The 55524-nt window shown below is 70.2% G+C and carries 59 protein-coding genes (2 of these 59 running past the window's edge); 29 read left to right on the forward strand and 30 right to left on the reverse strand.

What is annotated here, in order from left to right; translation table 11 throughout:
• Both GE300_RS02530 and GE300_RS02535 read right to left on the reverse strand, forming a co-directional pair.
• Positions 1-903, reverse strand: the 5' portion of a protein-coding gene (locus tag GE300_RS02530) for a TRAP transporter large permease (RefSeq protein ID WP_154444538.1). Its footprint begins 375 nt before the window's first position; the window shows 903 of its 1278 coding nt (coding positions 1-903); the start codon lies at positions 901-903; its stop codon lies beyond the left edge, outside the window.
• A gap of 15 nt (positions 904-918) precedes the next feature.
• On the reverse strand, positions 919-1425 hold the full coding sequence (locus GE300_RS02535; RefSeq protein ID WP_325063068.1) for a TRAP transporter small permease: 507 nt from the start codon (positions 1423-1425) through the stop codon (positions 919-921).
• 105 nt (positions 1426-1530) lie between these two features.
• Here GE300_RS02535 and GE300_RS02540 point away from each other — a divergent pair, with 105 nt between their 5' ends.
• Positions 1531-2463 (forward strand): LysR family transcriptional regulator, encoded by a 933-nt coding sequence (locus tag GE300_RS02540; protein ID WP_154444539.1) that lies wholly within the window; start codon positions 1531-1533, stop codon positions 2461-2463.
• Between the two features lie 38 nt (positions 2464-2501).
• Here the strand turns inward: GE300_RS02540 and GE300_RS02545 are convergent, their stop codons facing one another.
• The 6 genes from GE300_RS02545 to GE300_RS23660 are packed head-to-tail and all read right to left on the reverse strand — an operon-like array spanning position 2502 to position 5483.
• Positions 2502-3023 carry a 2,4'-dihydroxyacetophenone dioxygenase family protein gene (locus tag GE300_RS02545; RefSeq protein ID WP_154444540.1) on the reverse strand — a complete coding sequence of 174 codons (522 nt, stop codon included), beginning with the start codon at positions 3021-3023 and terminating at the stop codon, positions 2502-2504.
• A 10-nt stretch (positions 3024-3033) separates the two neighbouring features.
• A complete protein-coding gene (locus tag GE300_RS02550; RefSeq protein WP_233416711.1) occupies positions 3034-3714 on the reverse strand; it encodes an RraA family protein in 681 nt (226 codons plus the stop codon).
• Between the two features lie 10 nt (positions 3715-3724).
• Complete coding sequence (locus GE300_RS02555) at positions 3725-4420, reverse strand: SDR family NAD(P)-dependent oxidoreductase (RefSeq protein WP_154444542.1); 696 nt, start codon at positions 4418-4420, stop codon at positions 3725-3727.
• A complete protein-coding gene (locus GE300_RS02560; RefSeq protein ID WP_154444543.1) occupies positions 4417-4575 on the reverse strand; it encodes a hypothetical protein in 159 nt (52 codons plus the stop codon). Before GE300_RS02560 ends, GE300_RS02555 begins: the two co-directional genes overlap by 4 nt.
• Positions 4572-4700 carry a hypothetical protein gene (locus tag GE300_RS23505; RefSeq protein WP_267905404.1) on the reverse strand — a complete coding sequence of 43 codons (129 nt, stop codon included), beginning with the start codon at positions 4698-4700 and terminating at the stop codon, positions 4572-4574. Before GE300_RS23505 ends, GE300_RS02560 begins: the two co-directional genes overlap by 4 nt.
• A 27-nt stretch (positions 4701-4727) precedes the next feature.
• Positions 4728-5483: a FadR/GntR family transcriptional regulator gene (locus GE300_RS23660; protein WP_154444544.1), complete on the reverse strand. Its 756-nt coding sequence runs from the start codon at positions 5481-5483 to the stop codon at positions 4728-4730.
• Positions 5484-5716: 233 nt separating this feature from the next.
• On the opposite strand from GE300_RS23660, the gene GE300_RS02570 reads away from it, so the two are divergent.
• Positions 5717-6802, forward strand: a complete 1086-nt coding sequence (locus GE300_RS02570) for a TRAP transporter substrate-binding protein (protein WP_154444545.1) — start codon at positions 5717-5719, stop codon at positions 6800-6802.
• A gap of 72 nt (positions 6803-6874) precedes the next feature.
• Here GE300_RS02570 and GE300_RS23665 read toward each other — a convergent pair whose 3' ends face one another.
• From GE300_RS23665 to GE300_RS23975, 5 genes are all read right to left on the reverse strand, one after another.
• Positions 6875-7414, reverse strand: coding sequence for a DUF6647 family protein (locus GE300_RS23665; RefSeq protein ID WP_325063069.1), 540 nt, complete (start codon positions 7412-7414; stop codon positions 6875-6877).
• A gap of 118 nt (positions 7415-7532) precedes the next feature.
• The gene (locus tag GE300_RS02580; protein ID WP_154444547.1) at positions 7533-8924 is read right to left on the reverse strand and encodes a TRAP transporter large permease; all 1392 of its coding nucleotides are present in this window, start codon (positions 8922-8924) and stop codon (positions 7533-7535) included.
• Positions 8924-9490: a TRAP transporter small permease subunit gene (locus GE300_RS02585; protein ID WP_154444548.1), complete on the reverse strand. Its 567-nt coding sequence runs from the start codon at positions 9488-9490 to the stop codon at positions 8924-8926. Before GE300_RS02585 ends, GE300_RS02580 begins: the two co-directional genes overlap by 1 nt.
• Before the next feature lie 160 nt (positions 9491-9650).
• Complete coding sequence (locus tag GE300_RS02590) at positions 9651-10487, reverse strand: sulfite exporter TauE/SafE family protein (protein ID WP_325063070.1); 837 nt, start codon at positions 10485-10487, stop codon at positions 9651-9653.
• A complete protein-coding gene (locus tag GE300_RS23975; RefSeq protein ID WP_154444549.1) occupies positions 10448-11011 on the reverse strand; it encodes an allophanate hydrolase-related protein in 564 nt (187 codons plus the stop codon). Before GE300_RS23975 ends, GE300_RS02590 begins: the two co-directional genes overlap by 40 nt.
• Positions 11012-11142: 131 nt before the next feature.
• On the opposite strand from GE300_RS23975, the gene GE300_RS02600 reads away from it, so the two are divergent.
• Positions 11143-12042 (forward strand): LysR family transcriptional regulator, encoded by a 900-nt coding sequence (locus tag GE300_RS02600; protein WP_154444550.1) that lies wholly within the window; start codon positions 11143-11145, stop codon positions 12040-12042.
• A gap of 9 nt (positions 12043-12051) precedes the next feature.
• Here GE300_RS02600 and GE300_RS02605 read toward each other — a convergent pair whose 3' ends face one another.
• The 12 genes from GE300_RS02605 to GE300_RS02660 form a co-directional block, all read right to left on the reverse strand.
• Positions 12052-13173: an ABC transporter ATP-binding protein gene (locus GE300_RS02605; RefSeq protein ID WP_154444551.1), complete on the reverse strand. Its 1122-nt coding sequence runs from the start codon at positions 13171-13173 to the stop codon at positions 12052-12054.
• A gap of 46 nt (positions 13174-13219) precedes the next feature.
• Positions 13220-14359 (reverse strand): carbohydrate ABC transporter permease, encoded by a 1140-nt coding sequence (locus tag GE300_RS02610; RefSeq protein WP_154444552.1) that lies wholly within the window; start codon positions 14357-14359, stop codon positions 13220-13222.
• Positions 14360-14372: 13 nt separating this feature from the next.
• The gene (locus tag GE300_RS02615) at positions 14373-15371 is read right to left on the reverse strand and encodes a carbohydrate ABC transporter permease (RefSeq protein ID WP_154444553.1); all 999 of its coding nucleotides are present in this window, start codon (positions 15369-15371) and stop codon (positions 14373-14375) included.
• Between the two features lie 86 nt (positions 15372-15457).
• Complete coding sequence (locus GE300_RS02620) at positions 15458-16810, reverse strand: ABC transporter substrate-binding protein (protein ID WP_154444554.1); 1353 nt, start codon at positions 16808-16810, stop codon at positions 15458-15460.
• Positions 16811-17005: 195 nt separating this feature from the next.
• Positions 17006-17743, reverse strand: a complete 738-nt coding sequence (locus tag GE300_RS02625; RefSeq protein WP_233416712.1) for a phosphoribosyltransferase — start codon at positions 17741-17743, stop codon at positions 17006-17008.
• Positions 17744-17831: 88 nt separating this feature from the next.
• Complete coding sequence (locus GE300_RS02630) at positions 17832-18815, reverse strand: alcohol dehydrogenase catalytic domain-containing protein (RefSeq protein ID WP_154444555.1); 984 nt, start codon at positions 18813-18815, stop codon at positions 17832-17834.
• Positions 18812-19567: an SDR family NAD(P)-dependent oxidoreductase gene (locus GE300_RS02635; RefSeq protein ID WP_154444556.1), complete on the reverse strand. Its 756-nt coding sequence runs from the start codon at positions 19565-19567 to the stop codon at positions 18812-18814. Before GE300_RS02635 ends, GE300_RS02630 begins: the two co-directional genes overlap by 4 nt.
• A 4-nt stretch (positions 19568-19571) precedes the next feature.
• A complete protein-coding gene (hisD, locus tag GE300_RS02640) occupies positions 19572-20879 on the reverse strand; it encodes a histidinol dehydrogenase (RefSeq protein WP_154444557.1) in 1308 nt (435 codons plus the stop codon).
• A gap of 8 nt (positions 20880-20887) precedes the next feature.
• Entirely contained in the window at positions 20888-22219 is a 1332-nt protein-coding gene (locus GE300_RS02645; protein WP_154444558.1) for a TRAP transporter large permease, read from the reverse strand.
• Positions 22220-22229: 10 nt separating this feature from the next.
• Positions 22230-22736, reverse strand: coding sequence for a TRAP transporter small permease (locus GE300_RS02650; RefSeq protein WP_325063071.1), 507 nt, complete (start codon positions 22734-22736; stop codon positions 22230-22232).
• 103 nt (positions 22737-22839) lie between these two features.
• Positions 22840-23994 carry a TRAP transporter substrate-binding protein gene (locus tag GE300_RS02655; RefSeq protein ID WP_154444559.1) on the reverse strand — a complete coding sequence of 385 codons (1155 nt, stop codon included), beginning with the start codon at positions 23992-23994 and terminating at the stop codon, positions 22840-22842.
• Complete coding sequence (locus GE300_RS02660) at positions 23991-24221, reverse strand: hypothetical protein (protein WP_325063072.1); 231 nt, start codon at positions 24219-24221, stop codon at positions 23991-23993. Before GE300_RS02660 ends, GE300_RS02655 begins: the two co-directional genes overlap by 4 nt.
• A 149-nt stretch (positions 24222-24370) precedes the next feature.
• On the opposite strand from GE300_RS02660, the gene GE300_RS02665 reads away from it, so the two are divergent.
• Positions 24371-25390 (forward strand): LacI family DNA-binding transcriptional regulator, encoded by a 1020-nt coding sequence (locus GE300_RS02665; RefSeq protein ID WP_154444560.1) that lies wholly within the window; start codon positions 24371-24373, stop codon positions 25388-25390.
• Positions 25391-25399: 9 nt separating this feature from the next.
• Here the strand turns inward: GE300_RS02665 and hemP are convergent, their stop codons facing one another.
• Positions 25400-25579: a hemin uptake protein HemP gene (hemP, locus tag GE300_RS02670; protein WP_154444561.1), complete on the reverse strand. Its 180-nt coding sequence runs from the start codon at positions 25577-25579 to the stop codon at positions 25400-25402.
• Positions 25580-25965: 386 nt separating this feature from the next.
• On the opposite strand from hemP, the gene dprA reads away from it, so the two are divergent.
• The 8 genes from dprA (at position 25966) to GE300_RS02710 (ending at position 38586) form a co-directional block, all read left to right on the forward strand.
• Positions 25966-27141 carry a DNA-processing protein DprA gene (gene dprA / locus GE300_RS02675; protein WP_154444562.1) on the forward strand — a complete coding sequence of 392 codons (1176 nt, stop codon included), beginning with the start codon at positions 25966-25968 and terminating at the stop codon, positions 27139-27141.
• A 154-nt stretch (positions 27142-27295) separates the two neighbouring features.
• Complete coding sequence (locus GE300_RS02680) at positions 27296-28696, forward strand: hypothetical protein (protein ID WP_233416713.1); 1401 nt, start codon at positions 27296-27298, stop codon at positions 28694-28696.
• 127 nt (positions 28697-28823) lie between these two features.
• Positions 28824-31535, forward strand: coding sequence for a type I DNA topoisomerase (gene topA, locus GE300_RS02685; RefSeq protein ID WP_154444564.1), 2712 nt, complete (start codon positions 28824-28826; stop codon positions 31533-31535).
• 507 nt (positions 31536-32042) lie between these two features.
• The gene (locus tag GE300_RS02690; RefSeq protein WP_233416714.1) at positions 32043-32441 is read left to right on the forward strand and encodes a TadE/TadG family type IV pilus assembly protein; all 399 of its coding nucleotides are present in this window, start codon (positions 32043-32045) and stop codon (positions 32439-32441) included.
• Positions 32441-33928 carry a TadG family pilus assembly protein gene (locus tag GE300_RS02695; RefSeq protein WP_154444566.1) on the forward strand — a complete coding sequence of 496 codons (1488 nt, stop codon included), beginning with the start codon at positions 32441-32443 and terminating at the stop codon, positions 33926-33928. Before GE300_RS02690 ends, GE300_RS02695 begins: the two co-directional genes overlap by 1 nt.
• 268 nt (positions 33929-34196) lie before the next feature.
• Positions 34197-36467: a ribonuclease R gene (rnr, locus tag GE300_RS02700; protein ID WP_154444567.1), complete on the forward strand. Its 2271-nt coding sequence runs from the start codon at positions 34197-34199 to the stop codon at positions 36465-36467.
• Between the two features lie 167 nt (positions 36468-36634).
• Complete coding sequence (locus tag GE300_RS02705; RefSeq protein WP_154444568.1) at positions 36635-37891, forward strand: lytic murein transglycosylase; 1257 nt, start codon at positions 36635-36637, stop codon at positions 37889-37891.
• A 107-nt stretch (positions 37892-37998) separates the two neighbouring features.
• The gene (locus tag GE300_RS02710; protein WP_154444569.1) at positions 37999-38586 is read left to right on the forward strand and encodes a hypothetical protein; all 588 of its coding nucleotides are present in this window, start codon (positions 37999-38001) and stop codon (positions 38584-38586) included.
• 650 nt (positions 38587-39236) lie between these two features.
• On the opposite strand, the gene zapE is transcribed toward GE300_RS02710, so the two are convergent.
• Positions 39237-40355 (reverse strand): cell division protein ZapE, encoded by a 1119-nt coding sequence (gene zapE / locus GE300_RS02715; RefSeq protein WP_154444570.1) that lies wholly within the window; start codon positions 40353-40355, stop codon positions 39237-39239.
• 119 nt (positions 40356-40474) lie between these two features.
• Between zapE and GE300_RS02720 the strand changes: the two genes are divergently transcribed.
• Positions 40475-41731: an MFS transporter gene (locus GE300_RS02720; RefSeq protein WP_154444571.1), complete on the forward strand. Its 1257-nt coding sequence runs from the start codon at positions 40475-40477 to the stop codon at positions 41729-41731.
• 7 nt (positions 41732-41738) lie between these two features.
• On the opposite strand, the gene GE300_RS02725 is transcribed toward GE300_RS02720, so the two are convergent.
• Both GE300_RS02725 and trhO read right to left on the reverse strand, forming a co-directional pair.
• Complete coding sequence (locus GE300_RS02725; RefSeq protein ID WP_154444572.1) at positions 41739-41987, reverse strand: hypothetical protein; 249 nt, start codon at positions 41985-41987, stop codon at positions 41739-41741.
• A gap of 81 nt (positions 41988-42068) precedes the next feature.
• Positions 42069-42971, reverse strand: coding sequence for an oxygen-dependent tRNA uridine(34) hydroxylase TrhO (gene trhO, locus GE300_RS02730; RefSeq protein ID WP_154444573.1), 903 nt, complete (start codon positions 42969-42971; stop codon positions 42069-42071).
• A 76-nt stretch (positions 42972-43047) separates the two neighbouring features.
• On the opposite strand from trhO, the gene GE300_RS02735 reads away from it, so the two are divergent.
• The 13 genes from GE300_RS02735 (at position 43048) to GE300_RS02795 (ending at position 52197) form a co-directional block, all read left to right on the forward strand.
• Positions 43048-43524 carry a hypothetical protein gene (locus GE300_RS02735; protein WP_154444586.1) on the forward strand — a complete coding sequence of 159 codons (477 nt, stop codon included), beginning with the start codon at positions 43048-43050 and terminating at the stop codon, positions 43522-43524.
• A gap of 60 nt (positions 43525-43584) precedes the next feature.
• Positions 43585-44052: a MarR family winged helix-turn-helix transcriptional regulator gene (locus tag GE300_RS02740; protein ID WP_154444588.1), complete on the forward strand. Its 468-nt coding sequence runs from the start codon at positions 43585-43587 to the stop codon at positions 44050-44052.
• A 283-nt stretch (positions 44053-44335) separates the two neighbouring features.
• Positions 44336-45850, forward strand: coding sequence for a signal recognition particle protein (gene ffh, locus GE300_RS02745; RefSeq protein ID WP_154444590.1), 1515 nt, complete (start codon positions 44336-44338; stop codon positions 45848-45850).
• Positions 45847-46377, forward strand: a complete 531-nt coding sequence (locus GE300_RS02750; RefSeq protein WP_154444592.1) for a GNAT family N-acetyltransferase — start codon at positions 45847-45849, stop codon at positions 46375-46377. The genes ffh and GE300_RS02750 overlap by 4 nt, the downstream gene beginning before the upstream one ends.
• Complete coding sequence (locus GE300_RS02755) at positions 46374-46682, forward strand: chorismate mutase (RefSeq protein ID WP_154444594.1); 309 nt, start codon at positions 46374-46376, stop codon at positions 46680-46682. The genes GE300_RS02750 and GE300_RS02755 overlap by 4 nt, the downstream gene beginning before the upstream one ends.
• Before the next feature lie 37 nt (positions 46683-46719).
• Entirely contained in the window at positions 46720-47142 is a 423-nt protein-coding gene (gene rpsP / locus GE300_RS02760) for a 30S ribosomal protein S16 (protein WP_154444596.1), read from the forward strand.
• Between the two features lie 27 nt (positions 47143-47169).
• Positions 47170-47721, forward strand: coding sequence for a ribosome maturation factor RimM (gene rimM / locus GE300_RS02765; protein ID WP_233416715.1), 552 nt, complete (start codon positions 47170-47172; stop codon positions 47719-47721).
• A 39-nt stretch (positions 47722-47760) separates the two neighbouring features.
• Entirely contained in the window at positions 47761-48618 is an 858-nt protein-coding gene (gene trmD, locus GE300_RS02770) for a tRNA (guanosine(37)-N1)-methyltransferase TrmD (protein ID WP_154444598.1), read from the forward strand.
• A 4-nt stretch (positions 48619-48622) separates the two neighbouring features.
• Positions 48623-49009: a 50S ribosomal protein L19 gene (gene rplS, locus GE300_RS02775; protein ID WP_154444600.1), complete on the forward strand. Its 387-nt coding sequence runs from the start codon at positions 48623-48625 to the stop codon at positions 49007-49009.
• Positions 49010-49302: 293 nt separating this feature from the next.
• Positions 49303-49686: a VOC family protein gene (locus tag GE300_RS02780; protein WP_154444602.1), complete on the forward strand. Its 384-nt coding sequence runs from the start codon at positions 49303-49305 to the stop codon at positions 49684-49686.
• A 271-nt stretch (positions 49687-49957) separates the two neighbouring features.
• Positions 49958-50941, forward strand: coding sequence for a hypothetical protein (locus GE300_RS02785; protein ID WP_154444604.1), 984 nt, complete (start codon positions 49958-49960; stop codon positions 50939-50941).
• Positions 50942-51064: 123 nt separating this feature from the next.
• Complete coding sequence (rpmE, locus tag GE300_RS02790) at positions 51065-51286, forward strand: 50S ribosomal protein L31 (protein ID WP_154444606.1); 222 nt, start codon at positions 51065-51067, stop codon at positions 51284-51286.
• A gap of 101 nt (positions 51287-51387) precedes the next feature.
• Positions 51388-52197 (forward strand): division plane positioning ATPase MipZ, encoded by an 810-nt coding sequence (locus GE300_RS02795; RefSeq protein ID WP_154444608.1) that lies wholly within the window; start codon positions 51388-51390, stop codon positions 52195-52197.
• Positions 52198-52248: 51 nt separating this feature from the next.
• Here GE300_RS02795 and GE300_RS02800 read toward each other — a convergent pair whose 3' ends face one another.
• Positions 52249-53736: a D-alanyl-D-alanine carboxypeptidase gene (locus GE300_RS02800; RefSeq protein ID WP_154444610.1), complete on the reverse strand. Its 1488-nt coding sequence runs from the start codon at positions 53734-53736 to the stop codon at positions 52249-52251.
• A 256-nt stretch (positions 53737-53992) separates the two neighbouring features.
• Here GE300_RS02800 and GE300_RS02805 point away from each other — a divergent pair, with 256 nt between their 5' ends.
• From GE300_RS02805 to GE300_RS02815, 3 genes are all read left to right on the forward strand, one after another.
• The gene (locus GE300_RS02805) at positions 53993-54430 is read left to right on the forward strand and encodes a phasin family protein (protein WP_154444612.1); all 438 of its coding nucleotides are present in this window, start codon (positions 53993-53995) and stop codon (positions 54428-54430) included.
• A gap of 157 nt (positions 54431-54587) precedes the next feature.
• Positions 54588-54926, forward strand: a complete 339-nt coding sequence (clpS, locus tag GE300_RS02810) for an ATP-dependent Clp protease adapter ClpS (RefSeq protein WP_407647671.1) — start codon at positions 54588-54590, stop codon at positions 54924-54926.
• Positions 54877-55524: the 5' portion of a class I SAM-dependent methyltransferase gene (locus GE300_RS02815; protein ID WP_154444614.1), read on the forward strand. Its footprint extends 405 nt past the window's final position; 648 of the gene's 1053 nt are visible here — the first part of the coding sequence; its start codon is at positions 54877-54879; its stop codon lies off the right edge, out of view. The genes clpS and GE300_RS02815 overlap by 50 nt, the downstream gene beginning before the upstream one ends.

Consider the following 55524-nt stretch of genomic DNA (forward strand, 5'->3'; position numbering starts at 1 on the left):
GTTGGCGATGGTCAGCGGCACCTGCTCGCGCACCATGATCCACGAGAACGCCGAGGCGACGGCGATGATCGACAGGATCCTTGCGGTGCCCAGCGCGGTGTTGCGGAAGGCGTACCAGACCTCGACCAGGCGCACGTTGCGGTAGACCAGCGTCAGCACCAGCCCGTACAGCACCGCGACCGCCGCCGCCTCGGTCGGCGAGAAGATCCCGAACAGGATGCCGGCGACGATGATCACCGGGAACAGGATCGCCGGTCCGCCGCCCTTGATCGCGGTGACCACCTCGGGCAGCGTCGCACGCTGGTAGCGCGGCATGTCGTTGGCGCGGGCATAGAAATAGGTGAACAGCATCTGCGTGGCGATGATCACGAAGCCGGGCAGGATGCCGGCCAACAGCAGCCGCCCGATCGAGACATTGGCCAGCGTGCCGTAGATCACCAGCGCCACCGAAGGCGGGATCATCGGCCCGACCATCGACGAGGCGACGGTGACCGCGGCCGAGAACGGCGCCGGATAGCCTTCCTTCTTCATCGCCGGGATCAGCACCGAGCCCAGCGCCGTGGTGTCCGCGGTCGGCGAGCCGGACATCCCCGAGAAGATCAGGCTGGCAAAGATGTTCACCTGCGCCAGCCCGCCGTGGATGTGCCCGACCAGCGCCTTGGCCATGGCGATGATCCGGTCGGTCAGCTTGCAGGCGTTCATCAGCTCGCCCGCCAGGAAGAAGAACGGGATCGCCAGGATCAGGAACGAGTTGATCGAGGCGGTCATCCGCTGCGTCATCAGCGCCAGATTGATGTCGACGGCGTAGTAGTAGACCATCGACGCGCTGCCGATGGCGAACACCAGCGGCAGGCCGAGGAACAGCAGGACCAGAAGCAGCCCGATAATCGCAAGCGTCAGCATTCGGTGTTTCGCGCCTTACATCGGGTCTTCGTGGCCGTAGCCGGGATCGGTGCGGCGGTGCCGCGGGCGGACATAGAAGATCCGCCCCAGGATCGCGGCGATCATCAGGCCGGCGCCCACGGTGGCGGCCAGCCGGATGATGCCGGCCGGCAGCGGCAGGGCCGACAACTCCTGCATGTTCTCGATCCGGACCAGCTTGACGCTGGTCCAGCCGAGGATCGACAGGAAGCCGATCGAGATCGCCGCGTTCAGCCAGCGCACCGCGGCGCGGAGGCCGGCGGGCAGCTTGATGTAGAGCACGTCGACGTTCAGGTGCCGCCCGTCCCAGCACACCGCGGCGGCGCCGACGAAGGCGATCCATACGATCAGCAGCTTGACCAGCTCCTCGCTCCAGACCAGCGGCGCATTGAAGAAATAACGCAGCCCGATCTGCAGCAGGGTGATCGCCACCACCACCGCCAGGGTGACGCCGACGGCGACGCGCAGCGGCAGGGCCAGGTCCAGGGGTCTATCGTCTTTCACGTCACACCGCTCCGATCTGGCAGCATCCGAGCATGACGCCGACTGGATTGTCCAATATATTTATCAACGCCATTATGTTGTCTCAGGTATCAATCAGGACCCCCAATGCTTCCCGTCGAGAACATCGAGATCCGCCATCTGCGCTATTTCCTGCGCGTCGCCGAGGAGCTGCATTTCGGCCGCGCCGCCGAGATGCTGGGGGTGTCGCAGGCGCCGCTGAGCCAGCAGATCCGCCAGCTGGAGGAGCGCATCGGCGTGCGCCTGTTCGACCGTACCACCCGCACCGTCCGGCTGACCCCGGCGGGCACCGCGCTCTACGACCATGCGCAGGAGGTGCTGAGCACGCTCGAGGGCGGCATCCGCTCGGCCCAGGCGGCGGGCGGGCTGACCTCGGGCACGCTCAAGCTGGGCGCGGTCTATGTCGCGGTGTTCACCTTCATGAGCGCGGCGATGCGCGACTTCGCGAGCCGCAACCCGCAGGTGCGGCTGGACATGCAGATCCACACCACCGAAGAGCAGCTGGCGCTGCTGAAGGACCGGCGCATCGACGTCGCCTTCGTGCGCCCGCCGCGCACCGCCGCCGGCATCGCCTACCGCGAGGTGCACCGCGAGGGCTTCGTCGCGGCGCTGCCGGCGGAATCGCCGCTGGCGCGCAAGCCGGACCTGGGCTTCGCCGATTTCCGCGACCAGCGCTTCGTCACCTATTCCTCGATCGTCGGCGCCAGCTACCAGGACGTGGTGATCCAGCATTGCCGCAAGGCCGGCTACCGCCCCAACGTGGTGCAGGAGGTCAGCCACACCCACACCATCGTCACCATGGTCGCCGCCGGCATCGGCATCGGCATCGTGCCGGCCTGGGTCGAGCTGACGCCGATGCGCGGCGTGGTCTACCGCCCGCTGACCGAGCTGCCGCGCGCCGTGGCCCTGGTCGTCGCCTGGCGCGAGGACAGCATGAACCCGTTCGTCCGCGACTTCGTCGACTGCACGCTGGCCGCCGCCAGGGCCGAGGCGGCGCGGCGCGCCGGGGGCGGCGACTGAGACGCGCCGCGCGTACCGCCGGCGCGCCGCGGCAGACGCTAGCGGATGAACTGGTCGACGTAATCCGCGCCGAGGCCGACATCGGTATAGTGCTTGCGGCACATCTCGATCTTGGTGAACACGTCCTCGAAGCCCAGGTGCTTGCCCCAGGGATCGACGTAGTACATCACGCCGTTGACCTGAAACAGGGTCATCATCTCGTCGACGTCCTCGGGCACGACCAGGGTATGCGTCTCGCCCGGCGGCTCGTAGACATAGCCGCCCTCGGTGGCGACCCAGTCGTGCTCCAGATACCGCCAGCGGCCCTTCAGCACGAAGCCGTGGACCGGGTTCGGGTGGCGGTGGCGGCTGAGCACGCCCGAGCGCTGCACCTTGAGGATGTTCACCCAGTAGCCCTGGCTGGCGTTCAGGCACAGCGGGCGGAAGAACACGTTCTCGGCCTGGGGCACCCAGACCCGGTCGTCCTGCGGCACGGCGTCGGGGACGACGATGTCGCGGCCGGCCTCGGCGGGCATCGGCAACTGGTAGGGCATGCGGGCCTGATCTTCGGTCTGGCTCATGGTTCGGTCCTCACATCACGCCAAAGGTTTCCAGCGCCTGCGCGGCGGACATGCCGCCCCTGATCGCGCGCTCGACTTCGGTCTCGGTCTCGGCCTTGTCGACGGCGCGGCGGATGGCCTCGGCCTCGGCCTCGCGCGGGATCACCAGCACGCCCTCGCGGTCGCCGAACAGCAGCGCGCCCGGCTGGATCCGCACGCCGTCGATCTCGATCGCGCAGCGGTAGTCGATGACCTTGCCGCGCGGCCCCTGGTCCTGGGCATAGACGCCGCGGCAGAAGGTGGGAAAGCCCAGCGCCTCGATCCCGGCGGCGTCGCGGACATAGCCGTCGAGGATCGCACTGGCGGCCTTCAGGTAGGTGGCGCGGGTCGCCATCAGCTCGCCCCATAGCGCGTAGCGCAGCGCGGCGCCGGTGGCGACATAGATCTCGCCAGGCCTGAGGTCGTCGAGCGCCTCAAGCATCAGCCCGAAGGGCTTGCGCGACAGCGGCCCGGCGGCGGCCTCGGGCGCGTCGTCGAAAATGTCCGCCTCGAGCACCGGCATGGCGCGGCCGGCGATCTTCATCCCCGGCTGCAGCGGCGCGATGCCGGCGGGCAGGAACTGCCGGCGCAGGCCCATCTGGTCCAGCACGTCGCCGACCACGGCGGTGAACAGCCGGGTCTCGAGCAGCTCGAAAAGTTCGGTATCGGTCATGTCTTTCCCCTCATACGGCAGAATATCCGCCATCCACCGGCAGGATCGCCCCGGTGACGAAGCCGGCGGCGTCGGATGCCAGGAACAGCGCCGGGCCGGCCAGGTCCCCGGGCTGGCCCCAGCGCCCCATCGGCGTGCGCTGCAGGATGGCGCGCGAGCGTTCCCTGTCCTCGCCCAGAGCCCGCGTCAGCGCGGTCGAGATCCAGCCGGGGGCAAGGGCGTTGACCCGGATCCGGTCGGGCGCCCAGGCCACGGCCAGCGATTTGGTCAGTTGGCCTATGCCGCCCTTGGAGGCGGCATAGGCCGGCGAGGTCGGGCTGCCGAAGAACGTCAGCATCGAGGCGATGTTGATGACGCAGCCGCCGGCCGCCTTCAGCGCCGGATGCGCGGCGGCGCAGCAGCGCTGGGTGCCGTTCAGGTTGATGTCCACCACGTCGGCAAAGCCGGCGGGGGTGAACTCGGCGCCGCCGCGAAGGATGACGCCGGCGGCATTCACCAGCACGTCGATCCGCGCGAACGGGGCGAAGAACGCCTCGACGCCGGCGCCGTCGCGTACGTCGAGTTGCGCGAAGGCGATGCCGTCGGCGCGGTCGCCGGGCAGTTCGTGCCCGGTGGCGGTGACGGTGTCCCCGGTGGCGGCGAAACCCTCGGCGATGGCGCGGCCGATACCGGTCGTGCCGCCGACGACGATGACGGTGCGGCTCATGCAAATCCCCTTTCAACTTGCGGACGGCGCGTCTTGCGCGGCGAGACGGCGATCGGCGCCACCCGGACCAGCAGCGTTACCGCGCCCGGGGCGCCGCCGATCGGGCGGGTGCGGAATACCATCAACTGCCCGTCCGACGTGATGATGGACGTCATGACGTTCCGCCGTTGTTCGGCAGCATCGGAAGCGGCAGCCCCGGCACCACGACCGGAAAGCCCACCGGCGCCGCATGACCGACAATGCCGCCGGCGCCGGTAGGGGTGACGCGCTTGGTCTTCATCAGGTGCTCTCCGTTGCCCGAAGTCGGTCAGTCGTCGTCGCCCACGCCGGGCTGCGCCGCGGCCGCGGGGGCGAACATCAGATCGGTGTCGCACTCGGCCTGCCGCAGCAGCTGCTCCATCGCGCGGCGCGCGCCATCGGGGTCACGCCCGGCGACGCGGTCCAGAACCGCGTGGTGATTGGGGATGTTGCGGCGGAAGTTGCCGGGAACGGAGATCAGCGCGTCGAAATTCGTGCGCAGCGCCTGCATGATCGCCCGGGCGATGCAGGCGATGAACCTGTTGCCCGCGGCGTCGGCCACCGCCAGGTGGAAGGCCAGGTCTGCCTCGACCGATGCGGCGCGGTCCTCGCCCTCGGCGGCCTGCTCCATCCGGGCGACGAGGTCAGCGATCGCGGCCAGCTGCGTCTCGGTGCGGTTGCGCGCGGCGTCGGCGGCGGCGAAGGGTTCGAGCATCGCGCGGACGCGAAGGATCTCGCGCATGAAGGCCGGGTCGGTGCCGGCCGGGCCGGTGGACCATTCGATCAGCTCGATGTCCAGCGCGTTCCAGCGCTCGCTCGGCAGCACCTTCGTGCCGCGGCGCGGCGCCACCTCGACCATGCCCTTGGCGACCAGAAGGCGCATCGCCTCGCGCAGGGTGTTGCGCGAAACCGAGAACATCGCCGCCAGTTCCGCCTCGAGCGGCAGCCGGTCGCCCTCGCCGAAGGAGCCGCGGATGATCGCGGTCCCGATCGCGCGCGCTGCGGCGCGCGAGCCGGACACCCATGGCTGTGGCGTGGCGATCACGTTTCCCCCATCTGGCCGTATCCGCGCACGGTGGTGTCGGCACGCCCATTTTGGTAGGATGAATACGCCCCGCGCGCGACATTGTCAATCCCCGCGTTTCGGCGGGACTGCGGCCACCGCGGGTCGCAGCGCCGCTCTGCTATGGACAAGGGGGGACCACTGTGAAAACCATGACCCGCTTCCCGGCGGCAGCGATCCTGCCGCGGGATACTGATATTCTGGGAGGACACTCAATGGATCGCCGCAAGTTCATCAGCAGCGCCGCGCTGGGCGCGGGCGCAACGGCTCTGGCTGCGCCGGCCATCGCGCAGGACAAGATCACCTGGCGCATGGTCACCACCTGGCCGAAGAATTTCCCGGGCCTGGGGGTCGGCGCGCAACGCCTGGCCGACCGCATCACCGCCGCCTCGGGCGGCCGCCTTTCGGTGCAGGTCTACTCGGCCGGCGAGCTGGTGCCGCCGCTGCAGTCGCTGGACGCGGTCATCGACGGCACCGCCGAGATGAGCCACGGCGCCGCCTACTACTGGCAGAACAAGTCGACCGCGCTGTCCTTCTTCACCGGCGTGCCCTTCGGCATGACCGCGCGCGAACTGACCGCCTGGGTCCGCTACATGGGCGGCCAGGAGCTGTGGGACGAGATCTACGACCAGTTCGGCGTCAAGGGCTTCCTGTCGGGCAACACCGGCACCCAGGCCGGCGGCTGGTTCCGCGAGGAGCTGACCGGCCTCGACGACATCAAGGGCCTGCGTTTCCGCACCCCCGGCCTTGGCGGCCGCGTGTGGGAGAAGCTGGGCGCCACCGTCACCAACATGGCCGGCGGCGAGATCTTCCAGGCGCTGCAGTCGGGCACGCTGGACGCCGCCGAGTTCGTCGGCCCGTACAACGACCTGGCGCTGGGCTTCTACCAGGTGGCGAAGAACTACTACTTCCCCTCTTTCGTCGAGCCTGGCCTGGCGACCGAACTGGTCGTCGACAAGTCCAAGTTCGCCGAACTGCCCGAGGACCTGCAGGCGATCGTGGAATTCGTCTGCGCGGCCGAATACGACCAGGTCGCCTCGGACTTCTATGCCAACGATCCGCGCGCGCTGCAGACGCTGGTCAACGACCACGGCGTGAACGTGCGGCAGTTCCCGGAAGAGATCGTCCAGGCCGGCGCGCAGGCGTCGAAGGAGCTGATCCAGGAGCTGCAGGACAGCGACGACGATCTGACCCAGCGCACCACCGCCAGCTTCCTCGAGGCGCTGAAGCTTCTGCGCAACCGCACCGAGACCATCGACGGCACCTTCGTTGCCGCCCGTGCGCAGTACTTCGACCTCTGATCGCGGCCCACATATCGAACGAAAAGGCCCGGGCGCTCGTCCGGGCTTTTGCCTGCAGGGCGCGTCCGTCGCCTAGAGAGCGCAGAGACCGCGGATCGCCAGAGTGAATGCGTCGATCCCGAAGCTCGTTTCCAGATCCTGCCCCGAACGGCGCAGCCATCTGTCCTGGATCGCATATGCTTCGGTCTCCGAAGCGGCGAGGCAGGGATAGCGGTCACCGCGGAGCGCCTGGGCATGGTGCACCAGCTCGTGGACGATTATCGACTCGGAGGCCGGCTCTCCCGGGGTCCACGCTCCCGCCAGAAGGATCACCTGCTGCGACCGGTCGTAAAGCGCGACGATGCTGACGCTGTCGGTGCCGCGCATCGGCTGGCCGGTATAGAGCGTGACCAGGGCATCCGGCGACATGACCCGGACCCGCGGTGGCGGGGCCCGTCCCTCGATCCGCAATTCGCGTCCCACCCAGTCCCACAGGTCAGATATGCGCGTGCAGGGCGAAATGCATGTCGCGCCCGCCATCGGCGCGATGCTCAGAACGAGGCCGAACGCGATCGGCGCGAGCGGGATTCGAGCTATGGAATCGCGAAATCCGCACATTTCGGGGTCTCCCATTCGATGAACGAGCAAGACCCGGCCGGGCACCACGCTACGACGTGGAGTGCACCCGGAATCAGATTATCACATCACGCTTCGGCAATATGTATGCAAGCGCACAGCTGGCGGGGGGCCGTCAACCCGCCGCCACCTTCGGCAGCCAGGTGACGATCTGCGGGAATATGAACAGGATCGCGATACCGATGATCTGCAGCACGACAAAGGGCAGGACGCCCTTGTAGATGTCCCCCGTCCTGACCGAGTTCGGCGCCACCCCGCGCAGGTAGAACAGCGCGAAGCCGAACGGCGGCGTCAGGAACGAGGTCTGCAGGTTCACCCCCACCAGCACGCCCAGCCAGACCGGATCGACGTCCAGCGCCAGCAGCACCGGTGCGGTGATCGGGATCACGATGAAGATGATCTCGAAGGTATCGAGGATGAAGCCCAGCAGGAACATCACCGCCATCACCATCGCCACCGCGACCAGCCGCCCGCCGGGCAGCGCGGCCAGGAACTCGTGCACCAGGTTGTCGCCGCCCATCAGCCGGAACACGATCGAGAACACCGAGGCGCCGAACAGGATGATGAACACCATGCTGGTGATCGTCGCCGTCGCCACCGCCGTCTCGCGCAGCACGCCGAAGGACAGGCGCCAGCGCAGCGCCGCCAGGATCATCGCACCCACCGCGCCGACCGAGGCCGCCTCGGTCGGGGTGGCGATACCGCCCAGGATCGACCCCAGCACCGCAATGATCAGCAGCAGCGGCGGCAGCAGCGCCACCAGGATCTCGCGCGGCAGGTGCCGCTTCTCGTCCGCCGGGACCGGCGTCGCGGGACAGCTTTCGGGGTCGGTGATCGCCTTGAAGATCGTGTACGCGGTGTACAGGCCGACCAGCAGGATCCCCGGCAGCAGCGCGCCCGCGAACAGATCGCCCACCGACACCGGGACCGGGGCGAAGTTGCCCTTCTCCATCTGCACCTGGCTGTTGATCGACGACAGCATGTCGCCCATGAAGATCAGCACCGTCGACGGCGGGATGATCTGGCCCAGCGTGCCGCTGGCGCAGATCACGCCGGTCGCCAGCCGCGGATCGTAGCCCGCGCGCAGCATCGCCGGCAGCGAGATCAGCCCCATCGTCACCACCGTCGCCCCGACCACCCCGGTCGAGGCCGCCAGCAGCGCGCCCACCAGGATCACCGAGATGCCCAAGCCGCCGCGCAGGTTGCCGAACAGCTTGCCCATGGTCAGCAGCAGCTGCTCGGCGATGCGCGAACGCTCCAGCATCACGCCCATGAAGATGAACAGCGGCACCGCGACCAGCACCTCGTTGGTCATGTAGCCGATGTAGCGGTTCGGCAGGCTGCCGAAGTTCGACGGGTCGAACACGCCGAAGGCCATGCCGACCAGGCCGAACAGCAGCGACACGCCGGCAAGGGTGAAGGCCACCGGGAAGCCCAGCAGCAGGAAGGCGATGATGCCGAAGAACATCAGCCCGGAGAGCAGCTCACCGATCAGCACGGGATCCATCAGGCGGCGCCCTCCGCGGCGGCAAGCTCGTCATAACGCATCCGGCGCGGCACCAGGTCGCCGCGCCCGCCCAGGATCAGGATCGAACGGCAGATCATCGCGATGCCCTGCAGCGCCACCGCCCCCGCGAACAGCAGGATGAAGCTTTTCAGCACGAACAGCCCCGGCATGCCGCCGACGTTGGCCGAGCCCTCGGCAAAGGACCACGAGCGGGCGACGAAGGGCCAGGAATAGGCGATGACCACGAACATGAACGGCAGCAGGAACACCACCGAGCCGATCAGGTCGACCCAGGCCTTCCGGCGCTCCGAAGCCGGGCGATAGAAGATGTCGACGCGCACATGGCTGTCGCGCAGCAGCGCGAAGCCGCCCACGGCGGTGAACATCGCCCCGCTCAGCCAGATGTACAGGTCCTGCATCCACACGAAGCTGGTCGCGAAGGCGTAGCGCAGCACGACGACGCTGAAGCAGACCACCACGATGCCCAGCGACAGCCAGGCGAACACCGCGCCCAGCGCCGCGTTCAGCGCGCTGATCGCCGCCGCCACCATACCCAGATATCTCATCGCCCCTCCCGTCCGCGCGGACTCTCGCCGCCGCCTGCCCTTCTTTCGAACGCGGCCGCTGTCTTGCATGGCGAACGCCGTCGCACAACGGAATTCTTTCCCGGTGCGGACGTTCCGGTGCCGCAGTGTAGCGGCAACAGGCCCGGGCGGGCCAACAGCTTCAGGCGGTCAGCATGCGCAGCGCGGTGATCGCCAGGAACAGGGCGAAGGCGCGCTTCAGGTTGGCCGGGTTCAGCGCGTGGGCCAGCCGCGCGCCCAGCGGCGCGCACAGAAAGCTCATCGGCGCGATCAGCGCCGCCGCGGGCAGGCTGACGTAACCGAGGCTGCCCGGCGGCAGATCGTCGATCCCCCACCCGGCCCAGATGAATCCGGCAACGCCCGGCACCGCGATCAGCAGGCCCAGCGCCGCGGCGGTGCCCACTGCCCGGTGCGGCGGAAAGCTGAACGCCGACAGCGTCGGCACCGACAGCGTGCCGCCGCCGATCCCCATCAGCGCCGAAATCACCCCGATCACCCCGGCGATGGTCCGGTTCACCCAGGCCCGCACCGGCAAGTGGTCCTGGATCACCAGCGTCTTCGGGATCGCCATGTTGACCGCCACCACCAGCGCCACGACCCCGAAGATCGCGCGCAGATCGCCGCCCGAGACCACCTTGGCCAGTAGCCCGCCGGCCAGCGCGCCGGCAAACACCCCCGGCCCCCACAGCCGCAGCAGCGGCCGGTCCACCGTGCCGCGCCGCGCGTGCGAGCGCATCGACGAGATCGACGTCGGCACGATCGTCGCCAGCGAGGTCGCCACCGCCAGATGGCTGGCGTATTCCGGCGCGACGTTCAGCAGCGTGAGCACCCAGAACAGCACCGGCACGATGACGATGCCGCCGCCGACGCCCAGCAGCCCGGCCAGAACGCCGGCAATCACGCCGGTGGTGGCCAGGCCCGCCACCAGCAGCACGATGGTCAGCCCGTCGAGCGTGGCGGGATCAAGCTGGGTCTCCACGGCGCGAATTCCTCATGCGGTGCGGCTGGCCGGCGGCGGGTACCGCCGGCCAAGCCCTCGCCCAGCCGCGCGCCGTTGTCCAGCCCCCCGTGCGCCGCGGCGATCAGCCGCCGGCGCCGGGCTGCGCACGCAGGAAGCCGCGCCAGCCGCCGAATGCGGTGATGTCCTGCGCGCCCTGCACGCCCGAGGATTCCACCAACAGCCCCTTCACCGGCCGCCCGTCCCGCAGCCGGATCGTGCCGAGGGTCCGCGGCGCGCGGCAGCGCCCAGGTCTCGACCTCGATGGTGCGGCCCTTCTCGATCCGCAGCAGGCCCGGGCCCGCGGGCGGCCCTTCGGCCAGCGCGTACATCCGGTATCCCGGCGCCGTGGCGGTACGCGCGAGGAACCGCGCGCCGCGGCCGGTCAGCTCTGCGTTCAGCGGCAGGCCCGACATGTGCCCGCCGCAGACCGCGAGTTCGATCTCGTCGGTCGCCACCGAAACGCCTTTCCCGAGGAACTGGCTGCCGCCGCTCTGCGTGCTCACCTGGCGGTCCTTTCCGTCACGTCTTACCGGCGACAGGTTGCCGGGGGTGACAGTCGGCGGCGCCGGCGATAACTTCCAGTGCTGATATTTCACAAATCCGGTGCATTAATTGCACCGCCGGAGGCGGGCCGTTGCGCCATCTGAAGGTCTACCAGATGATCGAGGCGGTCACCCGCGCGGGGTCGATCCGCAAGGCGGCCGAGGACATGAACATCACCGCCTCGGCGCTGAACCGGCGCATCCAGGGCTTCGAGCAGGAGTTCGGCTCGGAGATCTTCGAGCGGCTGCCGCGCGGCATGCGCCTGAACCCGGCGGGCGAGTTGCTGCTGCACCACATCCGTGCGCAGAAGACCGACCTGGCGCGGGTGCAGTCGCAGGTTGCGGACCTGTCCGGTGTGCGGCGCGGGCACGTCACGATCGCCTGCTCGCAGGCGCTGCTGCCGTATTTCCTGCCGCGGCAGATCGCGCTCTACCGCCGTGACCACCCGGGCGTGACCTTCTCGGTGCGGGTCCGCGACCGGGTGCAGGCCGAGAAGGATCTTGTCAGTTTCCACAGCGACCTGGCACTGGTGTTCGAACCCGCGCACATGGTCGATTTCGAGGTGCTCTACGCCATCGACCAGCCGGTGCACGCGATCATGAGCCGTGCGCATCCGCTGGCCGCCGCCAGAACGCTGCGGCTGCGCCAGTGCCTGGACTACGACCTGGTGGTGCCGGGGCCGCAATACGGCGTCCGCACGCTGCTGGACCGCGCCGCGAAGCGCATCGGCCGGCAGCTGGAGCCGGCGCTGGAGACGGAATCCTTCGAGATGATCCGCCACTTCGCCGCCCTGGGCCAGACGATCGGCTTCCAGATCCCGATCGGGCTGAATCCCGCCGCGCACGAGGACGTGGCCAGCATCCCGCTGTCCGAGTCCGACCTGCCCGCGGGGCAGCTGTACCTGGGCCAGCTGCGCGGCCGGGCGCTGCCGGTCGCGTCGATCAGGTTCGCGCAGCAGCTGACCGCGGCGCTGGACGCGACCGGCGGCTGAGACCGCGGCTCAGTGCGGCTGCACGGTGATGTTGCGGCCCTCGGGGTACAGCAGCGAGACGCCGTTGCGGAACACGTGAACCTTGGACGGATCGGCGGTCAGCGCCACGCGCCTGTGCTTCATGTCCGGGTGGATGCCCTGCAGCTTGGCGATCACCGGGTCGGCGCCGCCAACCGGCGTGTAGTACAGCAGCGTGACCTCGCCCAGCGCCTCGGTGATGTTGACCTCGCCGCTGAAGATGTGCGCGCCCTCGCCGGCCGCGACGAAATCCTCGGGTCGCACGCCGATGTTCACCGGCGAGTCCTGCATCGCCGCGTTCGACGGATAGTCCGACACCGCGCGGCCGCCGCCGTCCAGTTCGACCGCGGTCTGCTGCCCGGTCTGCACGATGCGGCCGGGCAGAAGGTTCATCTTGGGGCTGCCGATGAACTGGGCGACGAACTCGTTCTCGGGCCGCTCGTACAGGGTCAGCGGCGCGCCGACCTGGGCGATGCCGCCGCCCGCCAGCACCACGATGCGGCTGGCCAGGGTCATCGCCTCGACCTGGTCGTGGGTGACGTAGATCATCGTCGAGTCGGGCATCGCCTCCTTCAGCTGGGCGATCTCGATGCGGGTGGCGACGCGCAGCGCGGCGTCGAGGTTCGAGAGCGGCTCGTCGAACAGGTAGACCTTGGGGTCGCGCACGATCGAGCGGCCGATGGCGACGCGCTGGCGCTGGCCGCCCGACAGCTCTTTCGGCAACCGGTCCAGCAGGCCGGACAGCTGCAGCTTGTCGGCGGCGGCGGTGACCGCGGCGCGCACCTCGTCGTCCTTCTTCCTGGCGATGCGCAGGGCGAACGCCATGTTGTCGTAGACCGTCATGTGCGGGTAGAGCGCGTAGCTCTGGAACACCATGGCGATGCCGCGCTGCGCCGGGGGGATGTCGTTCACCAGCACGCCGTCGATCTCCAGCGCGCCGGCGGTGATCCGCTCCAGCCCGGCGATCATCCGCAGCAGGGTGGACTTGCCGCAGCCCGAGGGGCCGACGAAGACCACCAGCTCGCCGGTCGAGATGTCCAGGTTGATGTCCTTCAGCACCTCGACCGTGCCGCCATAGGTCTTGCCCACATCGGTCAGCTTCAGCTCGGTCATGCCCGCGCGTCCTCCCTTCGCCGCCTCACGCCCTGTCTCCGGGCGTTCATTTCACCGACCCCGCCAGCAGGCCGCGCACCAGGTAGCGCTGCATGGCGAAGAACACCGCCAGCGGCACCGCGATCGACACGAAGGCCGAGGTTGCCAGGATCTCCCAGTCGCCGCCGCGCGAGCCCAGCAGGTTCACCAGCCGGCCGGTCAGCACCAGCCGCTCGTCGTCGGTGCCCAGGAACACCAGCGCCACCAGCAGGTCGTTCCAGGTCCACAGGAACTGGAAGATCGCGAACGACGCCAGCGCCGGGAACGACAGCGGCAGGATGATCTTGACGAAGATCTGGAAGTCGGTGGCGCCGTCGACGCGGGCGTTCTCGATGATGTCGCGCGGCAGGCCGACCATGTAGTTGCGCAGCAGGTAGATCGCCAGCGGCATGCCGAAGGCGGTGTGCGCCGCCCAGGTTCCCATGTAGGTCTTGCCGATGCCGATCACGTTGTGGATCTGCAGCAGCGGGATCAGCGCCAGCTGCAGCGGGACGACCAGCAGCGCCACCACCGCCGCGACCAGCAGCGCGCGGCCGGGAAAGTCCATCCACGCCAGCGCGTAGGCGGCGAAGGCGGCGATCAGGATCGGGATGACGGTGGACGGGATCGCTACCGTGGCGGTGTTGATGAAGGACTGGCCGACGCCCGCCCCGGCGGTGCCGCTGAACAGCACGTTCTCATAGTTCGCCAGGGTGAACTCGGGCGGCGACGAGGCGGTGGCGAACACCCGCGGCAGGCGCTGGCCCTCGAAGCTTTCCGGCCCGGCGAGGGTGAAGGTCCCGCCCTCGTCCAGCGTCAGCGTGACGCCGTCGCCAAGATCGGCGGTGGCGCCCGGCTCATACGCCTCGACATCGCGCGAGCTGGTGCCCCAGGCCTTGATCGTCATGTCGCGGTTCGGGAACAGATCGCCCTGCAGCACGAAGCGGCCGCCCTGCTGCACCTCGTCGCCGCCGACGCGGACCGCGGGCTCGTTGCGCTGCTGCGTCGAGAACGCCGCCCACCAGCCCGAGCCCGAGATCTGGTCGCCGGTGCGGAACGACGACACGAACAGGCCGGCGGTGGGGAACAGCCACAGGATCACCAGCAGCACCACGGCGATGTGCACCGCCCAGGTCAGCCCCGACTTGCGTCCCGCGATATTGTCCATCGGCCCGCCCCCCTCAGCGCATCTCGCGGCGCGCGTTGCGCACGTTCCAGACCAGGATCGGCGTCACCAGCAGCATGATGACGATGGCGCTGGCCGAACCGACGCCCCAGTCGAAGGCGCGGAACATGCGGTCGTACATGTAGTTGGCCAGCACCTGCGTGCCCCACTGCCCGTTGGTCATCGCCAGCACGATGTCGAACACCTTCAGCACCACCAGCGTGATCGTGGTCCACACCACGACGATGGTCGGCATGATCTGCGGCACCTTGATCTTGAAGAAGATCTGGAACGGGTTGGCGCCGTCGACGATGGCGGCCTCGACGGTTTCCTCGGGAATGCCGCGCAGCGCGGCGGACAGGATCACCATGGCGAACCCGGTCTGGATCCAGATCAGCACCACCATCAGCAGGAAGTTGTTCCACGGCTCGATCGTCAGCCAGGTCTGCGGCGCGCCGCCCAGCGCGGTCCAGATCGCGTTCAGCACGCCGATCTGGTCGGCGCCGGCGGGGCGGGTGTCGTAGATCAGCTTCCAGATCACCGAGGCGCCGACGAAGCTGATCGCCATCGGCATGAAGATGATCGACTTGGCGACATTGCCCCAGCTGATGCGGTCGGTCAGCTGCGCCGCCAGCAGGCCGAAGGCGGTCGACATCGCCGGCACCACCACCAGCCACAGCATGTTGTTGCGGATCGCCTCGAGGAACTTCGGCTCGGCCGCCATCTGCCGGTAGTTCGCCAGCCCGACAAAGGCGCCGCCCTGGTCGCGGTCGGTCAGCGAGAACCACAGCGTCGCCAGCACCGGGTACACCAGGTACAGCGCCAGCACGAAGATCGCCGGGCCCATGAACAGCCACGGCCGGATCATGTTTGCCCGGTTGATGTTGCGTCCGGCGTTGGGCCCGCGCGCCGGGTACAGGACCTTGTCGAGAAACTGGTTGGAGAAATAGAAGTAGCCGATGCAGATCCCGACGCCCAGGACCACGGTGATCATCCCCTGCAGGACCGGATGCATGGCCTCTCCCCTTCCGACTGTCGCGCCCTGCCGGGCCGGTGGGGATCCCGGCGCTGCCGGAATCCCGTGGGTCTGGTGGCGGGGCGTTACTTGATCGCGTCCCAGCTGTCCTGGATCTCGGAGGCAACCTCTTCGGCCGACTTGCCCGAAACATAGTCGATCATGCCGGTCCAGAACGTGCCGGCGCCCACCGCGGCCGGCATCAGGTCCGAGCCGTCGAAGCGGAACGTGGTCGCGTTCAGCAGGATGTCGCCCATCTTCTTCAGCGTCGAGTCGCCGTAAAGCTCGGTGTTCACGCCGGAATGCGGTGTCAGGAAGCCGCTTTGCGCCATCCAGACCTCGTGCGCGATCGGCGTCTTCAGGAACTCGATGAAGCCGCGCGCCGCCGGGGTGTCGTTGGTGATGAAGGCCAGCGTGCCGGCGCCCAGCACCGGCTTGCCCAGGTCGCCCTCGCCCGCGGCGGGGAAGTAGAAGAAGTCGGCGTCCACGCCGATCTCGGTGCCGTCGGGGAAGAAGGTGGGGATGAACGAGGCCTGGCGGTGCATGTAGCACTGCGGCGGCGAGGCGAACAGGCCCAGCGGGCTTTCGCGGAAGTCGGTCGCGCCCACCGCGTCGACGCCGCCGGCGACCATCTCGTCGGTCTTCGCCACCGCGCCGAACTTCTCGATCACCTCGACCACCTTGGGATCGTCGAACGGCATCTCGTTCGACACCCACTGGTCGTAGACCTCGGGCGGGTGGGTGCGCAGCATCAGGTCCTCGACCCAGTCGGTCGCGGGCCAGCCGGTGGCGCCGCCCGAGCCCAGACCGATGCACCAGGGCGTCTCGCCGTCGGCGATCATCTGCTCTTCCAGCGCCCGCAGATCCTCCGTCGTCTCGGGCACTTCGTAGCCGGCGTCGTCGAAGTTGTCGGGCACGTACCAGACCAGCGACTTCACGTCGATCTTGTAGGGGAAGGCGTACAGCGCCTCGGCCCCGTCGGGCCCGGTGTAGGTGCCGATGCCGCGCCAGCTGGAGCCAGCGGCGTAGTTGTCCTCGAGCCATTGCGCGGTCTCGTCGCCCAGCGGCTCGACGAAGCCCTTCGAGACCAGGTTCTGGATCAGGCCGGGCTGCGGCAGGATCGCCACGTCCGGCGGACTGCCCGCCTCGGTGTCGATGACGATCTGCTGCTCGTAGTTCTCGGACGAGGAGTAATTGATCTCGGCGCCTGTCGCCTCCTCGAAATAGGCGAGGACGCTTTCGGCCAGCGCCTGGTCGTCGCCGCGCCAGGGGCCGAACACGTTCAGCGTCTGGCCGGAATAATCGTGTTCCGCGGCGAAGCTGTCGAAGCTTTGCCAGTTGAAATCGCCCTCGCCCGGCGTGAACTTCAGATCCTGCGCCTGGGCCAGCCCGGCCGTAAGCGACAGGATCGCCGCGCTGATCGGCAGCACCTTGTTCATGAAAACTCTCCCCTTGGTGTGTGCGTGCGCACTTTTGTTTTTTGTCCGGCGCGGGCCTGACGCGCGAGACGTGCGTCGCGCCGACCCCATGCACCGTGAGGTTTGAACGTTACCCAAGCAAGTAAACCTGAACCTGTCAATCGCGCCTTCGGAACGGATTTCAAAGGATTTCCGGACAATTGCGGCCCGGTTCTCTCATCTCCGGCCGCCGCCAGCGCCGCTGTCCCGGAACGCCCGCAATTGCCGCACGGTCTCGTCGTCGGTCAGCTGCCGGAAATCGGAGTAAAAGGCGCCGACACCGCGGAAGTGACGCGCAGGGTGCAGGCAGACGAGGTGATCGGACAGGGCGCGGATCGCGTCCAGCGCATCTGCCGGCGCCACCGGCACCGCGGCGACGACGGCCGCGGCGCCCTGCCGCCGCAGCGCGGTCAGCGCGGCCTTCATCGTGGCGCCGGTTGCCAGGCCGTCATCGACCACGACCGCGGTGCGCCCGGCCGGGTCCAGCCGGGGCCGGACGCCGAGGTATGCCGCGCGCCGCCGGGCGATCTCGGCCAGGGCGCGTTCGCAAGCGTCCTCGACATAGGCGGGATCGGCGCCGGTCGCTTCGGCGATGGCGTCGTTGAGGATCGTGACCGGCCCGTCGCCGGTGTTGCCACTCTCGTCGCCGTCGCCGTCGCCGCTTTCCACCACCGCGCCGATCGCCAGTTCGGGATTGGCCGGCGCGCCCAGCTTGCGCACCAGCACCAGTTCCAGCGGGGCGCGCAGCACGCGGGCGACCTCGACCGCGACCGGCACGCCGCCGCGCGGCAGCGCGTAGATCACCGGCTCCGCCAGTTCCAGGCGCGCCAGCGGCTCTGCCAGCAACCGGCCGGCCTCGGCGCGGTCGGCGAAGATGGGGTGCGTGCCGAACATGATCGCACGAGGATACATCATCCCCGGATCCGGCGCATCAGCGCGCGCACCGATCCGGCGGAACGATCCGGCAGCGATCCCGCGCCGGCCGCGCCGCCCGGCGCGGCGGTCAGGGCGTCAGGATGATCTTCGGCGCCGCGGCCCGCCCCTGCCGGATCTCGGCGAAGGCGCGGGCGCCGTCCGCCAGCGGCCGGATCTCGGGCCAGCCGAGCGGGCCGAGCCGCCCGTCATAGATCGCCTGCGCCGTGTCGCGGAAGTCCGCCGGGGTATAGGTGTAGGTGCCGATGAAGGTGACCTCCTGCAGGGTCATGCGGCGGATGTCCAGCCCGCCTTCCGCCGAGCCCAGCCCGATGTGCACCACCACGCCGCCGGGGCGGACCGCGGCCGAGGCCATGGCGCGTGTCGGCGCGATGCCGACGCCGTCGATCACCAGGTCCACGCCCTGCGGCGCCGGATCCGACAGCGGATCGAAGGTCTCGAAGCCCTCGGCCGCGGCGATCGCGCGGCGCGGGGCGCTGGTCTCGCCCAGGATCACCCGGCCCGCACCTTGCGCCTTCAGCACCAGCGCCGCTCCAAGCCCGATCGCGCCGCCGCCCATCACCAGACAGGCGGCGCCGTCCACCGGATCGTGCAGCGCGCGCGCGGCCAGCCGCACCGCGTGCCAACCGCAGGCGATCGGTTCGGCCAGCGCGGCCTTCTCGGTCGGCACATGGTCGGGGATCGTCACCAGGTTGCGCGCCGGCATCGCCAGCAGTTCGGCGAACGCGCCCTCGCGCGGCGGCATCGAGATGATCTGCCGGTCGGGGCACAGGTTCTCGCGCCCGGCCAGGCAGTCGCGGCAGCTGCCGCAGGTGACCAGCGGGTTGACGGTGACGCGGCTGCCCTGCCCCGGACCCTCGATCACGGTCCCGGCGGCCTCGTGCCCCAGGATCAGCGGCGCCGGGCGGCGGTCGTCATGCCCCAGCCATGCGTGCATGTCCGAGCCGCAGATACCCACGTGGGCCACGCGGATCAGCGCATCCCCGGCCGCGGCCGGGTCGGGCACCTCGCGGTAGTCCAGGGTTTCGGGGCCGGTATAGACGAGCGCCTTCATTTCGCGGTGAACCCTCCGTCGACAAACAGGATCTGGCCGGTGACGTACCGGCTTGCGTCCGAGCACAGGAAGATGGCGGGGCCGAGGATGTCGGCGATCTCGCCGTTGCGGCCGATGCAGGTCTGCGCGGCGTTGCGGGCGGCAAGCTCGGGGTTGCCGAACACCGGCCCGGTCAGCTCGGTCGGAAAGAAACCCGGCGCCAGCGCATTGGCGGTGATGCCGTGCAGCGACCAGGCCTCGGCCATCGCGCGGGTCAGCTGCGCGACGCCGCCCTTGGAGGCGCCATAGGCCAGCCCGCCGGGGAAGGCACGCTCGCTTTGCAGCGAGGCGAAGTTGACGATCCGGCCCCAGCCCTTGCCCTTCATCGCCGGCACCAGCGCCTGCGCCAGGAAGAACGGCATCGCGAGGTTCAGGTCGAGGGTCAGCTTCCAGCCCGCGGGGGTCACCTCGTCCGCCGCCTGGCGGGTGTTGACCCCGGCGGCGTTGACCAGGATGTCCGGCGCGCCGAACGGCTCCGAGACCTTCTTGGCCAGATCGTCCGCGCGGTCCGGGTCCGACAGGTCCGCCACGATGGCGGCGGTCTCGCCCCCTGCCTCGGACCGCCACGCCTGAAGCGCGTCGGCACGCCGGGCGACGCCGACCACCCGCGCCCCGGCGGCGGCCAGCGCCGAGGCGATGCCCCGCCCCAGCCCCGAGCTTGCCCCGGTCACGCAGGCCACGCGGCCGGTCAGATCGAACAGCTCCGCGGTCATCGGATCATCCGGCCGCCGACAGGTCGAACTGCTCGTCGGGGAAGTACTTCTCCAGCCTGATGTCGGCGGTGCGGGCGTGGCCCTCCATGCCTTCCAGGCGCGAGATCCGCGCGGTCGCCTCGGCCACCGGTTTCGCCGCGTCGCGGCTCGCCCGCTGCCAGGTCACCAGCTTCATGTACTTGTGCACCGACAGCCCGCCGGTGTAGCGCGCCGCGCCCGAGGTCGGCAGCACGTGGTTCGGACCCGAGGACTTGTCGCCGAAGGCCACCGTGGTTTCCTCGCCCAGGAACAGCGAGCCGTAACACTGCAGCCGGCCCAGGAACCAGTCGAGGTCGGCGGCCTGCACGTGCAGATGCTCGGGCGCATAATCGTCGGCGACCCGCGCCAGCCCCTCGCGGCCCTCGACCACCATCACCTCGGCCATGTCGGCCCAGGCTCTGGTGGCATTCTCGCGGTTCAGCGCGGGAAGCTGGTCGATGTACTGCGGCACCAGCTCCATCACCTTCTCGGCCAGCGGGCGGTGCGTGGTCGCCAGCCAGACCGGCGAGTTGTAGCCATGCTCGGCCTGACCGACCAGGTCCCAGGCGACGATGTGCGGATCGGCGGTCTCGTCGGCCAGGATCAGGCTGTCGGTGGGGCCGGCGAACATGTCGATGCCGACGCGCCCGAACAGGATCCGCTTGGCCTCGGCGACGAACTGGTTGCCGGGGCCGACCAGGATGTCGGCCTTGGGCAGGCCGAACAGCCCGAACGCCATCGCCGCGATGCCCTGCACGCCGCCCAGCGCCAGGATCGTGTCGGCGCCGCACAGGTCGGCGGTGTAGACGATCGCCGGGGCGATGCCGACGCCGGGGCGCGGCGGCGAACAGGCGGCGATGTGCCCGCAGCCGGCGACCTTGGCCGTGGTCACCGTCATCAGCGCCGAGGCGATGTGGCTGTAGCGCCCCCCCGGCGCATAGCAGCCCGCCGCCTGGCAGGGGATCGCCTTCTGCCCGGCCATCAGCCCCGGCAGGATCTCGACCTCCATGTCCCTGATCGTGTCCTTCTGCGCCTCGGCGAAGCGGCGCACGTTGTCCCAGGCGAAGCGGATGTCGTCCTTCAGCTTCTGCGGCACCTGCGCGGCGGCGGCGTCGATCTCGTCCCGGGTCAGCACGACGTTGCCGTCATAGCGGTCGAACTTCGCGGCATAGCGTTTCGCGGCCTCGTCCCCGCCCTGCTCGATCTCGTCGAGAATGGCCTGCACGGTGGCGCGCACGTCGCCCGCATCGTCGGTCGAGCGCTTGGTGGCTTTCTTCAGATAATCGACGGTCATCGCGGGCCTCACTTGTAGATGGCGGGAAGAAGGGCGGTGGAGACCACCGGCAGGTATGCGATCAGCAGCACCACCAGCAGCATGAAGAAGACGAACGGGATCGCCCGCGCGGCGATCTTCAGAATCGACTCGCCGGTCAGCCCCGAGACCACGAACAGGTTCAGCCCCAGCGGCGGGGTGATGAAGCCGACGCCAAGCGCGGTGATCATCATCACGCAGAACTGGATCTCGTTCATGCCGATCTCTTGCGAGAGCGGAAACAGGATCGGCGCCAGGATGACGATGTTGGGCGTCGTTTCCATCACGCAGCCGGCGGCGATCAGGATCAGGATCATCAGCAGGATCAGCATGTACTCGTTGTCGGTCAGCGAGGTGACGGCAAAGACGAAGCCCTGCGGCACGCCCATCGCCGCCATCGTCTGCGCCAGCGGCAGCGACATCGCGATGATCGGCAGGATCACCCCGTTCACCTTGGCCGAACTGACCATCATCGCCGGGAAGTCCGACAGTTTCAGCGTGCCCAGGATGAATCCCAGGATGATGGTGATGACCACCGCCGTCGCGCCCGCCTCGGTCGGGGTCAGCCGGCCCGAGAAGATGCCCCAGAAGATCACCCCGGGCACCAGGAACGCGTACCAGCCGCGCGCCAGCGCGCGGCCGAGGTTGCCGAGCCATTCGCGGGTCGAGATCAGCCCGCCGGCCTCGTAGGCGTAGCGGCGGTTGACGACGATGTTGGTGACCAGGATCGAGACCAGGATCAGGACGCCCGGGATCAGCGCCGCCTGGAACAGGGTCGAGGCCGAGATCCCCAGCACAAGGCCGATGACGATATAGGCGATCGACGGCGGGATCAGGATGCCGGTGCACGCGCCCGCGGCGACCAGCGCGCAGGCATAGGGGCGGGGATAGCCGCTCTCGACCAGCCGGTCGATGGTCATCCTGCCGACCGCAGCGGCGCCGGCGGCGTCCGAGCCCGAGATCGCCGAGAACATGCCGCAGACCAGCACCGTCGCCGAGCCGAAGCCGCCCCGCGCCCAGTTCGTCAGCGCCTCGGCCACGTCGAGGAACTTGCGCGACAGCCCGGTGCGCACCAGCACGTCGCCGGTCAGGATGAACAGCGGCACGGCGGTCAGCGCGAAATGGTCGATGCCGTCGAACAGGCTCTCGCCCAGCAGCGACAGCGGCAGCACCTCCGAGACGACCAGCATCGTCACCGCGCCGGCGCCGATCGCCGCCCAGACCGGGACGCCCAGCGCGATCAGGATCACGAACAGGATCACCGGGCCGTAGAAATCCCAGCCGATCACCACCGTTTCCTGGCTCATCTGATTCCAGAGCATCGCGACCTCCTCAGTCGAACAGACGGGCGCCCTCGTAGACCGGGCGTTCCGCCACCAGGTCCGCGAGGTCGCGCCACAGCGATTGCACGAGACGGAAGACCATCAGCGCGAAGCCCAGCGGCACCGCGGCCAGGAACCAGACCATCGACACCCGCAGCCCGTGGCTGACCGAACCGAACTTCCAGGACACCGCCACCGTCTCGAAGGACCAGCGCAGGGCGAGCACGGCGATCGCCAGCATCACCAGGTCGCCGAAGATATAAAGCGCCGCCTTCACCCGCGGCCCGACGTAGTTGAAGAGCACGTCGATGCGGATGTGCGCGCGTTCGCGCACCGCCGCCGCGGCGCCGATCCACGCCAGGTAGATGAAGGCGTAGCGCACGACTTCCTCGCCCCAGATCGAGGAATAGGCGAAGACCTCGCGGCGGATGACCTCGACGGCCATGGTGATCACCAGCATGGTGTAGAACACCAGCAGCGCCCATCGCTCGGCATTGCGGTCGAGTATGGCGAGCACGGCTCCTCCTTCGCCGGCGGCGCCGGCGTTACATGCGTTTCGGGAAAGGGACCGGGCGCGCGTGGAGGGTCGCGCCCGGTCGCCGGGCTACAGCGGCCGGGCCTCAGGCGTCGTGGACGTAGTAGCGGCCCAGGGTGTCGGACGCCTCGACCATCTTGTCGAAAGCCTCCATCGATCCGGCGAGCTCGGTCTTGAAGCTGTCCCATTCGCTGCGCTGGTAGCCGCCCGCGTCCTTCCATTCGCCCAGCTCGTCCTCGCTGGGCGCGTAGAACTCGACGCCCGACTTGGTCAGCTCGGCCATGGCGTAGTTGCGCGCGGCGGGCACCTTGGCCAGGTTCTGGTGGAAGGTGATGTCCGAGGCGAACTCGATCCCCTCCTGCACGTCGGCGGGCAGGCCGTTGAACCATTCCAGGTTGCAGGAATAGACCTGGCTGTCCGGCACCGCCTGGGTGAAGGTGACGTAGCTGAGGATGTCCTTGAAGCCGAAGACGTAGAGCGCCCCGACCGCGGGGTCGAGCGCGTCGGCCACGCCCTGCTTGATCGCCGACGGGGTCTCGCCCCAGGCCACCGGCGTCGGATTGGCCCCGACCATGCGGTAGTACTGCTGCAGCATCTGGCTGCCGGGCACCCGGAACTTCACCCCCGACAGGTCGGCCGGGGTCTTGACCGGCCCCTTGCCGCCCTTGCGCACCGCGACCACGCGCGGGTCGATGACGACATAGTAGAGCGGCTTGAAGCCCTTGGCCTCGACCAAGGGATTGACGGTCTGCTTCCAGTGGTCCGAGGTCACCAGGTTCACGAACCGCTGGTTCGCGCCGCACAGGTACGGCAGGTTGATCAGGTCGACGACCGGCGCGAACGGCGCGAAGTTCGACAGCGAATGCTGCGCCGCCTGGATCGTGCCGCCCTGGACCTTCTGCACCAGCGCGCCGCCCGCACCCAGCTGGCCGCCGGGGGCGAGCTTGACGTAGACCTTGCCGCGCGTGGCGTTCTGGATGTTCTCCTTGAAGTCCAGCTGCATGATCGGATAGCTGCGGTCCGCCGTCATCGCATAGGCGGTGGCGATGGTCATGACATGATCGGCGGCCTTCTCGCGCTCGGCCTCCTCGCGCGAGGTCTGCGCGACCGCCTCGGACGACCACAGCATGCCGGCGGCCCCGGCGACCATCGCTGCGGTGAACCCGCCGGCGCCGGCCAGCTTCATGAAGTTGCGGCGTTCAAGCGACGCGATCTCCGCGCGCACCTTGGTGTCGGTCATCGGAACTCCTCCCTGTCAGATGGGCCCTCTTGGGGGGCCATGCCCGCCAGCGCCTCGCGCGCCAGCACTCCGATTACGAAAAGGATCGAGGAGACGAACAGCATCAGCATCTCGGCCACGTCGCCCAGCACCACGCCCGCGCCGAGCGCCCCCGCGGCGACGTTGCCGAAGAAGGCCAGAAACAGAAGCACAGCGGCCGAAAGCGTCAGGCGTGCAAGTAGCTGCATCGCGTCCTCCCCGTCGTCCGGCAGCCACCTTGGGCCGCCGAATCATCTTGATTGGCCCCAATGTAAGCGCTTGCACGCAGCCATGCAAGCGCTTACATTCACCACATGCCCCTGCGCCCGCTATGGTCGCGCCAGACCGGAGCATGACGATGGCCAAGGACCTGCCCACGCTGGAAGACGTCGCCCGCATGAGCGGTGTGTCGACGGCCACGGTCTCGCGCGCGCTGAACGCGCCCAAGCGGGTCCGCCCGGAAACGCTGGCCCGGATCACCGACGCGGTGGCGCAGCTGGGCTACACACCGCATTTCGGCGGCCGGGCGCTGGCGTCGAACCGGACCTTCACCGTCGGCGCGGTCATCCCGACGATGGAGAACGCGATCTTCGCCCGCGGCCTGCAGGCGCTGCAGGAACAGCTGTCGGCGCAGGGCGTGACGCTGCTGGTGTCGACCTCGAACTACGACCCCGACGAAGAGGCCGCGCAGGTGCGCGCCCTGCTGGGCCGCGGCGTCGACGGCATGGTCCTGATCGGCGAGGCCCGCGACGCCCAGGTCTACACGCTGCTGGAACGGCGCGGCGTGCCCTTCGTCCTGGTCTGGACCTGGCGGCCGGACTGCCCCTGGCCCTGCGTCGGCTTCGACAACGCCGAGGCCGCGCGGGCGATGGCGCAGCAGGTGCTGGACCTGGGCCACCGCCGGATCGCGATGATCGCCGGCATCACCCGCGGCAACGACCGCGCCGCCGCCCGGGTAGACGGGGTGCGCGGCGCACTGGACGCGCACGGGTTGTCACTGCCCGCGGACCGGCTCGTCGAAAGCGACTATTCGCTCGAGGCCGGGGCCGAGGCGGCGCGGCGGCTGCTGGCGCAGACGCCGCGGCCGACGGTGATCCTGTGCGGCAACGACGTCCTCGCCGCCGGCGCCTATGCCGCGATCCGCGATGCGGGGCTGTCGGTGCCCGCCGACATCTCGGTCACCGGGTTCGACGACATCGATCTGGCGCATGTGCTGTCGCCGGGCCTGACCACCGTGCACGTCCCGCACCGGCGGATGGGCGAGGCGGCCGCCCGGATGCTGCTGGCGATGGGCGCGGACGGCGCCGCACCGGATGGCGTCGCGCTGCAAACCGGGATCGTGCGCCGCGGCTCGCTCGCGGCGCCGCCGCCGGGCTAGGCGCCGCGGCTACTTCGTCAGGATCAGCTTGCCGGCCCTCGTGATGCGCAGGAAGTAAAGCTGCCCGTCCAGCTTCAGCTGCGCCTGCACGCCATCCCGTGTCAGCTTGCGGGCATCGTAGACCGGCATCTGCGGTCGGCGGGGCGCGCGGTCGGGGTCGGCATGTCGGGCGTCGGGCTTGGGTGTCATCGCTACCGCTCGGTCAGATCGTTGCACAATGCCCACGGCGGGGCGTCTCTATTCCTGAGCGTTTTTGTATGAATTGTCAAACCCCCCGTTGCGCCCGGACATAGGCGGTCCGGCCCGACCGCGCGGACCGGATCGGCACCCGCAGATCGCTCGCGCGGTTGATCCAGGGTCGTGGCCCCGCGCCCCGATCCGTGCGCGTCTCCCGCTACGGCATGCACCCCGACCCAGGCCAGCCGGTGCCGGCGCGTGGCGGGTTTGGGGGCGAAGCCGGGGCAGCCATGCGCGGCGCGACTAATCCGAGGCCACCGCCCGCGAGGTTGAAATCCCCGATGCTTTCCGCCCCAGCTTAAGCACGGCTTAACCAATCCGCGGCAAGGCTGCGGCCGATGACCGCCGCGCCCCGCCTGCCCTTTCCCGATCCCAAACCGACCGCCCTTTCGGGGGCCGAGCGGCTGGCCTGGGTGCGGCTGGTGCGCTCGCCCCGCGTCGGCGCGGCGACCTTCCGGCGGCTGCTGGACGAGCATAGCTCGGCGCAGGCGGCGCTGGCGGCGCTGCCGCAGGTGGCGCGCGGCGCCGGGGTGGACGACTACCGCCCCTGCCCGCCCGGCGTGGCGCAGGCGGAACTGGACCGCGGCGCGGCGCTCGGCGCGCAGCTGCTGGTGCCCGGCCGGCCCGGCTATCCCGACCTGCTGGCGCGGATCGACGACCGGCCGCCGCTGCTGTGGGCGCTGGGCGATCCGGCACTGGCGCAAGGCCGCTGCATCGCGCTGGTCGGCGCGCGCAACGCCTCGGCGCTGGGCACGCGGATGGCCGCGCACCTGGCCCGCGCCCTGGCCGAGATGGGCTTCGCCGTGGTCTCGGGGCTGGCGCGCGGCATCGACACCGCGGCGCACCAGGCGGCGCTGGACACCGGCACCGTGGCGGTGCTGGCCGGCGGCGTCGACGTCGCCTACCCGCGCGAGAACGAGGATCTGCAGCGCCGGATCGGCCAGCGCGGCCTGCTGCTGTCGGAAATGCCGCCGGGGATGACGCCGCAGGCGCGGCACTTCCCGCGCCGCAACCGGATCATCTCGGGGCTGGTGCCGGGGCTGGTGGTGGTCGAGGGCGCGGCCAAGTCCGGCAGCCTGATCACCGCGCGCACCGCGCTCGACCAGGGGCGCGAGGTGATGGCCGTCCCCGGCCACCCGTTCGACGCCCGCGCCTCGGGCTGCAACATGCTGATCCGCGACGGCGCGACGCTGGTGCGCTCGGCCGAGGACATCGCCGCCGCGCTCGACCTGCCCCGCCCCGAGCGCCGCGCCCCCGCCGCCAGCCCGGCGCCGCCCCCGGATACGGACCGGAGCCCGGCCGGACCGCAGCCGGTGCCGGCGCCGCCGCAGGACGGAACGCCGCTGGTCTCGGCGATCCTCAACCTGCTGGGCCCGGCGCCGATCAGCGAGGATGCGCTGATACGGCAGATCCGCCGCCCCGCGCCCGAGATCCTTGCCGCGCTGGGCGAGCTGGACCTGACCGGCCAGATCCTGCGCCACTCCGGCGGGCTGGTCTCGCGCCCGCCGGGCTGACGCCCGCCCGGACCTGCGCCCGGCCCCGCACCCGCGCCCGAACCCGCGCCCGGACCTGCGCCCGGACCCCGACCGGCACGGCGCGACCGGCACCGCGACGGGCAAAGCTTGCCCGGTAAGGCTTGCCCGGTGCCCCGCCGGATGCTAGCGGGCAATGATGCAGGCCGTATCCGCACGTCTCGCCCGGACCGACTGGCTGACGCTGGGCGCCGCCCTCGGTGCGGCGCTGGCGCTGGGGGTGCTGCTGCTCGGCTGGAACCGGGCGTTCTGGTACGACGAGGTGTTCACCCTGGGCGCCGCGGCGGCGGGCCGGCCGCTGGACTGGGACGTGCTGCTGCGCGACGTGCACCCCCCGACCTATGTGCTGCTGGTGCGCGGGCTGGGCGCGGCGCTGGGCGGAGACTCGCCCCTGCTGCGGCTGGTGAACCTGCCCGGCCTGCTGGCGCTGCTGGCGGCGCTGGCGATCCTGTCGCGGCACCTGGACCGGCCGCGGCTGGCGCTGCTGGCCGCGCTGATCGCGGTCAACGGCTACACCCTGGGGCTGATGCTGGACCTGCGCAGCTACTTCCTGCTGCTGGGGCTGGCGACGCTGGGCCACGCGCTGCTGCTGGACGACGCCGCCGGCCGGCCGCGCACCGCCGCGCTGGCGCTGAACGCCGCGGCGCTGTCGGCGCTGCACTTCTTCGGCGCGGCGATCGGGCTGGCGCTGCTGCTGCTCTCGACGCTGCAGCACTGGCGCGCCGGCCGCCGCGCCCGCGCCGCCGCCTCGGCGGCCCTTGGCGCGGCGATCACCGCCGGGGTGCTGCTGTGGGCGTTCGGCATCGCCCGCACCGCCGATTCGATGGGCGGGCGGCTGTGGATCACCAACGATCCGGGCCCGTTCCTGGACTTCGCCGCGCAGCAGATCCCCCTGGCGCTGCTGGCGCTGGGCATCGCCGCCGCCGGCGGCCGCCTGGCCCCCGGCGCGGCGCGCGCGGCGCTGGTCGCGCCGGCGCTGGTGCTCGCCGCCGGACTGCTGATCGCGCTGCACACGCCGGTGATCTCGACCCGCAACCTGGTGGTCGGCGTGCCCGGCGTGACGCTGGCGGCGGTGCTCAGCACGCCGCAGGCGCTGCTCGACCGGCTGCGCGCGACGCCGCTGACGGCGCTGGTGCTGCTGCTCGCCGGGCTGCGCTACGGCGATATCGCCACCCAGGACGCGCAGATGATCCGCTGGGCGGTGACCGAGGCGACGCCGCCCGAATGCGACGGCGTGCCGCTCTACGTCAAGCGCCCCGACATCGTCGACGAGATGGCGCAGCAGGTGTTCCGCGGCTCGGTCCGGCGCCCGCTCGAGGATTTCTCGGCCTTCGAGCGCACCGCGCCGCGGCCGCCGGACTGCACGGTGCTGGCGATGGGCTGGCACGAACTGGGCCGGGTCGCGCTGGTCACCGACTATTTCGCCGACCACGATGTCGCCACCGAGGCGGTGCTGCCGCCCGATCCGCGCCTCGCCCGGCGCGGGCTGATGACCCACGGCTTCGTGATCCGCGCCACCCCTGAGACCAGCCCCTGATCCGGGCCCCGATCCGGACCCCGATCCGGGCCCCGTTTCCGCCGGGACAAAGGCGCGGCTTGACAGGCCGCGCCGCGGGCCACATTTTCCGCGCCTTGATTAAGAGATACATGTTTCGGGAGCATTCATGGCCGTCGTCGTCGTCGAGAGTCCTGCCAAGGCCAAGACAATCAACGCCTATCTGGGCAAGGACTACACCGTCCTCGCCTCCTACGGTCATGTGCGCGACCTGCCGCCGAAGGACGGCTCGGTCGATCCGGATCAGGATTTCGCCATGGAATGGGAAATCGATCCGAAGTCCCAGAAGCACGTCCGCGCCATCGCCGAGGCGCTGAAGGACGACGACCGGCTGATCCTCGCCACCGACCCCGACCGCGAGGGCGAGGCGATCTCCTGGCACCTGCTCGAGGCGCTGACAAAGCGCCGCGCGGTGAAGAAATCGACCGAGGTGGCGCGCGTCGTGTTCAACGCGATCACCAAGAACGCCGTCACCCAGGCGATGCAGAACCCGCGCCAGATCGACATGGAACTGGTCGAGGCGTATCTTGCGCGCCGCGCGCTGGACTACCTGGTCGGCTTCAACCTCAGCCCGGTGCTGTGGCGCAAGCTGCCCGGCGCCAAGTCCGCCGGCCGGGTGCAGTCGGTGGCCCTGCGCCTGATCGTCGAGCGCGAGATGGAAATCGAGGCCTTCAACCCGCGCGAGTTCTGGTCGGTGCGGGCGATGCTGGAGACCCCGCGCGGCCAGGCCTTTGAGGCCCGGCTGACCACGCTGGGCGGCAGGAAGCTGGACCGGTTCGATCTGGCCAACGTCGAGGCCGCCGAGCTGGCCGTCGCCGCGGTCGCCTCGCGCAGCCTCAAGGTCGCCTCGGTCGAGGCCAAGCCGCAAAGCCGCAACCCCTCGGCCCCGTTTATGACCTCGACCCTGCAGCAGGAGGCGTCGCGCAAGTTCGGCATGGGCGCACGGGCGACGATGTCGGCGGCCCAGCGCCTGTACGAGGCCGGGCACATCACCTACATGCGGACCGACGGCATCGACATGGCCCCCGAGGCGGTGATGTCGGCCCGCGACGCGATCAAGACGCGCTACGGCGAGCAATACCTGCCGAACAGCCCGCGCATGTACAAGAACAAGGCCAAGAACGCGCAGGAAGCGCACGAGTGCATCCGCCCCACCGACATGATGAAGTCGCCCGACCGGCTGAACGTCGAGCCGGAGCAGCGCAAGCTCTACGACCTGATCTGGAAGCGCACCATCGCCAGCCAGATGGCCGCCGCGCGGCTGGAGCGCACCACCGTCGACGTCGCCAGCGACGACGGCCAGGTGGTGCTGCGCGCCACCGGCCAGGTGGTGATGTTCGACGGCTTCCTGAAGGTCTACGAAGAGGGCCGCGACGACGTCGAGGACGACGACGACAAGCGCCTGCCGCAGATCCACCAGGGCGAGGACGCCAAGCTGGCCGCCGCCGCGCTGCGCGCCGATTTCGACAAGCTGGCCGATGGCAAGGGCGCGGGCGGCGACAGGATCGTGCGCCACGACGCGGCGCTGCTGGGCGGCGACGGCGCGATTCTCGGCCAGCAGCACTTCACCCAGCCGCCGCCGCGCTACACCGAGGCGACGCTGGTCAAGCGGATGGAGGAGCTCGGCATCGGCCGGCCCTCGACCTATGCCTCGATCGTCTCGGTGATCCAGGAACGCGACTACGTCCGCAAGGAGAAGAACCGGCTGATCCCCGAGGACAAGGGGCGGCTGGTGACGGCCTTCCTCGAGAACTATTTCCGCAAGTACGTGGGCTACGACTTCACCGCCCAGCTGGAAGAGGACCTGGACCGGATCACCAATGGCGAGATCGACTGGCACAAGGTGCTGCGCGGCTTCTGGACCGATTTCTCGGCCGCCATCGACGAGACCAGGGAACTCCGCATCACCGACGTGCTGGAGAAGATCAACGAGGTCCTGGCCCCGCACCTGTTCCCGCCCGAGCCCGACGGTTCGGACCCGAGGCTGTGCAAGAACTGCGGCAAGGGCAAGCTGAGCCTGAAGACCGCGCGTTCCGGCGGCGCGTTCATCGGCTGTTCGAACTATCCCGAATGCCGCTACACCCGGCCGCTGGCGGGCGAGGTCGAGGGCGGCGATCTGGCCGGCCCCGACGGCAAGCTGCTGGGCCATGACGACGCCGGCGAGCCGGTGACCCTGCGCACCGGCCGGTTCGGGCCCTACGTCCAGCTCGGCGAGCTGACCGAGGACAACCCCAAGCCGAAGCGCGCCTCGATCCCGAAGGGGGCCGACCTGTCGGCGATCGACCTGCCGCGCGCGCTGCAGCTGCTGTCGCTGCCGCGGCGCGTCGGCGAGCATCCCGACGGCGGCGTGGTCGAGGCCGCGATCGGCCGCTTCGGCCCCTATGTCGTGCATGAAAAGCCGCCCGCCGAGGGCGAGAAGAAGCCGACGAAGATCTACGCCAACATCAAGGATCCCGAAGAGGTCTACACCATCGGCATGAACCGCGCGATGGAGCTGATCGCGCAGAAGGCCGCCAGCCGCGGCGGGCGGTCGGCGGCGAAACCGCTGAAGGAGCTGGGCGAGCATCCCGACGGCGGCCCGGTCAACGTCATGGACGGCCGCTACGGCCCCTATGTGAAGTGGGAAAAGGTCAACGCCACGCTGCCCAAGGGCACCGAGCCGCAGGACCTGACGATGGAACAGGCGCTGGAGCTGATCGCCGCCAAGAAGCCGGCAAAGAAGAAGCCGGCGGCGAAGAAGACAGCCGCGAAGAAGGCGTCCGGCACCAAAACCGCCGCGAAGAAGACGGCGACGGCGAAGTCCGCGGCCAAGACCTCCTAGGGCCGGCCGGGCGCCGGCCCTGCGGGGTCGCCGGACCGGCCGGCGGCGCCCCGCGCCCGGCCCGCCGTCCGCTGCCGCGACTCGCGTCCGGCGCGCGCGCCGGTTGCGGCCGAAGCACCGGCGGCGCCGCGCCTGCGCCACATTTGCGCCACGAAGCCGCAGCGGCCCGATTTTTAAAGCAAAATTGGGTATTTAACCGCTGCCCGCCGGCCACGGGCACCCTCGTCGGTTGAATAATTCAGCGCGGTCACCATCCTGGCCTGTCCGCCGCCGCCCCTCATTGCAAGATATCGGCGGCGTCATCCCCGCCCGGAAACGCCCGCACGGGACCCTCTGGCCGCGAAGTCCGTCCCGTCTCTGCAACCTTCGATTGTCACAATGCAAGCTGCATTGCCGCCACGATCGGCGCCGAGGATGGTTAACGAGATTACCGGAACCGACCCGGACGCGCTTGTTCCCGACCGCCGCGACCACCGCGATTACGGCCCCCGCCAGAGGATTTTTGTCATGACGCACCCGCACCGACACCGCCCGTTTCTTAGCGACACCGACGGCTCGGCCACCGTCGAGCATGTGATCTGGCTGCCCTTCTTCCTGCTCATCGTCTCGGCGATCGTCGATCTGTCGCTGATCCTGACCGCGAACGCCGGCATGTGGGACGCCGCCCGCGACGGCGCGCGCCGCATGGCGATGCACCAGATGACCGAGGCCGAGGCCGAGGCCTATGTCCGCTCGCGGGTGTCGACGCGCTACGCCGGGCTGCGCATCACCGCCGACAGCACCGGCGACGACGCCACCGTCCACGTCTCGGTGCCGATGGAGCAGACCGCGGTGTTCAACATCCTCACCGGCCCCTCCTGGGGTGCGCTCGAGGCCCGCGTCGTCATGGTGAAGGAGCCGGTCTGATGCGTTTTCCCGCCCTGCGTTTTCCCGCCCTGCCCCTTCCCGCCTGTCGCGTCCCCGTCCCCGCCCGCCGCCGGACCGCCCCCGATCCGGCGGCGCCCCCGGGCGGCCGGTGCCGCCGCCGCCCACCACGGCCGCGGCACCGGCTGCTCACCGACTGCGACGGCACCGTCACCGCGCAGAACGTGATCTGGACCGTGCTGTGCCTGGCGATCGGCGGCCTCGCCATCGACGGCGCCCACGCCTGGCGGGTGAAGTCCATGCTCCGCGCCGCGGCCGAGGCCGGCGCCCACGCCGGCGCCGCGGCCATGGCGCGCAACGAGCTGCGCGACCCGCTGCTGGGCAGCGAGGATCCGGCGGATGTCGCCATCGCCCAGGTCGGGCGCAACCTGACCAACCCGCGGTTCGAGGACGCGCTGCTGCGCGAGGATGTCGAATACGGCAACTGGGACAGCGACGCCGCCGCCTTCACCCCCGCCATCGCCGGCGGCGACGCGATCCGGGTGACGCTGCGCCGCGACCGCCGGAACGGCAACCCGCTGCCGACCAACTTCCTGCGCGTGATCGGGCTCGAGCAGTGGGACATCCGCGTGCAGGCCGTCGCCCGCACCTTCGAGACCGAGCGTGCGGAATGCGTCGACCCGCTGCTGTCGCTGCGCACCCGCGCCGACGTCGAGAACGTCGACGTGTTCGTCGGCCTGTGCCTGCACGCCCAAGCCGACGCCGCGGTGCTGGAGGACGGCGCGTGGCTGCCGGGCCAGGTGGTCGACGTGATCGACAGCGTGTTCGCCGCCTCGGTGCTCGACCGGATGCCGGACGCGGACGGCATATCCGAAGCCCTGGCCGGACTGCCGCTGTTCGATCTCGGCGGCAGTCTGACCGCCGACCTGCCGGCGCTGGTGATGACCGACGCCGAGATCGCCTCGGCGCTGGCCGAGGCGGCCGCCCATGCCGATCTCGCCACCACGCTGGACCTGTTCGAATTCGCGGCGGTGCAGGCGAACCAGACGGTGCACGTCGCCTGCCGCGCCGACGAGGTGCTGGCGATCCCCGCCGGCATCGCGCTGCCCGGCGTCACCCTGCTTTCGGACTGCCCGGTCAAGGTCGAGCAGGGGGCGGACCTGTCCAGTACGGTGGTGATCTCGAACCTGTGGTCGATCCTCGATCTGCGGCTGTCGGGCGACCTGCCGACCGCGCTCGCCGTCAACTCGCGCAAAGCGTGCGGCCCCGGCGACGGGGTGCGGATCCTGGTGTTCGTCGACGCCGCCGCCTCGGCCCGGCTGACGCTGTTCGACATCGCGCCGTTCTCGGACCTGCTGCTGGCCGCGCAGCTGGCGCGCGACACCGACATCGCCGCCGACGGCGCGGTCTCGGCGGTGATCGACGCCAGCGGCGAGCTGACCGGCGACGTGCTGCTGGACCCGCTCGCCGGGATCTGCCTGGGCGCGCGCTACATGATCGAGACCCAGGCCATCGCGCTGGCGCGCTAGCGCCGGCGCGTCTTCTTCACGACCGCTGGCGCGCTAGCGCCGGCGCGTCTTCTTCACGACCGCTGGCGCGCTGGCGCCGGCGCGTCTTCTTCACGACCGCTGGCGCGCTGGCGCCGGCGCGTCTCCTTCATACCCGCTGGCGCGCTGGCGCCGGCGCGTCTCCTTCACACCCGCTGGCGCTTGCGCCCGCGCCGCCCCGAAAACGCCGCACCCGCCGCGCCGGTGTTGCGCCCTTTCCCGCCCTTCCGGCCCGTGCTACCTCCCGGACATGGACAAGCTGCCCTCCAAGGACGCCCTTCTCGCCTGGATCCGCGAGAACCCGGGCGAGACCTCCAAGCGCGAACTCGCCCGTGCCTTCGGCATCAAGGGCGCCGACCGGATTCCGCTCAAGCGGATGCTGAAGGAGCTCGAGGAAAGCGGCGAGATCCGCAAGGACGGCAAGCACATCCGCGAGCCCGGCGCGCTGCCGCCGGTGTCGGTGCTGCGCGTCACCGGCCCCGACAGCGCCGGCGATCTCTGGGCCGAGCCGGCGCAGTGGGACAGCGACGATCCGCTGCCCCGGATCCTGGTGCACCTGCGCGCCGCCGAGCCCGCGCTGGGCGAGGGCGACCGCATCCTCGCCCGGCTCAGCCCCTCGGACGCCGAGGGCGTGGCCTACGACGCCCGGCTGATCCGCCGCATCGGCCACGGCCCGCGCAAGGTGCTGGGCCTGTACCGGCAGACCGAGGCCGGCGGCCGCATCCTGTCGCTGGAACGCGGCGCCGGGCACGAATGGACCGTCGGCGCCGGCGAGCGGATGGGCGCGCAGGACGGCGAGCTGGTCGAGGCCGAACAGACCGGCCCGCGCGACCGTCTCGGGCTGCACCGCGCCCGCGTCACCGCGCGGCTGGGCGATCCCTCGGCGCCGAAATCGGTCAGCCTGATCGCGATCCACGCCCACGGCATCCCCGACGAGTTCCCGCCCGAGGCGCTCGCGCAGGCCGAGGCGGCGCGGCCGATCGACAGCGCGCAAGGCCGCGACGACCTGCGCCACCTGCCGCTGATCACCATCGACCCGTCGGACGCGCGCGACCACGACGACGCGGTCTGCGCGCTGCCCGACCCGGCGGTCGACGGCGGCCACATCGTCTGGGTGGCGATCGCCGACGTCGCCGCCTATGTCCGCCCCGGCACCGCGCTGGACGACGCCGGGCGCGAGCGCGGCAACTCGACCTATTTTCCCGACCGCGTGGTGCCGATGCTGCCCGAGGCGCTGTCGGCCGACCTGTGCTCGCTGCACGAGGGCGTCGACCGGCCCTGCATCGCCGTCGAGATGAAGCTCGACGCCGCCGGCCGCAAGACCGCGCACCGCTTCGTCCGCGGCCTGATGCGCTCGCCCGCCGCGCTGGCCTACGAGCAGGTGCAGGCCGCGATCGACGGCCGGCCCGACGACGCCACCGCCGACCTGCTCGAGCCGGTGCTCGAGCCGCTCTGGGCCGCCTGGCGCGCCGCCAACGCCGCGCGCGACAAGCGCCAGCCGCTGAACCTCGACCTGCCCGAGCGCAGGATCGTGCTGGCCGAGGACGGCAGCGTGCGCTCGGTCGCGTTCCGCGACCGGCTCGACGCGCACCGGCTGATCGAGGAGTTCATGATCCTCGCCAACGTCTGCGCCGCCGAGACGCTTGAGCGCAAGCACACGCCCCTGCTCTACCGCGTGCACGAAGAGCCCGACCCCGAAAAGATCGAGGCCCTGCGCGAGACCGCCAGCGCCGCCGGGCTCAGCCTGGCAAAGGGCCAGGTGCTGACGACGAAATCCCTCAACCGGCTGCTCGACCAGGCCGCCGGCCGCGACGAGGCCGAGCTGATCAACCTCAGCGTGCTGCGCTCGATGACCCAGGCCTACTACGCACCGCAGAACTTCGGCCACTTCGGCCTCAGCCTGCGCGCCTACGCGCACTTCACCTCGCCGATCCGCCGCTACGCCGACCTGATCGTGCACCGCGCGCTGATCGCCGCCCACGGCTGGGGCGGCGGCGCCGGCAAGCACAGGGACAAGCTGTCCGAACTCGACATCGAGCGGCTCGACGCCACCGCGGAATGGATCTCGGCGACCGAACGCCGCTCGATGCAGGCCGAGCGCGACACCACCGACCGCTACCTTGCCGCCTACCTCGCCGACCGCGTCGGCAGCGAGTTCGCCGGCCGGGTCTCGGGCGTCGCCCGGTTCGGCCTGTTCGTGAAGCTCGACGACACCGGCGCCGACGGGCTGGTGCCGATCGGCACGCTGGGCGACGAGTACTTCCACCACGACCGCGACGCGCAGACCCTGATGGGCGACCGCTCGGGGCGGATCATCGGCCTCGGCCAGCGCGCGCTGGTGCGCCTGACCGAGGCGCAGGCGGTCACCGGCGGGCTGGTGTTCGAACTGCTGGAACTCGAGGGCGAAAGCCTGCCGCGCGCCTCGCGCCCGGTCGGCCGCCCCACCCGGCGCGCGCCGGGCCGCGCCAAGGCCAAACGCATCGCCGCGAAGAAGAAGCTCAAGCGCCGCACCCGCCCCTAGCGCCCGCCGCCCGGATCCCGCCGCAGGCGGGGCCGGGCTGAACGACGTGTCGCGGCCCCGCCGCGACTCCGCCGGATCCCTCCGGGAAGGCTTTTTCCACCGGCCGGTTCGCGCTACACTGCCCGAAAACAACACCACCCGAGCAGCAACCCAACCAGGACCCGGCCATGAAACGCCTCACCCTTCTCACCGCCGCGGCGCTGATCGCCGCCACGGTCGCCACCCCGGTCGCGGCACAGGATACGCGGCCCGTGCTCCGCGACAGCCACGCCGCGGGCGCCGCCCGGCTCGCGCAGGCCGGCAGCGCCTTCACCCGCTGGCGCGAGGATTTCCGCCCCCGCGCCTATGCCGCCGGCATCTCGCGGGCGACCTTCGACGCCGCCTTCCGCGGCGTCGGCATGAACCCCGAGGTGGTGCGCCTCGACGGCAAGCAGGCCGAGTTCACCAAGCCGATCTGGGAATACCTCGACACCGCGGTGTCCGACGCCCGGATCGACAACGGCCGCGAGAACTACCGCAAGTACCAGCGCACGCTGGCCGGCATCGAACAGACCTACGGCGTCGACGCCGCCGCGGTGATCGCGGTCTGGGGGATGGAGACCAACTACGGCTCCTTCCGCGGCTCGACCCCGGTGATCGAGGCGCTCGCCACCCTTGCGGTGCAGGGCCGCCGCCGCGCCTTCGCCGAGGAACAGCTGATCGCCGCGCTGAAGATCCTGCAGAACGGCGACGTGGCGCCGAACGGCATGCGCGGCTCCTGGGCCGGGGCGATGGGCCACACCCAGTTCATCCCCACCAGCTACCTGGCCTACGCGCAGGACTTCAACCGCGACGGCCGCCGCGACGTCTGGGCCGAGGATCCGACCGACGCGCTGGCCTCGACCGCCAACTACCTGCGCAAGTTCGGCTGGACCCGCGGCCAGCCCTGGGGGGTCGAGGTGCGCCTGCCCGCCGGCTTCAACTACGGCAACATCGACCAGGACCTGCGCCGCCCCGTCGCCCGCTGGACCCAGCTCGGCGTGCGCGGGCTCGACGGCCGGCCGGTGCCGAACCACGGCGAGGCGGCGCTGCTGGCCCCGGCCGGGGCGCGCGGCCCGGTGTTCATGGTGTTCAACAACTTCCGCGTCATCAAGCGCTACAACAACGCCACCTCCTACGCGATGGGCGTCGGCCACCTGGCGCAGCGGATCATGGGCGCGCCCGACTTCAGCGCCGCCTGGCCGCGCACCGAGCGGGCGCTGTCGCGCACCGAGAAGATCGAGATCCAGCGGCGGCTGACCGCGCGCGGCTTCAGCACCGGCGGCGCCGACGGGCTGATCGGGCCGAACACGATGGAGGCGATCCGCGGCTTCCAGCGCTCCCAGGGGCTGGTGCCCGACGGCTTCGCCTCGTCCAGCCTGCTGCAGCGCCTGCGCGGCGGCTGAGCGCAGACCGCCGGCAGGGCTGTCGGGCCGCCGGGCCCGGCGGCTCGACAACTCCGGCGTTTCACGCTAGGTCAACCCGGCGATCGCACACCGCCGGACCTGCCCCGATGTTCAAGACCCTTCACCTGCTGCTGTTTCTCGCCCTGGCCGCCTGCGGCGTGCCGCCCGGTGCCGACATGGGCCCCGAGATCGCCACGCCGGACCAGGTGGCCGGGCTGTCCCGCGCGCTGCAGGACCTCGGCCCCGAGGTCGACCCCGAGGAGGCCCGCCGCGCCGCCCGGATCGCCTATGACTACACCGCAGTGCTGGCCCGCGAATACCAGATCACCGACACGCCGCTGGTGCACAACACCAAGGTGAACATGGGGATCAAGCCGCGCGGCCTGTGCTACCAGTGGGCGGACGATCTCCAGGCGCGGCTGGCGCAGGAGCGGTTCCGCACCCTGACCCTGCACCGGGGCATCGCCAACTACGACAAGACCTTCCGGATCGAGCACAGCACGCTGATCGTCAGCCGCCGCGGCGACGACATGTTCGCCGGCATCGTGCTCGACCCCTGGCGCAAGGGCGGCCGCCTGACCTGGGTGCGGACCGCCGAGGACGAGTACGACTGGATCGAGCAGGCCAAGGTGTTCGCGTGGAAACTCGCCGCCCGGGCCGAGGACGCCCCCTCCCGGCCCGCCAAGGCGCAGTAGGCGGGCCCGGCGCGATCTTCCGCAGCCTGATCGAGAACCGGCACCGGACCGCCGGCTTCCCGTGCGGATCGCCGCTCGGCGCCAGCCCCGGCAGCGCCGGAACCTGTTTGCGCCCGGACCCGGCGCCGCAGCGCCGGCGAAACCGCGGCCGGCGCGAGGGCCAGGGCGAGGGCGGCGATCGATCGGCTGCACGGCGATGCGCGGACAGCACAGCAGGGTGACGCGCGGTTTCCGGCGGCGGCGCAGTCGTCGACCACGGCACGGCCCGCGGTCTTGCACCGCCTTCAGCACGGGGAAGCATCCCCGCATGCCCAGGATCGCGGCCCGCTCGCCGCGCAGCGCCAGCAGCGCCATCGCCGCGCCATCGCCGCGCCGCCGACCGCGACCATGCCCACCGAGGCCGAGGCGCTCCGGCACATGTGCCGCCCTCCGGCGCTGTCCGCCGCACGCGGGCATCCGGACAGACCCCGGCAGGGCCGCGCTGTCGCAGGTGATGCGCCTCTCCGGCGGCGGCGGAGAGGCCGTTTACGAAGTTTTCATGAAGTGTTCTTCTTGAATTTCATGGTGTTGAAGGGGTTTTCACGGTGGAATCCGCCCCTTTCACGCAGATTTTTCACGCCGGTCCTTCACGCCGGCCGCCCGGTGGCGGGTCACTCCTCGGCGGGCGGCCAGTCGCCGCTGCGCATCTCTTCCAGCCGCGAGGCGGTGCGGCCGAACTCGAACGCCCCCGCGCCCTCGGGGTACAGCGCCTCCGGCTCGGCCGCGGCCGAACAGATCAGCCGCACCTTCGCCTCGTAAAGCGCGTCGATCAGGGTGACGAACCGCTTCGCCTCGTTGTTCTGCGCCCGGCTCAGCAGCGGAATCCGGTCCAGGATCAGCACCCGCACCGCCTGCGCCAGCGCCAGGTAGTCGCCCGGCCCCAGCGGCTGCCGGCACAGATCGTCGAAACTGCCCCGCGCCACCCCGTTGGCGGCCTGCGGCAGCACCACGTCGCGGCCCTTGCGCCGCAGCGTCAGCGGCGCGCCGTCGCTGCCGGCCAGCTCCTGCCACCAGCGGTCCAGCGCCGCGTCTGCCCCGGCGCCCAGCGGCGAGAGATAGACCTCGCGCCCGCGCATCCGCGCCTGCCGGTGATCGGTGTCGCTGTCCAGCGCGTGCACCTCCATCCGCTCCTTGATCAGCGTGATGAACGGCAGGAACAGGTGCCGGTTCAGCCCGTCCTTGTACAGATCGTCCGGATGCCGGTTCGAGGTCGCCACCACCACCACGCCGCGCGCGAACAGCCGCTCGAACAGCCGGCCGACGATCATCGCGTCGGTGATGTCGGTGATCTGCAGCTCGTCGAAGCACAGCAACGTCGCGCCGTCGGCGATGGCGTCGGCGACCGGCCGCACCGGGTCCTCGACCCCGTCGGCGCGGGCGCCGTGGATGCCCTCGTGCACCTCCTGCATGAAGGCGTGGAAATGCACCCGCCGCTTCGGCGCGACCGGCGCGGTCTGGAAGAACAGGTCCATCAGCATCGACTTGCCGCGGCCGACATCGCCGTAGATGTAGAGCCCCGGCACCTCGCGGTTCTCCATCCGCTCGCGGCCCCAGCCGAACAGGCCCAGCAGCACCTTGCGCGGCTGCGCCGGCTCGTAGCCCGCCAGCCGGCTTTCCAGCAGCGCCAGCTTCTCGACCGCCAGCCGCTGCGCCGGATCGTCCCGCAGCGCCCCCGAGGCGACGCGCGCTCGCCACGCCTGGCGAATGCCCTGGGCTTCGGTCTGCGGCATGCGGAAGGCGGCCTCTCGCGACGATTTCATCGTGAAACGGAATGGGCGGGTTCAGGCAATATGCTTTGACGCCCGGCGCGCCGGAAGTAAAGACTGCCGGCGCGCAGAAAGGAACCCCCATGGCCTGCACCGCGATCCCCGCTCCCGCGCGGCTGTTCACCCCGGTCCTGATCGCCGGCTCGGTGATCCTGATGCTGGGCTTCGCGATCCGCGCCTCCTACGGCGTGTTCCAGATCCCGATCGCCGACGAATTCGGCTGGCTGCGCTCCGAGTTCTCGCTGGCGATCGCGATCCAGAACCTGGCCTGGGGCATCGGCCAGCCGGTGTTCGGCGCCATCGGCGAGCGCTTCGGCGACCGCCGCGCGATCCTCCTGGGCGCGCTGACCTACGCGCTGGGCCTGGTGCTGTCCTCGCAGGCGATCACCCCCGAGGCGCACCAGCTGTGGTCGGTGCTGGTCGGGTTCGGCGTCGCCGGCACCGGGTTCGGCGTGGTGCTGGCCGTGGTCGGCCGCGCCGCCGCGGACGAGCACCGCTCGATGGCGCTGGGCATCGCCACCGCCGCCGGCTCGGCCGGGCAGGTGGTGGGGCCGCCGTTCGCGGAATACCTGCTGGGGTTCATGAACTGGTCCGGCGTGTTCCTGGTGTTCTCGGTGATCATCCTGGGCGCGCTGCTGATGCTGCCGCTGCTGCGGGGCAGCCAGGCCGCCAGCCGCGCCGAGCTGGAAGAGAGCATGGGCCAGGTGCTGCGCCGGGCCTTCCGCGACCCGTCTTACGGGCTGATCTTCGCCGGCTTCTTCTCGTGCGGCTACCAGCTGGGGTTCCTCACCGCACACTTCCCGGCGTTCATCACCGAGGTCTCCGGGCCGATCGACCCGGCCGGCATCCTGGCCGGGATCGGCATCGGCGACACCGCCGCGCTGGGCGCCTGGGCGATGGCGCTGATCGGGCTGGCCAACATCGTCGGCACCGTCACCGCGGGCTGGCTGGGCAAACGCCACAGCAAGAAATACCTGCTGGCCGGGATCTACGCCGGGCGCACCCTGTTCGCGGCGCTGTTCATCCTGTTTCCGATGACGCCCGCCACCGTGATCCTGTTCTCGGTCGGGATGGGCGCGCTGTGGCTGGCGACGGTGCCGCTGACCAGCGGGCTGGTCGCGCACCTGTTCGGCCTGCGCTACATGGGCACGCTCTACGGCATCGTGTTCTTCTCGCACCAGCTGGGCAGCTTCCTGGGCGTCTGGCTGGGCGGCAAGCTCTACGACATCTACGGCACCTACGACCAGGTCTGGTGGATCGGCGTCGGCGTCGGCGCATTCTCGGCGCTGGTGCACCTGCCGGTGAAGGAGCGGCGCAGCCCCGTCGCCGTGGCGGCCTGAGCCCGGCTCAGAAGCCGACGCGCAGCCGCGGGCTCTGGCCGCGCAGCACCTGGTCGATGCGGCGCTCGCGCTCCTGCCGGTTCAGGTCCGAGCGGTTGCGCAGCCGCAGGATCAGCGCCAGCTCGTGCGCGTCCAGCTGGCCAGCATATTCCCGCGGAATTCCGGCGGCGCCCTCCAGCTGGGTCATCCCGCCGCCGACCTGCGCCGCGCAGCCGGTCAGCAGCAGGCACAGGGCTGCCGTCTGCAAGGTCTTCATGGCATCGTCCTTTCCGGGGCCGCGCGGCCCCCTTCGTTGCCGAAGAAGTCTAGCCTGCAAAGGGACCGGTGCCAGCCCCGCTCACGCAGGGTTCACCGCGCCCGGCCGCCGCGCCGCCAGATCGACCTGGCGCTGGCGCTCGCGGAACCGGGCGCGGTCCTCGTCGGTGCGCTCGTGCCGGCAGCGGTGGCAGGCGACGCCGCGCTCGAATTCCGGGCGCTGCAGATCCTCGGGCGCCAGCGGGCGGCGGCAGCCGTGGCACAGCGCGTGCGGCCCCTCGCGCAGCCCGTGCGTCACCGACACCCGGTCGTCGAACACGAAGCACGCCCCCTGCCACAGGCTGTCGTCCGGCGGCACGTCCTCGAGATACTTCAGGATCCCGCCGTCCAGGTGGTAGACCTGCCCGACGCCCTCGGCCTTCAGGAAACCGGTCGCCTTTTCGCAGCGGATGCCGCCGGTGCAGAACATCGCGATCCGCTTGCCGGCGAAGCGCGCGGCGTTCGCGCGCCACCAGCCGGGAAAGTCGCGGAAGCTGCGGGTCTCGGGATCGACCGCGCCGGCGAAGCTGCCGATCGCCACCTCGTAGTCGTTGCGGGTGTCGATCACCGCCACGTCCGGCGCCGAGATCAGCGCGTTCCAGTCCCGCGGCGCGACATAGGTGCCGACGTCGCGGCGCGGATCGGCGTCGGGAAGGCCCATGGTGACGATTTCCGATTTCAGGCGCACCTTCAGCCGCCCGAACGGCGGTTCGGCCGCGGTGCTGTACTTCGGCGCCAGGTCGGCGCAACCGGGCAGCGTGCGGATGTGCGCGACGACGTCGGCGACGCCGCGTTCCGGCCCGGCGATGGTGCCGTTGATCCCCTCGGTCGCCAGGATCAGCGTGCCGCGCACGCCGCCCGCCGCGCATACCGCGCGCAGCGGCCCGGCCAGCGCGGCGGGGTCGTCGAAACGGGCGAAGCGGTACAGGGCGGCCACGGTCTGCATGGCCGCGCGCTTAGCAGAGCGCGGGCGCGGAATGAAGCGCCGTTTTCGCGCCACAGAGCCGTGGCAGACTGGCGCCATGAGGATCCTGCACGACGACAACGCCCGCCTCGTGGTGGCCCATCGCCCCGGGCCGGTGGCGTGGCTGTGCACCGCGATGGGCGCGGCGCTGCTGGCGCTGGCGGCGACCGGCGCCGGGTCCGAGGCGCTGTCGGACCGGCTGATCCCGGGCAGCGCCGGCCTGGGCCTGCTGGTGCTGGCCTGGGCCTGTTTTCCCGCCACCCGCACGGTATTCTCGCGCGCCGAGGGGCTGGCCGTGCACGAGGAGCACCGCCTGCTGCACCGCCGGCTGAAGGCGGTGCCGCTGGACCGGATTCGCGGCGCGCAGGTCGAGGCCAGCTGGAGCGACGCCGCCCGGCTGACGCGGCTGACGCTGCGCACAGCCGACGGGCCGTTGCCGCTGGAGCGCAGCTATGGCAACGACGACCGCCGGGCGCTGGAAACCGCGATCAACGAGTGGCTGACCCGGCCGTTTACTTTGCAGCCGGCCGAGTGACCGCTTGCCACCGCGCGCCGCGACCGACATACTTCACGCGCTCAACAATCTGGTCATTGCATGGACAAGCGCCCGTTACTTCTCGACAACCAGCTCTGCTTCGCGCTTTACGCGGCAACCAACGCGATCGTGCGTTCCTACCGGCCGCTGCTGGCGGCGATCGACCTGACCTATCCGCAGTACATCGTGATGCTGACGCTGTGGCAGGACGGGCCGGGCAGCACCCGGCACATCGCCGACCGGCTGCGGCTGGCCCCGAACGCGATCACCCCGCTGATCGACCGGCTCGAGGTGGCCGGCTTCGTCCGTCGCGAGCGCGACACCAGGGACCGGCGCGTGGTGCACGTCAAGCTGACCGACAAGGGCGCCGAGCTGCGCGCGGCCGCGTCCGAGGCGCAGTACCATGTCGCCTGCGCCACCGGGCTGGACGACTGCGAGCTGGACGAGATGCGCGACGCGCTGCATGCACTGACCGACCGGCTGGAATTGCCCGAGGCCGAGGTGCCGCACGCCATCGGCCAGAGCTGAGCGCCGCGAATCCTTGACCCCCCGCCCGCCGCGGTGTAGGCGGTTCCCGATTCCGGAAGGTCGACATCTTCCGGTCCTGCACTTACGTCAGGATCGCCATCCGTCAGCGCGTCGCGCCCGCGGGTGCTATCATGGTTTGGCGAACGGAACATGCGCATGTGGCGGACGAGACGCGGATGGATGACGGATAGCGGACGGGGCGACGGCCCGCGCCGCGCGTCGGCCCGCGTGCGCCCGGCCGCCCCGCCTCGCCCTGCCACGCCGGACCCGAAGGAGCCCGCCGATGTTTGAGAACCTATCCGAACGCCTGTCCGGCGTCTTCGACAAGCTGACGAAGCAGGGCGCGCTGAGCGAGGCCGACGTCGCGACCGCCCTGCGCGAGGTGCGCGTCGCGCTGCTCGAGGCCGACGTGTCGCTGCCGGTCGCGCGGGATTTCGTGAAGTCGGTGCAGGACAAGGCCGCCGGCCAGGCCGTCACCAAGTCGGTGACGCCGGGCCAGCAGGTCGTCAAGATCGTCCATGACGAGCTGGTGCAGGTGCTGGCCGGCGACGATGCCGACGCCGCCAACCTGAAGATCGACCAGATCCCCGCACCGATCCTGATGGTCGGGCTGCAGGGCTCGGGCAAGACCACCACCACCGCCAAGCTGGCCAAGCGGCTGAAGGACCGCGAGGGCAAGCGCGTGCTGATGGCCAGCCTCGACACCCGCCGCCCGGCGGCGATGGAGCAGCTGGCCGTGCTCGGCACCCAGATCGGCGTCGACGTGCTGCCGATCGTGCCGGGACAGGACGCCGTGGCCATCGCCCGGCGGGCGAAACAGCAGGCGTCGCTGGGCGGCTATGACGTCTACATGCTGGACACCGCCGGCCGCCTGTCGATCGACGACGAGCTGATGTCCGAGGTCGAGGCGGTCCGCGACGCCACCACCCCGCGCGAGACGCTGCTGGTGGTCGACGGCCTGACCGGCCAGGACGCGGTGCATACCGCCGAGAACTTCGACGGGCGCATCGGCATCTCGGGCGTGGTGCTGACGCGGATGGACGGCGACGGCCGCGGCGGCGCCGCGCTGTCGATGCGTGCGGTCACCGGCAAGCCGATCAAGTTCGTCGGCCTGGGCGAGAAGATGGACGCGCTGGAGGAGTTCCACGCCGACCGCATCGCCGGCCGCATCCTGGGCATGGGCGACATCGTCGCGCTGGTCGAGAAGGCGCAGGAAACGCTCGAGGCCGAGCAGGCCGAGCGGATGATGAAGCGCTTCCAGAAGGGTCAGTTCAACATGAACGACCTGAAGATGCAGCTTGAGCAGATGCAGAAGATGGGCGGCATGCAGGGCCTGATGGGGATGATGCCGGGCATGGGCAAGATGGCCCGGCAGATCGAGGACGCCGGCTTCGACGACAGTGTCATCCGCCGCCAGGTGGCGCTGATCCAGTCGATGACCAGGAAGGAACGCGCCAACCCGCAGATCCTGCAGGCCAGCCGCAAGAAGCGCATTGCCAGGGGCGCCGGCCAGGACGTCAGCGAGTTGAACAAGCTGCTGAAGATGCACCGGCAGATGGCCGACGTGATGAAGAAGATGGGCAAGATGGGCAAGAAGGGCATGATGCGCGGCGGCCTCGGCGCGCTGTTCGGCAAGGGCGGCATGCCGCCCGGCATGATGCCCTCGGGCGGGATGCCCGGCGGCATGCCCAGGGGTCTTCCCGGCGCGGGCGGCGACGCCGGCGGCCTGCCGCCCGGCTTCCCCGGCGCCGGCGGCCCGGCGCTGCCGCCGCTGTCCAGCTTCGGCAAGAAGAAATGAACGCCGCCACGGCGATCCCCACGCTCGAGACCGAGCGGCTGCTGCTGCGCCGCCCGGCGCCGCGCGACGTCGACGGCTTCATCCGGCTGATGACCTCGGAACGGTCGCGCCACATGGGCGGGCCTAAGACGCGTCCCGAAGCCTGGCGCGGCTTCTGCACCGAGCTGGCGCACTGGGAGATGCGCGGCTTCGGCATGTTCGCGGTGACGATGAAGGGCGACGACACTTGCCTGGGCCTGATCGGCCCCTGGTTCCCCGAGGGCTGGGCCGAGCACGAGATCGGCTGGACCCTGTGGGCCGCCGCCGAGGGCCGCGGGCTGGCGACCGAGGCCGCGCAGGCGACCCGCGCCTGGGCCTATGACGAGCTGGGCTGGACCACCGCGGTCAGCTACATCGCGCCCGAGAACGGCCGCTCGCGCCGCCTTGCCGAGCGCCTGGGCGCGCGGCTCGATCCCGACGCCAGGCACAATTTCGGCGACGAGCCGGTGCTGGTCTACCGCCACCCTTCGCCGGAAGACCTGCGATGACCGCCGACGCCGCCGCACGCGCCGCCGCCCTGCTGGCCGAGCACCGCAAGTCGATCGACCGGCTGGATGCGGTGATGATCTACACCCTTGCCGAACGCTTCCGCCTGACACAGGACGTCGGCCGGCTGAAGGCCGAGCACGCGCTGCCGCCGTCCGATCCGGGCCGCGAGGAGCGGCAGATCGCCCGGCTGGAGGCGCTGGCAAAGGACGCCGACCTGGACCCGGCGTTCGCCCGCAAGTTCCTGAACTTCGTGATCGCGGAAGTCATCCGCCACCACGAGCAGATCCGTACCGGGGACGCCTGACGCGCCCCCGACCCCGCCATTCAGAGGAGACACCACAATGGCAATCAAGATCCGACTGGCCCGCGGCGGCTCGAAGAAGCGCCCGTTCTACCGCATCGTCGCCGCCGACACCCGCATGGCCCGCGACGGCCGCTTCATCGAGAAGCTGGGCACCTACAACCCGCTGCTGCCGAAAGACAGCGAAGAGCGCGTCGTCATGGACCTGGACCGGGTGAAGCACTGGCTGGGCCATGGCGCACAGACCACCGAGCGCGTCAGCCGCATGCTGGAGGCCGCCGGCGTGGTCGAGAAGAAAGAGCGCCTGAGCCCGCAGAAGATGAAGCCCGGCAAGAAGGCGCAGGAGCGCGCCGAGGAGAAGGCCGCCAAGGCCGCCGCCGCCGCCGAGGCCACCGAGCAGGCCAAGGCCGCCCCCGCCGAGGAGGCCCCGGCCGAGGAAGCCTCGGAAGAAGCCGCCGGCTGAGCGGGCCGCGGCTGAAGGGCTCGGGGCATGGCCGGGCGGCCTGAGGGCATGGTCTGCGTCGGCGCCATCGCCGGCGCCTTCGGCGTGCACGGCGAGGCGCGGATCAAGTCGTTCTGCGCCGACCCCGGCGCCGTCGGCGACTACGGTCCGCTGAGCCTGGAGGACGGACGCACCCTGACGCTGCGCCTGACCCGGCCGGTCAAGGGCGGGTTCGCCGCCCGGCTGGGCGGCGTCGCCACCCGCGAGGACGCCGAGGCGCTGAAGGGCCAGCGCCTCTACGCCCCGCGCGAGCGCCTGCCCGCGCTGCCCAACGACGAGTTCTACCACGCCGACCTGATCGGGCTGGAGGTGGTGGACACCGGCGGACATGTCCTGGGCCGGGTGCGCGCGGTGCACGATCACGGCGCCGGCGATCTGCTGGAGATCGCGGTTCCGGGCAGCCCCCGCCCGGTGCTGCTGCCCTTCACCCTGGCCGCGGTCCCGACCGTCGATCCGGGCGCCGGGCGCATCGTCGCCGACCCGCCGCTGGGCCTGTTCGACGACGACCGGCCCGACGGGCCGGCGGAGGAGCCGGAATGAGCGGCGGCGCGGCGGTGCCGGTCGCACGGGCGGCGCGCAATGGCTGACCGGCCGGCGCGCTCGCACGGGCGGCTGTCGATCCGCCCGACCGCGCAGCCGCGCGACCTGATGGCCGAAAGCCATGCCCGCGCCGGCGCGTGGACCGCGCGGGTCATCACCCTGTTTCCCGAGGCGTTTCCCGGCGTTCTGGGCCTGTCGCTGACCGGACGCGCGCTGGCCGAGGGGCTGTGGGGGCTGGAAACCCTGCAGCTGCGCGACTTCGCCACCGGCAAGCATCGCAATGTCGACGACACCCCCGCCGGCGGCGGCGCCGGCATGGTGCTGCGCGCCGACGTGGTCGGCCGGGCACTGGACGCGGCGGCGCAGGGCGCGCGCGGCGACTGGCCGGTGATCTACCTGTCGCCGCGCGGCGTGCCCCTGTCTCAGACGCTGGCGAAACGGCTGAGCCAGGCCGATGGCGTCACCCTGCTGTGCGGCCGGTTCGAGGGCGTGGACCAGCGTGTGCTGGACTCGCGGAACGTGCTCGAGGTGTCGATCGGCGACTACGTCCTGTCGGGCGGCGAGATCGCAGCTCAGGTCTTGATCGACGCCACGGTTCGGCTTATACCCCGCGTTCTCGGGAACTCGGCGTCGGTGGAGGAGGAAAGCTTCGCCCACGGTCTGCTGGAGTACCCGCAATACACCCGGCCCGCCGTCTGGGAGGGGCATGAAATACCCGAGGTCCTGCTCTCGGGCGATCATGCCAGGGTCGCCAGCTGGCGGCGCGAGCAGGCGGAGGCCCTGACGAAGGAACGTCGTCCCGATCTCTGGCGGGCTCACGAAAGTGGGGACCCGGTGCAAGGCCAGGAGCTCTCGGATGCGCACACCATCGCCGCAAAAGGCGAGCAGAAGGACTGAAGCGATGAACATCATCGAGACGCTCGAGAAAGAGCAGATCGCGGAGCTGGGCAAGACCATCCCCGACTTCGCCGCCGGCGACACCATCCGCGTCGGCTACAAAGTGACCGAAGGCACCCGGACCCGTGTGCAGGCCTACGAGGGCGTCTGCATCAGCCGCAAGGGCGGCAAGGGCATCGGCGCGTCGTTCACCGTGCGCAAGATCTCGTTCGGCGAAGGCGTCGAGCGCATCTTCCCGCTGCATTCGCCGAACATCGACGACATCACCGTGGTCCGCCGCGGCAAGGTGCGCCGCGCCAAGCTGTACTACCTGCGCTCGCGCCGGGGCAAGTCGGCCCGCATCGCCGAGAAGACCAACTACCGGCCGCTGCGCGACCGCGCCGGGGCCTGAACGCCACAATCGGCGCGATTTCGGGGGCGGTCCAGCAGGGGCCGCCCTTTTCGGTATGTGGTGCCGGAATTCGGTACCGGATACCGGCCGATCTTTCTCTCGACAGCCATCGCATGTAGCTGTTTTCGAGAGAGAGTTCGTTCTCGCATCGGCGATTGTTTCATCGCCGTCACCCCGGTGGAGGTTGCCCCGCCCCAATCAAGCGAGTCCGGCAGCGGAGCGAAGGGTCTTGCATTCAGGTTTCCATCGTGGGCGGCGTTTTCTGCGATGGGACATGGTTGGGAGATGAGCAAATGACAGTACTGCGTATCGTTGCAAACATCGCGGCAGAAGCCCCGGGCGAGACGCAGAAGTTCTACATGGACCTTTTCGATCTTGGCGTGCTGATGGATTTCGGGTGGATCGTGACGCTCGGGTCGGAAGAACGCGCGACCACCCAGATAAGCTTGATGAGCGAAGGCGGTTCGGGGGCGCCGGTGCCCGAGATTTCCATCGAGGTCGACGATGTGGACGCGGTGTACGACCGCGCGAGGAAGATGGGCTGCGAAATCGAATACGACCTGACGGATGAGCCGTGGGGCGTGCGTCGCTTCTTCGTTGCCGATCCTGCCGGCAAGATCCTCAACGTGCTCTCGCACCGGTCGCAAAGCGACGCGCCCAATGGGGATGCGCGCTGATGTCGGATTTCCCGTGAGGATCGGCGGGCCGCGCCCGGAGGCAGCGACGCGCCGACAGATGTGGACAATCTGCAACGACCTCTGAGGGGCCGCTTGCGCCGCAAAGCCGAACCCCGAGACGCGTTGCGTCACCGAGACTTTGCCGCCGCGCGTCCCTGACAGAACTTGCACCACAACATGCAATGGGCTGGCCTGCACGGGCCGCCCATTTTCGTGCGCGCTGCCGGCCCGCGGTCCGATTTTCGCCATGATCCGGTATAGACTGCGGGACATGTCGATACCGGCCTTCATGCTCCGCGCCTTCTGGATCACGCCGCAGGTGATGCTTCGCTTCCTGCCGGTGCTGGTCTGCTACATCCTGATCTCGGTGGGGCTGTTCTTCGCCACCGACAATCCCTGGGTGATCGGGCTGATCCTGTTCCTGCTGGGCACCTTCGGCTACGCCTTCGTGGTCGTGCAGGGGCTGCGGGCGGCGCTGCAGGCGCTGAAGCTGACCGCCGCGCCCACGGCCAGCGGTCTGATGACCGCGACGGCGCGGATGCTGTTCGTCTACTTCCTGCTGCAGCTGCTGCTGCTGCTGCTGTTCGGCTCGATCATCGGCGCGGTCTTCTATTTCATCGTGATCCCGGCGATGGACCCGGCCGCGGCCGAGGTGCTGCGCGCGCTGGTCGAGGCCCGGTCCGCCGGCGCCGGCGCGCCGCCGGCCTCGTTCGTGCTGAACCAGCTGCAGGCCGAGGGCAGCACCGCGATCATGCTGCTGAACCTGGCCTTCACCCTGCTGCTGGGCGTGGTGATGGCGGTGTTCGGCGCGCCGATGGCGGCCATTGCGGCCAACGCGGTGCAGTATTCGCCGAACCACGACCTGATCTACGGGCTGGGCCGCTATGTTCCGCACCAGGTGCTTTTGTACCTGCTGCTGGTGGCGCTGCCGTCCGCCTTCTTCGGGCACCTGCCGGCGAAGATGATGCTGACGATGGAGCCGTCGTGGACCTCGATGGGGGCGCTGGCGGCGATCGTTCTGGTCTACTCGCTGTTCGCGGTCTGCCTGCCGTGGTCGGGCATGGCGCTGGCCTACGGCGAAGTGCGCGAAAAGATCCGCCGCCAGCGGCAGGCCGAGAAGATGCCCGAAATCGACTACGAGGCGGCGCGCGCCGACCTGCGCTCGCTGCGGCAGACGCGCACCGCCGACCGCTCGGGCACCACGCTTTACGATCCGCTGTCGCCGCGGCCCGAGCCGCCGCCCGCGGACGGCTGAGCGGCCTTGCGGGGACAGGATAATCCTGCTATCGCGCGACATCCCGATACCCAAGGGGCGACCGGTTCCCGGCGCGGCAGACCGCGGCCGCAACCGGCTCAGTCCCGACCAGAGGACCAGACCATGAAGAAAGACCTGCACCCCGCCTACCACGTCGTCGATGTGAAGATGACCGACGGCACCATCGTCCAGATGCGCTCGACCTACGGGTCCGAGGGCGACACGCTGACGCTGGACATCGATCCCAGCTCGCACCCCGCGTGGACCGGCGGCTCGACCCGCCTGATGGACACCGGCGGCCGCGTGTCGCGCTTCAAGAAGAAATACGAAGGTCTCGGCTTCTGAGACCGGCCGGCGCCGGGGCGCTCGCCCCGGCCGGTCTGCTTCCGAGATGACAAGCTTCGCCGTGCGCAGACGGGCGCGCGGCGCTCAGGCTGCGGGGTGGCATGGCGCACATCATCGTTCTGGGGAACGAGAAAGGCGGGTCCGGCAAGTCGACCACCGCCATGCACGTCACCACCGCCCTGCTGCGTTCCGGCTATACCGTCGGCGTCATCGACATGGATCTGCGCCAGCAGAGCCTGATGGCCTATGTCCGCAACCGCCGCGCCTATGCCACGCGCGAGGGGCTGGCGCTGCCGATCCCCGAAAGCCACGAGCTGGAGCCCTCGCAGGAGGACAGCCAGCGCGCCGCCCGCGTCGAGGAGGAGAGCCGGTTCACCGCCGCGCTTGACCAGCTGGACCGCGGCAACCGTTTCATCGTCATCGACTGCCCCGGCGCGCACACGCGCTATGCGCAGATGGCGCATTCCACCGCCGACACGCTGATCACGCCGCTGAACGACAGCCTGATCGACTTCGACCTGCTGGCGCGGCTGGACCCCGCGACCGGCAAGGTCGCCGGACCCAGCATCTATGCCGAAATGGTGTGGAAGGCGCGGCAGCTGCGTGCCCGCGCCGGGCTGAAGCCGGTGGACTGGGCGGTGCTGCGCAACCGGGTCTCGACCACCGACGCGATCAACAAGCGCCGCGTCGGCAAGGCCCTGTCCGAGCTGGCCAAGCGGATCGGCTTTCGCATGATCCCCGGCTTTTCCGAACGCGTCGTGTTCCGCGAGCTGTTCCTGCAGGGGCTGACCCTGCTGGACCTGGGCGACGCCGGCGGCGGCCGGCTGACGATGTCGAACATCGCCGCCCGGCAGGAGCTGCGCGACCTGATGCGCGCGCTGGACCTGCCCGAAACCGAACTTCACATCTAGGGATCAATTCGCCCGGGTGCCGTGAGGGGGCGACACCCGGGCGGATTGGCCTCAGCCGCCTTGCATGACCTCGCAGGGGGTCTGGCGGGCCGCAAGTCTGGCGCAGGCCGTCTGGGCCTGATCCTCGCTGAGGCCGACGAAGCGGGCGCGATACCAGCCGGGGCTGCCGGCGGGCTTCATCTCGCGCTTGGAGCCTTCCAGGGCTTCCATCTCCTGAAGGGCGGTGATCAGCAGCAGGCGCTCGGCCTGGCTGCGGTTGTGGGTTCCACCCAGCTGCACCACCCACGAGCCGCCGCCGGCTGTGCTTGTGCTGCTGGCGACGCGTACGGTCTTGGCCGGTTCGGGCGCGCTGCCCGTGCTGCCGTCCTGGCGCGTGGCGACGGCCGTGCGCAGATCGCCCGGGCGCGCCGGCGGAGCGCCGATCGCCGGCACCCGGCTGCCCGCGGCCGGGCCGTCCGGCACCGCAGCGGCGACCGCCGTGGCGATCTCGAGCGCCGCGGCAGGCGCGGTCTTGGTCGCGACGGCGACCGGCAGCGGTTCGGTCGAGCGCATCGCCGAGGCGACCGAGCGCGCGATCTCGGACGCCGCGGCATCGGCGGCGGCGGCGTTGACGACGGGACGCGGCCGCAGCTCCGGGCGCGGGCTTTTCTTCAGCTTGGTGGTCATGGCGACCTGTACGCCGCCGGTGCGGCCGTAGGGCACCGAGATCCGCGCCGGGCGGGCCACCGCCACGCGGCTCGGCATCTGCTTCAGGCCCATGTCCATCAGCTGCGCCACCTTCTTGTTGCGCACCGCCGAGCTGGAGCCGCCGAACATCGACACGATCACCCGGCGGTCGCCGCGTTCGGCCGAGGACACCAGGTTGAAGCCGGCGGCACGGGTGTAGCCGGTCTTGATGCCGTCGGCGCCCGAGTAGGCGTCCAGCAGACGGCGGTTGGTGTTGTAGACCGTCTTGACCTTGGCGTTGGCCGAGCGGCGGCTGAACAGGTTGTAGTACTCGGGGAAATCGTAGAACAGCTGCCGGCCCAGGATCGCCATGTCGCGCGCGGTCGACAGGTGCCCGTTCTGGGTCAGCCCCGAGGCGTTGCGGAAGGTCGTGTTGCGCATCCCCATCTCGCGCGCGGTCGCGGTCATCAGCTGCGCGAACGCCGATTCGCTGCCGGCGACGGCCTCGGCCAGCGCGGCGGCGGCGTCGTTCGCGGATTTCACCGCCGAAGCGCGGATCAGGTAGCGCAGCTCGATGCTGGAGCCGGCGCGCAGACCCAGCTTGGACGGCGGCCTGGACGCCGCATAGCGCGAAATCGGAATCTTCTGGTCGAGGTGCAGCTTGCCGTTCCTGATCGCGTCGAACACCAGATACAGGGTCATCATCTTGGTCAGGGACGCCGGATGTAGCCGGGTGTCCGCATTGGTGGCGTGAATCACACGACCGTCACGCGCGTCCATCACCAGTGCCGCATAAGGTGCCGCCTGCGCGACTGTGGTCCAAAGCACGAGGACCACGGCGAGCGAAAGCCCGCGTCCTGCCTGAAATAGCATCGGATTCTCCGCCGATGTTGACTGCCTCATCAGGATCGATTTTTCGATCCCATTTGTTGTTCGCAGGAACGGTAACACGGGAACTCCATTGCGAAAACCCCCTCTTTTCAAAGTCTGAGGGGGTGGTCTTCATGCAACTCTCCAGTTTCGTCTGCCCAGCTCCCACCTCTTGACGCAGTGCAGCATAAGGACTATGTTGCACTGCAATATGAACCATCACACCGCTTAACATCACACCGCTTGTGGAGGGGACGACATGGCCCAGAGCAACACCACGACCGCGAAGGTCGAAGAATTCGCCGCAGACGCTCAGAAGAGCATGACCGAGCAGATGGAAAAAATGACCAAGAGTTTCGAAGACATTACCTCGTTCGGCCAGGGCAACCTGGACGCCCTGGTGAAATCCTCCGAGATCGCCGCCAAGGCCGCCGAAGGCATCGGCACCGAGGTGTCGGCCTACTCGAAGAAAGCCTTCGAGGAAGGCGTCGCCGCCGCCCAGGACATGGCCTCGGCCAAGAACATGACCGAACTGATGGAAAAGCAGACCGCTTTCGCCCAGTCGGCGTTCGAAGGCTTCGTCGGCCAGGCCACGAAGATGAACGAAATCTTCATGTCCGCTGCCAAGGACGTCGCCGCGCCGCTGAACAAGCGCGTCAACGCCGCGACCGAGAACATGAAGTCGTTCGGCGTCTGATCCACGCCGGATCTCGGGACGACGGGAAGGGGGCTTCGGCCCCCTTTTCCTATTGCGGCCGGGCGGGTGCCCCTTTTCTCGCCGCGCCGCACCGATATATAAACCCAACCAGGGCCGACCATCGAGTGCCACTTTGGGGAGAGCAATGCGAACCGAGATGATGGCAGGACCGTCCGGGAACGAGGGCGATGGCAACGGCGCGGGCGAGACCGGCGTCGCGACCAAGACCAAGCCCAAGACCCAGCGCCCGCCGCTGTACAAGGTTCTGCTGCTGAACGACGACTACACGCCGATGGAATTCGTGGTGCATGTGCTGGAGCGGTTCTTCGGCATCAACCACGCGCAGGCGGTCGAAATCATGCTGACGGTGCACAAGAAGGGCGTCGCCGTGGTCGGCGTGTTCTCGTTCGAGATCGCCGAGACCAAGGTGACTCAGGTGATGGACTATGCGCGGCGCAACCAGCACCCGCTCCAGTGCACCATGGAAAAAGAGTAGCCGCATCCTGACAGATCGCCTTTCGCTGCCGTTCGAGGCCGGGCTGGCGCCCCCGGCGGGACCCGCCGTGGTGTTCGACGGGACCGATGTGCTGCTCGCGCCGCCGTTCGCGGCGGACGTGCTTCATGTCACCGGCTTCCGCCCCGCCTGGGACCGGATCGCGGCCGCCGGCGGCCGCGTCGCGCTGGAGGCGCCGGCCGGCGCCGCGGCGATCGCCATCGTCTGCCTGCTGCGCGACCGCGAGGCCGCCCGAAGCCGGATCGCCGAGGCGCTGCGGGCGCTGGCCCCCGGCGGCTGGCTGCTGCTGGACGGGCAGAAGACCGACGGCGTGGACACGATGATCCGCACGCTGCGCAAGCTGCTGCCGGTGGCGGGCGTCGCCGCCAAGGCGCACGGCAAGATCGCCTGGATCGAGCATCCCGGCGCGCTGCCGCCCGAGATCCCGGCCTGGGCCGAGGCGGGCCGGACCCGCGCCAATGCCGACGGGCTGCTGACCGCGCCGGGCATGTTCAGCGCCGCCCGGGTCGATCCCGGCACACAGCTGCTGATCGAGCATCTGCCGGCGGACGCCAAGGGCCGGGCCGCCGATCTGGGCGCC

This window comes from Halovulum marinum, from assembly GCF_009697225.1.
GTDB classification, from domain to species: domain Bacteria; phylum Pseudomonadota; class Alphaproteobacteria; order Rhodobacterales; family Rhodobacteraceae; genus Halovulum; species Halovulum marinum.

Bases quoted from the DNA above. Each gene is read 5' to 3' on its own strand.
- GE300_RS02725 (WP_154444572.1), bottom strand. From the start codon at position 41,987: ATGAAGACCTTGCAGACGGCAGCCCTGTGCCTGCTGCTGACCGGCTGC.
- zapE (WP_154444570.1), bottom strand. From the start codon at position 40,355: ATGCCGCAGACCGAAGCCCAGGGCATTCGCCAGGCGTGGCGAGCGCGC.
- GE300_RS02740 (WP_154444588.1), top strand. From the start codon at position 43,585: ATGGACAAGCGCCCGTTACTTCTCGACAACCAGCTCTGCTTCGCGCTT.
- GE300_RS02630 (WP_154444555.1), bottom strand. From the start codon at position 18,815: ATGAAGGCGCTCGTCTATACCGGCCCCGAAACCCTGGACTACCGCGAG.
- GE300_RS02755 (WP_154444594.1), top strand. From the start codon at position 46,374: ATGACCGCCGACGCCGCCGCACGCGCCGCCGCCCTGCTGGCCGAGCAC.
- GE300_RS02560 (WP_154444543.1), bottom strand. From the start codon at position 4,575: ATGACGTCCATCATCACGTCGGACGGGCAGTTGATGGTATTCCGCACC.
- trhO (WP_154444573.1), bottom strand. From the start codon at position 42,971: ATGCAGACCGTGGCCGCCCTGTACCGCTTCGCCCGTTTCGACGACCCC.
- trmD (WP_154444598.1), top strand. From the start codon at position 47,761: ATGGCTGACCGGCCGGCGCGCTCGCACGGGCGGCTGTCGATCCGCCCG.
- GE300_RS02580 (WP_154444547.1), bottom strand. From the start codon at position 8,924: ATGGATCCCGTGCTGATCGGTGAGCTGCTCTCCGGGCTGATGTTCTTC.
- GE300_RS02785 (WP_154444604.1), top strand. From the start codon at position 49,958: ATGTCGATACCGGCCTTCATGCTCCGCGCCTTCTGGATCACGCCGCAG.
- rimM (WP_233416715.1), top strand. From the start codon at position 47,170: ATGGCCGGGCGGCCTGAGGGCATGGTCTGCGTCGGCGCCATCGCCGGC.
- GE300_RS02800 (WP_154444610.1), bottom strand. From the start codon at position 53,736: ATGCTATTTCAGGCAGGACGCGGGCTTTCGCTCGCCGTGGTCCTCGTG.
- GE300_RS02620 (WP_154444554.1), bottom strand. From the start codon at position 16,810: ATGAACAAGGTGCTGCCGATCAGCGCGGCGATCCTGTCGCTTACGGCC.
- topA (WP_154444564.1), top strand. From the start codon at position 28,824: ATGGCCGTCGTCGTCGTCGAGAGTCCTGCCAAGGCCAAGACAATCAAC.
- GE300_RS02625 (WP_233416712.1), bottom strand. From the start codon at position 17,743: ATGATGTATCCTCGTGCGATCATGTTCGGCACGCACCCCATCTTCGCC.
- GE300_RS02605 (WP_154444551.1), bottom strand. From the start codon at position 13,173: ATGACCGAGCTGAAGCTGACCGATGTGGGCAAGACCTATGGCGGCACG.
- GE300_RS23505 (WP_267905404.1), bottom strand. From the start codon at position 4,700: ATGAAGACCAAGCGCGTCACCCCTACCGGCGCCGGCGGCATTGTCGGT.
- GE300_RS02805 (WP_154444612.1), top strand. From the start codon at position 53,993: ATGGCCCAGAGCAACACCACGACCGCGAAGGTCGAAGAATTCGCCGCA.
- GE300_RS02705 (WP_154444568.1), top strand. From the start codon at position 36,635: ATGAAACGCCTCACCCTTCTCACCGCCGCGGCGCTGATCGCCGCCACG.
- GE300_RS02545 (WP_154444540.1), bottom strand. From the start codon at position 3,023: ATGAGCCAGACCGAAGATCAGGCCCGCATGCCCTACCAGTTGCCGATG.
- dprA (WP_154444562.1), top strand. From the start codon at position 25,966: ATGACCGCCGCGCCCCGCCTGCCCTTTCCCGATCCCAAACCGACCGCC.
- GE300_RS02695 (WP_154444566.1), top strand. From the start codon at position 32,441: ATGCGTTTTCCCGCCCTGCGTTTTCCCGCCCTGCCCCTTCCCGCCTGT.
- GE300_RS02720 (WP_154444571.1), top strand. From the start codon at position 40,475: ATGGCCTGCACCGCGATCCCCGCTCCCGCGCGGCTGTTCACCCCGGTC.
- GE300_RS02550 (WP_233416711.1), bottom strand. From the start codon at position 3,714: ATGACCGATACCGAACTTTTCGAGCTGCTCGAGACCCGGCTGTTCACC.
- GE300_RS02570 (WP_154444545.1), top strand. From the start codon at position 5,717: ATGGATCGCCGCAAGTTCATCAGCAGCGCCGCGCTGGGCGCGGGCGCA.
- GE300_RS02540 (WP_154444539.1), top strand. From the start codon at position 1,531: ATGCTTCCCGTCGAGAACATCGAGATCCGCCATCTGCGCTATTTCCTG.
- GE300_RS02555 (WP_154444542.1), bottom strand. From the start codon at position 4,420: ATGAGCCGCACCGTCATCGTCGTCGGCGGCACGACCGGTATCGGCCGC.
- GE300_RS02585 (WP_154444548.1), bottom strand. From the start codon at position 9,490: ATGAGATATCTGGGTATGGTGGCGGCGGCGATCAGCGCGCTGAACGCG.
- hisD (WP_154444557.1), bottom strand. From the start codon at position 20,879: ATGACCGTCGATTATCTGAAGAAAGCCACCAAGCGCTCGACCGACGAT.
- rnr (WP_154444567.1), top strand. From the start codon at position 34,197: ATGGACAAGCTGCCCTCCAAGGACGCCCTTCTCGCCTGGATCCGCGAG.
- ffh (WP_154444590.1), top strand. From the start codon at position 44,336: ATGTTTGAGAACCTATCCGAACGCCTGTCCGGCGTCTTCGACAAGCTG.
- GE300_RS02750 (WP_154444592.1), top strand. From the start codon at position 45,847: ATGAACGCCGCCACGGCGATCCCCACGCTCGAGACCGAGCGGCTGCTG.
- GE300_RS02655 (WP_154444559.1), bottom strand. From the start codon at position 23,994: ATGACCGACACCAAGGTGCGCGCGGAGATCGCGTCGCTTGAACGCCGC.
- GE300_RS02610 (WP_154444552.1), bottom strand. From the start codon at position 14,359: ATGGACAATATCGCGGGACGCAAGTCGGGGCTGACCTGGGCGGTGCAC.
- rplS (WP_154444600.1), top strand. From the start codon at position 48,623: ATGAACATCATCGAGACGCTCGAGAAAGAGCAGATCGCGGAGCTGGGC.
- GE300_RS02680 (WP_233416713.1), top strand. From the start codon at position 27,296: ATGATGCAGGCCGTATCCGCACGTCTCGCCCGGACCGACTGGCTGACG.
- GE300_RS02645 (WP_154444558.1), bottom strand. From the start codon at position 22,219: ATGCTCTGGAATCAGATGAGCCAGGAAACGGTGGTGATCGGCTGGGAT.
- GE300_RS02660 (WP_325063072.1), bottom strand. From the start codon at position 24,221: ATGCAGCTACTTGCACGCCTGACGCTTTCGGCCGCTGTGCTTCTGTTT.
- rpmE (WP_154444606.1), top strand. From the start codon at position 51,065: ATGAAGAAAGACCTGCACCCCGCCTACCACGTCGTCGATGTGAAGATG.
- GE300_RS02665 (WP_154444560.1), top strand. From the start codon at position 24,371: ATGGCCAAGGACCTGCCCACGCTGGAAGACGTCGCCCGCATGAGCGGT.
- GE300_RS02635 (WP_154444556.1), bottom strand. From the start codon at position 19,567: ATGACCGCGGAGCTGTTCGATCTGACCGGCCGCGTGGCCTGCGTGACC.
- GE300_RS02710 (WP_154444569.1), top strand. From the start codon at position 37,999: ATGTTCAAGACCCTTCACCTGCTGCTGTTTCTCGCCCTGGCCGCCTGC.
- GE300_RS02795 (WP_154444608.1), top strand. From the start codon at position 51,388: ATGGCGCACATCATCGTTCTGGGGAACGAGAAAGGCGGGTCCGGCAAG.
- GE300_RS02780 (WP_154444602.1), top strand. From the start codon at position 49,303: ATGACAGTACTGCGTATCGTTGCAAACATCGCGGCAGAAGCCCCGGGC.
- GE300_RS23665 (WP_325063069.1), bottom strand. From the start codon at position 7,414: ATGGGAGACCCCGAAATGTGCGGATTTCGCGATTCCATAGCTCGAATC.
- GE300_RS02735 (WP_154444586.1), top strand. From the start codon at position 43,048: ATGAGGATCCTGCACGACGACAACGCCCGCCTCGTGGTGGCCCATCGC.
- GE300_RS02615 (WP_154444553.1), bottom strand. From the start codon at position 15,371: ATGCATCCGGTCCTGCAGGGGATGATCACCGTGGTCCTGGGCGTCGGG.
- hemP (WP_154444561.1), bottom strand. From the start codon at position 25,579: ATGACACCCAAGCCCGACGCCCGACATGCCGACCCCGACCGCGCGCCC.
- clpS (WP_407647671.1), top strand. From the start codon at position 54,588: ATGATGGCAGGACCGTCCGGGAACGAGGGCGATGGCAACGGCGCGGGC.
- rpsP (WP_154444596.1), top strand. From the start codon at position 46,720: ATGGCAATCAAGATCCGACTGGCCCGCGGCGGCTCGAAGAAGCGCCCG.
- GE300_RS02690 (WP_233416714.1), top strand. From the start codon at position 32,043: ATGACGCACCCGCACCGACACCGCCCGTTTCTTAGCGACACCGACGGC.